We start from the raw sequence: 57,671 nt of genomic DNA, 5'->3' as shown, positions 1-57,671 counted from the left end.
TCCGAGGACCGGCGCACCTGGTAGAGCGAGCCGTTGTAGGCGGCGTAGAGCGCCCGGGTGGTGCTGTGCGCCGCGATGCAGGCGGTGCCCCCGGCGGCGTAGATGTCACACGGCTGGCTGGTGCCCGGCGGTGGGGTGGTCGGTGGCGGGGTGGTGGGCGGCGGTGTGGTCGGCGGGGGCGTGGTCGGTGGTGGTCCGGTGGTCGGGTTCACCCCGCCGGTGCAGGTGGTGCCGTTGAGGCTGAACGAGGTGGGGGCGGGGTTGCTGCCGGTCCACGCGCCGTTGAAGCCGAAGCTGGCGGTGCCGTTGGTGGGGATCGTGGCGTTGTAGCTGGCGTTGGTGACGGTGACCTGGGCGCCGGCCTGGGTGTAGCTGCCGTTCCACAGCTGGGTGATGGTCTGTCCGGCGGCGTAGTTCCAGGTCAGTTGCCACCCGTTCACCGCGTCACCGAGGTTGGTGATGGTGACGTTGGCGCCGAAGCCGCCCTGCCAGGACGAGCTGACCGCATAGCTGACCTGGCATCCGGCGGCAGCCGCCGAGGCTTCGGTCTGGGCGGCGACGGCACCGACGAGCAGGAGGGTGGTGGTGGCGGCGACCAGCGCCGGCCGCCGACGGAGGAATCGGGTTTCTGGCACGGGAGCTCCTGATGATGACTGGACGGTGCGGCACGCCCTGGCAGGGCGGGGACGGATCACCCCTCGACGCGGTGCGGGGGGCTGCGGTCGTGGTGGTTCAGGCGACCACGCAGGTCGCCCCGTTCAGGGTGAATGCCGTGGGGGCGGCGGCGTTGCCGGTGTGGGTGGCCTGGAATCCGATAGTGGTCGACGCGCCGGGGGCCAGCGTGCCGTTGTAACTGACGTTCGTGGCGGTGACCTGGCCGCTGGCCGGTGCGTAGCTGGCGTTCCAGCCGCCGGTGATGACCTGCCCGGCGGGCAGGGTGAACCCGAGGGACCAGCCGTTGAGCGTCGTGCTGGCGGTGTTGACGATGGTGATGCTGGCGGTCAGCCCGCTGTTCCACGCGCTGATCGTGTCGGTGACCCGGCAGGCACCCGACTGCGGCGACGACGTCGGCGTGGGCGTCGGGGTCGAGGTCGGGGTGACCGTCGGCGTGGGGGTCGGGGTGATCGTCGGCGTCGGCGTCGGCGTCGGCGTGGGGGTGGGGGTGGGGCTGGCGGTGGGGGTGGGGGTGGGCGCGCTACCGTCCAGGCCGAGGAAGGTGATGGCGTACGCGAGCTGTCCGGCCATCGGCAGCTGGTGACCCACCCCGGCGATGCTGATCCCCTCGACGGGGGCCTGCGACCCCGTCCCGCCGTAGCGGGTGCGCGTCCAGGACGACTGGGGACGGTCGGTGGCGGTGGGCGTGGTGCTCAACCCGTGCAGGTTGGTCCACTGCTTGATCTCCTCGCCGTAGTTGGGGTAGGCGAGGGTGGTGTCGGTGACCCCGTGCCACAACTGCATCCGGGGATAACGGCCCGTGTACCCGGGGTACATCGCGCGGGCCTGGTCGCCCCACTGTTGCGCCGTCTTGATCACGGTGCCGCCGGAGCAGCGGCTGTTCCACAGCGATCCGTCGGTGGTGGCGAAGCAGCCGGCCGGCACCCCGGAGAACGCCGACGCGGCGGAGAAGACGTCGGGGTACTGCGCGGCGAGCACATTGGTCATCATCGCCCCGGAGGAGAACCCGGAGACCACGATCCGCGCCGGGTCGACGTTGTAGCGCTGCCGGGCGTACGCGACCATCGACATGATCCCGGTCGAGTCGCCGCCACCGTTGCGGGTGAGGGCGGCCGGGGTGGAGACGTCGAAGCAGCTTCCGCTGCGGGTGGCCTCGGGCACCACGATGAGATAGCCGTAGCGGTCGGCGGCGGTCACGTAGTCGTGCCCGTTGCCGTTGAAGATCCCGCTGGCCGAACCGCTGCAGTAGTGCACCAGGAGCAACAGCGCCGGGCGGGGCGCGAGGGTGCTCGGGGCGTACAGGTACATGTTGAGGTTGGTGGGGTTGTTGCCGAATCCGGTCACTCTGGTCAGGGTCGCCGCGGTCGCGGGCTGCGCCGTCATCAGGACGGTGGATGCCGCGATTGCGAGGACGACGGCTGCCAGCGCGGCGCGCAGACTGCCCTTCATCGGTGGCCTTTCTTTCAGGGGGTGGAGATCGCCGCGCCGGGAGGTGGTGCGGGCGTCGCGTCCGGTCGCCGACCCTCGGGCGCGGACGGCGGTGGCGCGATCCGGTGGCGCGGACCGCTGTGCGCCGGTCGTAGCCGTCCGGCCCCTCGTGGCGTCGGCGTCGGCTCCGCCTACGGTCGGACGAGCGGCCACCCGGTCGGCCGGAGTCCGTACCCGATAAATCGACGATCGTCCATTACGTTAACGTTAACAAGAAGTACTGTCCAGAGCTGGACCGCACTGTGCGGGGCGGGTCACCGCCGGCCTGGTCGGCGCGGCACGGCGGGTGGGCACGCCACCGCGGCGACCGGTGACGGTCCGCCCGTCACCGGGGCGCGGCGACGCTGTCCCGGGTGATCAGGGTGGGGGAGATGGTCTGCCGCAGCGTGTGGTCGACGCCTGCGTCGATCTGCGTCAGCAGCAGGCCGAGGCTGGCCTCGGCCACGGTGTCGAAGTCCGGCCGGACGGTGGTCAACGGCGGGATGAAGTACGCGGCGTCCGGGACGTCGTCGAAACCGACGACGCTGACCTCCTCCGGCACCCGCCGGCCGTGTTCGTGCAACGCGTGCAGCACGCCCAGCGCGAGATCGTCGTTGGCCGTGAAGATCGCGGTGACCTCAGGGGTCCGGGCCAGCATCTGGCCGCACCGGTATCCCGAGGCGGCGGACCAGTCCGCCTGCAACACCGGGGGAACCTCCGCACCCGCGGCCTGCAACGTCTCCCGCCAGCCGGCGAGACGCCCCGCGCTGTCGAACCAGTCGGCCGGGCCCGACACGTGCCAGACCGTCTGGTGACCCGCGTCGAGCAGGTGCCGGGTGGCCAACCGGCCCCCCTCCACCTGGTCGATGGTGACCAGCGGCACCGGACGGCGGGGGTCGCCGTCCACGGTGACCAGCGGGATGTCGGTGGGAAGGCACTCCAGCGCCTCGCCGGCGGACTCCACCGGTGCGATCACCACGATCCCGGCGACCCGGTGGGCCAGGTGCCGCTCGACGACGGCGGTGATGGAGGTGCGGTCCAGGTTGCGGACGCTACCGACGCTGACGGCGAAGCCGGCCTCGGCCGCGGCGAGTTCGAAGGCGGACAGCAGGGACGCCGGGCCGTAGAGGGTGGTGTTGAGCGCCACCACACCGAGCACCTGCGATCGCCCGGTGACCAGGGTGCGGGCGGCCCGGTTCGGGCGGTAGCCGAGCTCGGTGATCGCGGCCTGGACCCGTAGGCGGGTCTGTTCCCGCACGTGGGGATGCCCGTTGAGGACCCGCGACACGGTCTGGTGGGAAACTCCGGCGAGGCGGGCCACGTCTCTCATCGCAGGAGCGCGCACAGTCATCCCACACCTCTCGGTCCGCCCCGCAGCCCGCTGACGGCGAAGCGGCCCGGCCCGGCGTCCGATGAGGGACGTCGGACACGAGGCATGGGCGTGCACGCCGTGGACAACGCTGGATCAGCGAGAGTCTACGCGGCGTGTCGCCCTGATTGGGTCGGCGACGCGGTCGAGTGTCGCCGGCGTGCCGTGATATTCGTCATCACGGATCGCAGGCGGTAGGCGAACTGGTGGTGACTGGTCCCGCTGGCCCTCCCTCGCTCCTCGAAGGTCACTGTCCTACGCCGTGTCGGGCCGGCCCGCCGTGCCGGACGACGGACCTGACCTGGACCCACACGCCGTACCAGACGTCGGGCGGTGCGCCACCGGTGGAACCGGAGGACACCGTGACCAGGGCGACCGTGTCACGACGACCTGCCGTATCGATCGAACCGGATGCTACTCGAAACTGTTCGGCAACGACAAGGACAGGTTTCGAGGACCCGCCCCCGGCAACCGACTCGCCCCGGTCGCGCCGACCCGGACCGGTCGCGCCGACCCGGACCGGTCGCCCGACCCGGACCGGCCGCGCCGAGTGGGTCAGTGCGCCGGTGCCGCCGCGGTGCTGCCCCGGACCACCAGCGTGGTGGCCAGTTCGACCCGGGTCTGCGTGAGGTTCTCGTTGGCGGCCAGGGTCAGCACCATCCGCGTCGCGGCGGCGGCCATCTCGGTCAGCGGCTGCCGCACCGAGGTCATCGGTGGTCCGCAGAACATGGTGTACGGGATGTCGTCGAAGCCCACCACGCTGAGGTCCTGGGGGATCCGTCGGCCGGCCAACCGGGCCGCCTCGTAGACACCGAGCGCCTGCAGGTCGTTGCCGCACACTATCGCCGTGGGCGTGGGGTTCTGCCGGAGCAGTTCCTGGCCGAGGCTGAGACCGTCCTCGAAGGAGAACCAGTGGCCGAAGCGCAGCCGGCGCGCGGGCAGCCCGGCTCCCGCCGCCTCCAGCGCCGCCCGGGCACCATCCAGGCGGGCCTTGGCGCACAGTCGTTCGGTCGGCCCGGAGATCACCCCGACCTGCCGATGTCCCAGGTCGAGTACGTGCCGGGCGGCCTCGAAACCACCGCTCCAGTTGGTCGTCGTCACCGACGGGACGGCGTGCAGTGGCGGCTCGCCCGTGGGATCGATGACGACCAGGGGGATCGCGCTCGCCGCCAGCAGGGCGTGCTGTTCGGAGGTGAAGCCGAGATTCACCGCGATCACTCCGGTCGGGCGACGGGCCAGCAGGTCGCGGGCCCAGAACCGCCCTTCCGAGACCTGGCGGCGGGCGTCGATGAAGCCGACGGCGAGCCGGTGCGCCCCGGCGACCTGCTGCACCCCCTGCATGATCAGCACCGCCAGGTTGCTCTGCATGCCGTAGAAGACCACCTCCACGCTGGCGTTCGGGGTGCCCAGTTCGGGGCGGCGGTAGCCGTGCTCGCGCAGCAGCGACTCCACCCGGGCCCGGGTCTCCGCCGCGACCCCGGTGCGGCCGTTGAGGACCTTGGACACGGTGGGGGCCGAGACGTCCGCCAGTTGGGCGATCGTGGTCAGCGTCGGTTCGCCCCGGCGTCGGCTGCGTCGTGGCTCCCCGGCCGGCCTGCCGACCGTCGGGGTGGTGGTACGCGCGGGGTCCGCCGCGGCGGTTGCCGGGGGGACGGCGGCGGGGGTCCCGGGGGTGCCACCCGACCTGCCGGCCACCGGGGCGGCAGGCGTGGGCTGTCGTCGTACCCGGTCGAGCAGCCGGCTGCGGACGGCTTCGGCGTGGCGGGCCGCGACCGGGCCGGCGGGCACGGTCTCGGTGAGGTAGCGCCGACGCTTCGACACGGGGTCGATCCCGGCGTACACCCGCACCCGGAGCGAGCCGCTGGGGAGCTGCTCGATCTCGCCGCGAGCGCGCCGGCCGCGTCTGGAGCTATCTGACATGGAGCCAGCGTATTCGATGTCAGGCGATGCAGATAGCTCCACGATGGCTCCATGCCGCACTGCTGCGTCCCGCTTCCCGGCGTGCTCCGCAGCCCTCGGGGGGCCGCCGGTGGTGCCGACCTGCCTACCCCCGGTGATAGAGCGGTAAAAATATGGAAGCAGTTGAATACGCCGAAACGCTTACGTAACATGAGGGGCCATTGTTAGCGCTCACACCGAGCCGTTCGAGCGCTCACACCCGGGGTGGTTCGAGCCGACTCCCGGCCCTCCCGCCCGACGTGGCGCCACTGATTGGAGACTTCGTGAAGCGATTCGTGCGAGCCCGGAGCTGGGGGCGGGCGCTGGCGGCCGGTCTGCTCCTGGCCGGCGTCCTGGTGGGCATCCGGATGCCGGTGGCACAGGCACTGGACAACGGGACGGCCCGGACCCCGCCGATGGGCTGGAACAGTTGGAACTCCTTCGGCTGCAACATCAACGAGGCGCTGATCCGGCAGACGGCCGACGCGCTGGTCAGCAGCGGTATGCGGGATCTGGGCTACCAGTACGTCGTGGTCGACGACTGCTGGTTCAACCCCAACCGGGACTCGGCGGGCAACCTCCAGGGTGACCCGACCCGGTTCCCCTCCGGGATGAAGGCGCTCGGCGACTACATCCACGCCCGGGGGCTGAAGTTCGGCATCTACCAGGTGCCGGTCGACAAGACCTGCGCCCAGTACTTCAACTCCTACCCCGGCGCCACCGGCAGCCAGGGCCACGAGGTGCAGGACGCCCGGCAGTTCGCCAACTGGGGCGTCGACTACCTCAAGTACGACTGGTGCTCGCCGAACGGCTCCATCGACCAGCAGGTCACCACGTTCGCCAAGATGCGCGACGCCCTGGCCGCCACCGGCCGGCCGATCGTCTACAGCATCAACCCCAACAGCATCCACGCCAAGACCGGCCCGCAGCGCAACTGGGGCGACGTGGCGAACATGTGGCGCACCACCGAGGACATCACCAACACCTGGAACAGCGGCCAGACCAACGGCTACCCGATGGGCATCCAGAACATCATCGACGTCAACGTGCCGCTGGCCCCGTACGCGAAGCCCGGCGCCTTCACCGACCCCGACATGATGGAGGTGGGCCGGGGCGGCATGACCGACACCGAGATGCGCAGCCACTTCGCGATGTGGGCGATCATGGCCTCGCCTCTGATCGCCGGCAACGACGTCCGGTCGATGAACTCCGCCACCCAGACCATCCTCAAGAACGCGAACCTGATCGCCATCAACCAGGACGCGTTGGCGTTGCAGGGCGCTCAGGTCTCCTTCGACGGCACCCGCCGGGTGCTGGCCAAGCGGCTCGCCAACGGTGACGTCGCGGTCGCCCTGTTCAACCAGGGTGGCTCGACGACGACGATCTCCACCACCGCCGCCGCCATCGGCAAGTCCGGCTCCTCCTTCACCCTGGTCGACGCCTGGACCAACGCGAGCACCACCAGCACCGGCACCATCTCCGCGAGTGTGCCGTCGCACGGCACGGTGGTGTACCGGGTCAGCGGCGGTGGCACCGCCCCGCCGCCGACGACGCCGCCGTCCACCGCGGGCGCGCTGGCCAGCGTCGCCTCCGGTCGGTGCCTCGACGTCCCGCAGAGCAGCACCGCCAACGGCACCCAACCGGTGATCTGGGACTGCAACGGGGCCGCCAACCAGCGCTGGACGGCCAACGGCCAGACCCTCCAGTCCCTCGGCAAGTGCCTGGACGCGCCGACCAACGCCACCGCCGGCACCAAGGCCCAGATCTGGGACTGCAACGGTGGGACCAACCAGCAGTGGACGTTCAACGCCAACGGCACGATCAGCAGCGTGCAGTCCGGCCTCTGCCTCGACGTGAACAACAACGGCACCGCCAACGGCACCACGGTGCTGCTCTGGTCGTGCACCGGGGCGGCCAACCAGCGCTGGACCCGCCGCTGACCGACCGGCCGTCGCCGTCCGCCCGCTGCCGGTCCGGGCACCGGGCGGGCGGACGTCGGTGAGTGGTCCCGGACCCGGACGGTGTGGTGCGGACGCCGTCCGGGTCCGGTCCGCGTCCGTCCGTCCGTCCGGCACGGCGGTGGCCGCCCCCGCGTCCAACCCGGCACGGTGGTGGCCGCATCCGCCCGTACCGCTGCGGCCGGGTGGTGACCGCAGGAACGCTCAGCCGGCCGTGCCGGTGGCGGTCAGCCCGTCCCCGGCGCGGTAACGGACCGCGATCGGATCGCTCAGCGCACCGACGAACTCCCCGTCGACGTGGTCGTGGAATCCGATGAGGGACCAGTCCCCGGCCGGCCCGGGGACCAGCCGGGGCGCGTAGAGGTGCGGGTGCGGGAACGGGCGGGCCGAGGCGATGTCCCACGGGCCGCGTACGTCGTGACCCTCCGCCACCCAGATCCGGTGGCCGTCGTGGCGGGTGCCGGCGGCGTCGGTGGAGAACAGCAGCAGGGGCTGCCCGTCGACGACGGCGACCTGGGGGACCTCCAGGTGCCCGAAGCCGGCCGGGATCGACAGCGGCGGTTGGACGGTCCAGTTCACCAGGTCCGGTGAGGTGGCGTGACCGACGACCCCGCGTGCCTCGGTCGGCCCGGTGTTGATCCGGGCGGTGACGAGCATGTGCCAGCCGGCGCCGTCCGGATCGGGGAACACCCACGGGTCGCGCCAGGCCTGCTCGTACCACAGCGTCCGGTCGAGCAGTTCGTACCAGGTGGGGTCCGCTTCGACGAGCGGCCCGTCGCCGTGCCGGTGCCAGGTCGTCAGGTCGTCGGAGACGGCCAGGCCGATCCGCTGGACCAGCCCGTCCTCGGCGCGGCCGACCCCGGTGTAGAACAGGTACCACCGCCCGTCCGGGCCGCGCACGGTGCAGCCCGTCCAGGTCGCGAGGTCGTCCCAGCTCGGCGCGTCGGCCGGGACGAGCGCGTCGGCGACCAGGTGCCAGGTGTGCAGGTCGGTCGAGACGGCGTGGCCGATCGTGGCGCGGCGGTGCCGGCGGTGCGGGTCGTGCAGGGCACGGGAGGCGCGCAGGAAGAACGCGTGCCACCGGTCGTTGTCGTCCCGGGCGTACCAGCTGTCCCACACCCAGTGGTCGGGTAGACGTAGCATGGCGGGGAAGCTAGCACTAAATCGGTTTAGCGACCAGTTCGGGTGGCGAGCGGCCGGTGGTGGGAGCGCTGCGGCGGGCACCTGCCCGGCGGTCGCGCCGGGGGTCCCGGCTAGCCGGCCGGGGTGGCCACGGACCGGCGGCGACGCAGCGGCATGGGGACGAGGGACGGTTCGGCGTCGCCGCCGTCGAGGAGGATCTCGACGGCCCGCCGCCCCATCTGCTCGTGCGGCAGCGCGGTGGTGGACAGGCCGGGGCGCAACCAGGCGGCGATCGGGTCGTCGTCGAACGAGACCACCGAGAGGTCGTCCGGGACGGTCAGCCCGGCCTCGGCGAGCGCCTGGTAGGCGCCGAACGCGAGCCGGTCGTTCATGCAGATGATCGCGGTCGGCCGGGTGGGCCGGCCCAGCAGCGTGCGCATGGCGGCGTAGCCGTGTTCGGGCAGCCACTCGGCGCAGAAGCACTCGGTCAGCAGCTCGACCCCGGCGGCACCGAGCGCCTGGTGCACGCCGCGCAGCCGGGCCCGGGCCGCCAGGGAGACCTCCTCGTCGTCCTCCTTGAGACGGTTGCGGCCGATCAGCGCGATCCGGTCGCGGTGGCCCTGGTCGAGCAGGGTGGTGGCGACGGTACGGCCGGCCCGCTCGTCGTCGGGGAGCACGCAGGGCAGGTCGTCCGGGCTGGTGGCGTTGAGCAGCACCACCGGGCCGCCGAGGATGGCCGCCGGGACGGTCAGCCGCCGGGTCGCCATCGCGGCGTAGATCACCCCGTCGACCTGCCGGTCGAGCATCGCCTCGATGGCGTACTGCTCGAAGGTGGCGTCGCCCTGCGTCTCGGTGATGAGCAGCACGTGGTCGCGCTCCCGGGCCGCGTCGAGCGCGCCGCGGATGAGGCCGCCGGCGAACCGGGTGGTGGCGACGATGTCGGAGACGAACGCGATGGTGGCGGTCTTGCGGGTACGCAGGCTCCGGGCCGCCAGGTTGGGCCGGTAGCCCAGCTCCTCGGCGGCGGCGAAGACGCGCTGGTGCGCCTCGGCCGACAGTCGGGTGCCCTCCCGGCCGTTGAGGACCATCGACGCGGCGGTCTTGGACAGCCCGGCCCGTCGCGCGACATCGGCCAGGGTTGCTCTGTTGCGGCCCATCAGTCCTCCGAATCGGCGGCGGCGTCGCGGCCGTCGCTCCCGCCCATCATGATGCGTGGTCCGGCCGGGCCCGGTGCCGGCGGTCACCCCGGGTGTGTGTCGGTGACCACCCGCGACGGCCGGTGGAGCGGGTGGCCGAGCGTGAACCGGTTGTTTCCGGACCGTTGCCAATTGGTCCTTGACAGCTCAGGTCGCCGCGCGCATGCTCTGCTAAATCAGTTTAGCGGCTACTTTTGACAGGTCGGGCGGCACCCTCGGTGACCCTCGGCGTGGTCATCGGTAACGACATCGCGTGCTGCGGCGGCATGCCGACGGCGACGTACTGTTGCGGCTGGTCACCCACCGTGACGACCCGCCGACCCGGCCCGTACCGCGGCCGGGGCACGCACGGAAGAGTCGAGGAGTCCTCAATTGGCAACACCACTGGCAAGGTTCTCCCGCCGGACGGCGCTCCTGGCCCCCGTGCTGGCGTTGGGGCTGGCCGCCACGGCGTGCAGCGCACCCGGTGCGGACGAGTCGCCGCGCGCCGGGTCCGACGCCGCCGTCAGCACCGAGCTGGGCAGCGACCCGATCACCCTGGAGATGTACGCCGAGACCGGCTTCCCGCTGGCCAAGGCGCTGGCCGACGAGTTCACCAAGCAGCACCCGAACGTCAAGTTCAACATCCGCGAGGACCAGTTCACGGTCATCGTGGAGAACGCGCCCCGGGTGATGGCCTCGGACAACTCGCCGGACATCATCCGGCTCCCCACCATGGTCGACCTGGTCAAGGACGACCTGCTCAAGAACCTCGACCCCTACTTCACCGCGTACGGCTGGGACAAGTTCCCCGCCTCCCAGCTGGTGCAGCTGCGGGTCGGCGAGGGAGGCACCACCCGGGGTACCGGCTCACTGTGGGGGATGGGCCTCGGCTACAGCGTCACCGGGGTGTTCTACAACAAGAAGCTCGCCGAGCAGGTCGGGATGACCCAGCCGCCGGCCACCATCGCCGAGTTCGAGCAGCTGCTGGCCAAGGCCAAGACCGCCGGCGTGCAGCCGATCATGCAGTTCAACAAGAACACCGCGGGCATCAACTTCCCGCACCAGGCGTTGCAGAACCAGTTCGGTGACCCGGCCCAGGTGGCCGACTGGATCTTCCAGAAGCCGGGCGCGACGTTCGACACCCCGGCCGCGCTGAAGGCCACCCAGACCATCCAGAAGTGGGCCCAGGCCGGCTACTTCCCGAAGGACGCCAACGCCCTGGACTACGCGAGCATGGTGGGCGAGTTCCAGAAGAACAACGGCCTGTTCATGTTCAACGGCGACTGGGAGTCGGCCAACCTCGACAAGACGATGCCCGGCAACGTGGGCTTCTTCCTGTTCCCGAGCGAGTCGGCCGGCGGCAAGCACGTGGCGATGTCCGCCCCGAACACCTTCGGCATCAGCGCCAAGGCCAAGAACCCCGACGCCGCCGCGTTCTTCCTGAACTGGGCGCACACCAACCCCACCGCCCGGGAGATCGCCGTCAAGATCGGCGGCTCCAGCCCGGGTGGTCCGAGCGACCTGGCCGTGCCGGCCGCCGCGCCGAACACCGTGCTGGCCGAGACGCTCAAGGCGTCGCAGCAGCTCGGTGAGGAGAACGGCGCGGTGGACTTCACCGCGAACGCCACAGGTGGCATCTTCGCCGCCGCGATCACCCCGGAGATGCAGAAGCTGATCGCCGGTCAGCAGACCCCCGAGGGGTACGTCAAGGCGGTCCAGGCCGAGTACGCGAAGGAACTCTCCCGATGACGTCTGCCTTCGGCAGCGCACCGGTCGGGCGGGGTGACCCGGTGTCCACACCGGCTCGTCCCACCCGTCCCTCCGCCGCGCGGGCCCCCCGGAAACGGTGGGCCCGCGCGGGCGGGACGGGCTGGCTCTTCGTCCTGCCCGCAGTCGTGATGTACGCCGCCTTCGTCCTTCGTCCACTCGTGCTGACCATCCAGTACTCGTTCTACAACTGGAACGGCATCGGGGTGGCCCGCTGGGCGGGACTGGACAACTACCTCACCGTGTTCACCGACAGCGACCTGCTGAAGATCATCGGCAACGCGCTCGTCCTGATCGTCTTCTTCAGCTTCGTCCCGGTCGCGCTCGGCCTGCTGGTGGCCAGCCTGGTCCGCCGCATCACCACCGGCGCGTTCGGCACCGTGGTGCGTACGGTGCTGTTCCTGCCCCAGGTCATCCCCCTGGTGGCGGCGGGTATCGCGTGGAGCTGGCTGCTGTCGTCCAACGGCCTGATCAACCAGCTGCTGCGCGCGGTCGGCCTGGGCGGGGTGGCCCGCGCCTGGCTCGGTGACTTCGACACCGCGCTGCCCGCCGTCGGCGTCATCGGCGCCTGGGTGCTGCTCGGCCTCTGCACGATCCTGCTGGTGACCGGGATGAGCAAGATCGATCCCGCGTTGTACGAGGCGGCCCGCCTCGACGGCGCCGGCCCGATCCGGGAGTTCTTCGCCGTCACCCTGCCCAGCCTGCGCCAGGAGATCGGGGTCTGCCTGACGGTGACCATCATCGCCGCCCTGGCCAGCTTCGACATCGTCTACATCTCGACCAGTGGCGGTCCCGGCCTGCAGACCACCGTGCCGGGCCTGGAGATCTACCGGCTGGCCTTCTCGCAGCGCCAGGTCGGCCTCGCCTCCGCGCTGGCCGTCGTGCTGATGCTGCTGGTGCTGCTCTGCGTGCTGCCGATCCAGCGACTGACCCGGGGGGACAAGTCATGAACCTGAGCCGGCGCGAGAACCTGACCGGCCGGATCTTCCTGCTCGTCCTGGTCGTGGTCACCCTGCTGCCGTTCGTCAGCATGCTCTCCGCGGCGTTGCAGCCCCGGGGCACCGTGCCCAGCGGCCTGGCCTGGCCGTCGGACCCGCAGTGGGGCAACTTCGCCGACGCGTTCACGGTGGCGAACATGGGTGCGCTGCTGCGTTCCAGCCTGCTCATCGTGGCCGGCGTCGTGCCGGTCTCGGTGCTGATCGCCACCATGGCCGGTTTCGGGCTGGGACAGCTGCGGGTCCCCGGTGGCCGGATCGTGTTCGGTCTGCTGCTGCTCGGGCTGACCCTGCCGTTCGAGGCGGTGGTCACCCCGCTCTACTACCAGATGCAGGACCTCGGTCTGCTCAACACCCGGTGGGCGATCATCCTGCCGTTGATCGGGCTCTACATGCCGTTCGCGGTCTTCTGGATGCGGGCGCACTTCAGCAACGTGCCGGTCGAGTTGTCCGAGGCGGCCCGGGTCGACGGCAGCAGCACCTGGCAGCTGTTCTGGCGGGTCCAGGTGCCACTGGCCAAGCCGGCCATCGCGTCGCTGACCATCCTGATGTTCCTCTGGACGTGGAACCAGTTCCTGCTGGCCATCGTCCTGGTCGACGACCCGGCCAAGCGGACGATGGCGGGTGCGCTCGGGGCGTTCCAGGGACAGTGGGGCACCGACCTGGTGCTGCTGTGCGCCGGCTCGCTGCTGATCCTCACCCCGACCCTGATCGTCTTCCTGATCTTCCAGCGTCAGTTCATCAAGGCCCTGATCCAGGGCTCACTGAAGGGATAGCAGTGGCCACGCAGCCGCAGATCCACGGCCACGCCGACGAACGCTACGGGCGGGTGGCTGACGTCTTCCGCGCCAACTTCACCGACCGGGGGGAGGTCGGCGCGGCGGTCACCGTCTACGTCGGCGGTCGCCAGGTCGTCGACCTGTACGGCGGGACCGCCGACCCCCGTACCGGCCGGCCCTGGACGGCGCACACCCCGGTCGTCGTCTACTCCTGCACCAAGGGCATCCTGGCGGTCTGCGCCTACCTGCTGGTGCAGCAGGGCCGACTCGACCTCGACGCGCCGGTCACCCGCTACTGGCCCGAGTTCGGCCAGCACGGCAAGGCCGACATCCCGGTGCGCTGGCTGCTCACCCACCAGTCCGGCCTGCCCGCGCTCGACCGCCCGTTGACCCTCGACGAGGTGCTCGCCTGGGACCCGGTGATCACGGCGATCGAGGCCCAGGCCCCGCTGTGGCAGCCGGGCACGGCGCACAGCTACCACCCGATGACCTACGGCTGGCTGATCGGCGAGGTGATCCACCGGATCACCGGTCAGCTGCCCGGCGTGTTCTTCCGGGACGCCCTGGCGGCACCGCTGGGCCTGCGGACCTGGCTCGGGCTGCCGGCGACCGAACGCGACACGGTCGCCTGGAACGTCGCCCCGCCGCCCGAGGCGGAGCCGTTCGTCGACCCGGTGGCCGACCGGGGGATCACCATGGGTGGCGCGTTCGCGTTCCCCGCCGACGACGCCGGCCTGGTCAGCTTCAACGACCCGGCCATCCAGGCCGCCGGCATCCCGGGCGCCGGCGCGGTGAGCACAGCCGACGGACTGGCCCGCCTCTACGCCGCGTGCGTGTCTCCGGTGGCGGGACCGCCCGTGCTCGACCCGGCGTCGATCGACGACGCGACGGTCGTCCGGTCCCGGGGCCAGCAGCGGCACGGCCCGCCGGACACCGGCCAACGCTGGGGCAGTGGCTTCCTGCTGCACTCGCCGCCGGCCCGGCCGTTGCTGTCCGAGCGCAGCTTCGGCCACGACGGTGCGGGCGGCAACCTCGGCTTCGGCGACGACGCCCACCAGGTCGGCTTCGGTTACGTGGTCAACCAGATGCAGGGCATGGGCGACGAACGCGCCAACCTGCTGACCGCCGCGCTGCGGTCCTGCCTGGACGACCGACCGGCCAGGTAGGACACCCCGCACAACTCGCACCCCGGACCCCGGACCCCGGACCCCGGACCCCGACACCCCGGACTCCTTTGCGCCCCGGGCACCCCGACGACCGGGGCACCCGGGGCGCACGGCTGTCCCGGTCGCGACGGCCCGGCCACCGCCCACCACACTCCGCCCGTCGCCCGTCGCCCGCCCCCGCACCCTCCACCCGTCGCCCGCCCCTACCACCCGTCGCCCACCGCCCGTCGCCCTCCGGTCACCACCCTCCGGAATCGCCCAACCACCCTCCGTCAACCGGTTCTCCGGGGATGCGTCGGTCGTGGTGGTGAGGGTGGCGCTGAATGCATTCAGCGGAGCGCCTGGCATTGATCGCCTGTCGTCGATGACGATCGCGTAACAGGTTGGAAACCCGGCGGGACGTCGGCGTCGGCGGGTCCGCCGTCCGGTCGCAGCCCGGGGGTGGTGGGCGGGCCGCCGTCGCCGTGCTCACCACGGAAACGAGTCCGCGTCGGCCCGGCGGGCGGGACGCCGATGGGCGGACAAGTCGGAGACGCCCGTTACGAGACCGTGACGTCCGGATTTCCGAGGGGGTGTTGACGGGGGCGATGTGAGCGCTAACACTACCCCGAAAGGTGACAGGTGGTCCCCGCAGTCGGCGGGAGTTCCGGAGAGGAGAAACCTGTGCGCAGGAAATTCCTGGTCGCGCTCGGCGGCGCGGCACTGGCGTTCAGCCTTGCCGCATGCAGCGGCGGGGGAGCGGGTAGCGGGGGCGACAGCAGCGACAAGAAGCCCGCCGATCTGACCATCGGCGTCTCCATGCCGACCCAGACCTCGGAGCGGTGGATCGCCGACGGCAAGGCGGTGAAGGAGAAGCTGGAGGCCAAGGGCTACAAGGTCGACCTCCAGTACGCCGGTGACGACATCCCGACCCAGTCCCAGCAGGTCGACCAGATGATCACGCAGGGCGCGGACGTCCTGATCATCGCGGCGATCGACGGCACCGCGCTCAGCGGCCAGCTGGACGCCGCCGCAGCGGCGAAGATCCCGGTCATCTCCTACGACCGGCTGCTGCTGGGCAACAAGAACGTCGACTTCTACGTCAGCTTCGACAACTACAAGGTCGGCGTCGCCCAGGCGACCGCCCTGCTGGTCGGCCTCGGCCTGCAGACCAAGGACGGTGGCAAGGGCACCGCCACCGGCCCGTTCAACGTCGAGCTGTTCGCCGGCTCGCTGGACGACAACAACACCCAGTACTTCTGGGGCGGGGCGATGGACACCCTCAAGCCGTTCATGGAGAACGGCACGCTGAAGGTCAAGTCCGGCCAGACCCGCATCGAGCAGGCGGCGATCCTGCGCTGGCAGCAGGAGACCGCCCAGAAGCGGATGGAGGACCTGCTGACCTCCGGCTACAACGACGGCACCGTGGTCAACGGGGTGCTGTCGCCGTACGACGGGATCTCCCGGGGCATCATCACCGCCCTGCAGAACGCCGGCTACGGCAAGGGCGCCAAGAAGCTCCCCGTGGTGACCGGTCAGGACGCCGAGATCGCCTCGGTCAAGCTGATCAACGACGGGGTGCAGAGCTCCACCGTCTTCAAGGACACCCGGCTGCTCGCCGAGCAGGCCGTCATCGCGGCGGAGGCGTTCCTGCAGGACAAGCAGCCGCAGGCGAACGACACCACGACCTACAACAACAAGATCAAGGTCGTCCCGGCGTACCTGCTGCCGATCGAGACCGTCTACAAGGACGACATCACCAAGGTGCTCGTCGACTCCGGTTACTGGTCGGCCGAAGAGGTCGCCGCCGGTCAGGCCAAGAAGTAAACCGGTCGTCGGGCGCGGCGGTGACCGACCGCCGCGCCCGGCGCATCGCAAGCCCGCCTCAGGCTTCGACGATCAGGACGCTGACCATGGACGACACCATCCTCGAGATGCGACGCATCACGAAGACCTTCCCCGGGGTGACCGCGCTGGCGGACGTCTCCCTCGCGGTGCGCCGGGGGGAGATCCACGCCATCTGCGGCGAGAACGGCGCCGGCAAGTCCACCCTGATGAAGGTGCTCTCCGGGGTGCACCCGACCGGGTCGTACGACGGCGAGATCGTGCTGGACGGCAAACCGATGAACTTCCGCGGCATCCGCGACAGCGAGTCCCACGGCGTCGTCATCATCCACCAGGAACTCGCCCTGGTGCCCTACCTCTCGATCGCCGAGAACATCTTCCTCGGCAACGAGCGGCGCGGTCCGGGCGGCCTGATCGACTGGAACCGGGCCAACGCCGAGGCCGCCGAACTGCTCGCCTCGGTGGGCCTGTACGAGAACCCGGTCACCCCGGTCATCCAGCTCGGCGTCGGCAAGCAGCAGCTGGTCGAGATCGCCAAGGCGCTGTCCAAGAAGGTCCGGCTGCTCATCCTGGACGAGCCGACCGCCGCGCTCAACGACATCGACTCGGCGCACCTGCTCGACCTGCTGCGCCGGCTGCGCGACCAGGGCATCACCAGCATCCTGATCTCGCACAAGCTCAACGAGGTCACCGCGATCGCCGACGCGACCACCGTCATCCGCGACGGACGCACCGTGGAGACCCTCTCCCTGGCCTCCGGGGAGGTCACCCAGGAGCGGATCATCCGCGGCATGGTCGGCCGGGACCTGGACAGCTTCTATCCCGACCGGGTCTCGTCGCCGGGGGAGGAGGTGCTGCGCATCGAGAACTGGAGCGTGCGGCACCCCACCCAGGACCGGCTCGTCGTCGACGACGCCAGCCTGGACGTCCGTGCCGGCGAGGTGGTCGGCATCGCCGGGCTGATGGGCGCCGGTCGTACCGAGTTGGCGATGAGCCTCTTCGGCCGGACGTACGGCCGGGACATCCGGGGTCGGCTGTTCGTGCGCGGCCGGGAGGTCCGGGCGCGCACCGTCGCGGAGGCCATCGAGCACGGCATCGCCTATGTCACCGAGGACCGCAAGCGCTTCGGCCTCAACCTCATCGACGACGTGCGGCACAACGTCTCCGCCGCCGCCCTGGGCCGGCTCGCCCGCCTCGGTTGGGTCAACGGCAACGAGGAGATCAAGGTCGCCGAGCAGAGCCGGCGGGACATGAACATCAAGACGACCAGCGTGATGGCCGTGGTGGGCAAGCTCTCCGGTGGCAACCAGCAGAAGGTCGTGCTGTCGAAGTGGCTGTTCACCAACCCGGACGTGCTGATCCTCGACGAGCCGACCCGGGGAATCGACGTCGGGGCGAAATTCGAGATCTACACGATCGTCAACCGGCTCGTCGCCGAGGGTAAGGCGGTGATCCTGATCTCCTCGGAGCTGCCGGAGCTGCTCGGCATGTGCGACCGCATCTACACCCTCGCCGCCGGCCGGATCACCGGCCAGGTGCCGGTGGCCGAGGCGACCCAGGAGAACCTCATGGATCTGATGACGAAGGACAAGGAGCGCGTGGGATGACCAGCGTCAAGACCTCATCGCCGCCGTCCCCGCCGCCGGCCGACAAGAGTCCGGGCGTCGCCCTGCACGCCGGCACCAGCGACCTGCGTGCGCTGGTCATGAATAACCTGCGGCAGAGCGGCATCTACGTCGCGCTCGTCGTCATCGTCGGGTTCTTCGCCGTGCTCACCGACGGGGTGTCGCTGAGCCCCGGCAACATCACCAACATCGTCCTGCAGTACTCCTACATCCTGGTGCTGGCGATCGGCATGGTGATCATCATCATCGGCGGGCACATCGACCTGTCGGTGGGCTCGGTGGTCGCCCTCACCGGGGCGGTCTCCGCCGTGCTGGTCATCCGGGAGGGCTTCCCGTGGTGGGTCGGCATCCTGGCCGCGGTGGCGGTGGGCGTCGCGGTCGGCGCGTGGCACGGCTTCTGGGTGGCGTACGCCGGCATCCCGGCCTTCATCGTGACGCTCGCCGGCATGCTGCTGTTCCGCGGCCTGACCCTGCGGGTGCTGGACAACATCTCGCTCTCCCCGTTCCCTGCCGACTACCAGCAGGTCGCGGCCGGCTTCCTCAACGGGCTGCTCGGCGGGGACGGCTTCGACGCCTTCACCCTGCTGATCGGCGCCGTCGCGGTGGCCGGGTACGCGGTGAGCGGCTTCCGGACCCGGGTGGCCCGGGTCCGCTACCAGCAGCCGGTGGAGTCGTTCCCGCTGTTCGTCGCCCGGGTGGTGCTGGTGGGCGCGGTCATCATGTACTTCGCCTGGCAGCTGGCGCACGCCCGGGGCCTGCCGATCGTGCTGATCATCCTGGCCGCGCTGGTGCTGGTCTACGGCCTGCTCACCCGGCGTACCGTCTTCGGTCGGCAGGTCTACGCGATCGGCGGCAACCTCTCGGCGGCGACCCTCTCCGGGGTCAAGGTGCGGACGGTCAACTTCTGGATGTTCGTCAACATGGGCTTCCTGGCGGCGGTGGCCGGGGTGATCTACTCCTCGCGCTCCAACGGCGCGCAGCCCGCCGCGGGCAACATGTTCGAGCTCGACGCGATCGCCGCCGCGTTCATCGGTGGCGCGGCGGTCACCGGTGGGGTCGGCACCGTGATGGGTGCCGTGGTCGGTGGTCTGATCATGGCGGTGATGAGCAACGGGATGCAGCTCATGGGCGTCGACCAGTCCATCCAGTCGGTGGTCAAGGGCCTGGTGCTGCTCGTCGCCGTGGCCTTCGACGTCTACAACAAGCGGCGTGCCGGCGCCTCCCGCTGACCGGTGACGCGGCACCCGCCCGCGTCGTACCCCTTCGCCCGGACGCCCCGGGCCGCGTCGGAACGGTCCGACGCGGCCCGGGGCGTCGGCATTTGCGTCCGTCGATCGTGTCAACGCTGTTTCAGCTTGACGAGCATCATGTTATCGCTCACAGTCTATGGATAGCTGAAGCCGTTCCCGCAGCGGCTGGTCGGTATCCCCGACCTGTCGCTGTACCGCGTCGTGCGCCATCGCGGACGCGCCGCCGAGTGAACGTTGACATCGGCAGGCTTCGAACAATGCGACGACGGTGGCCCCGGGCCGGACCCGGGGCCACCGTCGATCGACCGTTGGTGAGGGAGGGTCATGGTAGCCATGGGAGAGGTGCCGATCGCGGTCCGGCGACGGCGCGGCTGGTGGTCACGGGTCGTCGCCGCCCTGCTGACGCTGCTGGTCGGCGGCGGTCTCGTCGTGGTCCAGTCGACCGGCGCGGCGGCGGCGACGGTGGACACCACCGCCTGGTACGTGCTGGTCAACCGCAACAGTGGCAAGGCGCTGGACGTGTACAACTTCGCCACCAACGACGGCGCGCGGATCACCCAGTGGACCCGCGGCGACGGCACCAACCAGCAGTGGCAGTTCGTCGACTCCGGCGGCGGCTACTACCGGTTGAAGTCCCGGCTCTCGGGCAAGGTCCTCGACGTCTACAACCTCTCCACCGCCGACGGCGCGGCGATCGTGCAGTGGACCGACGGCAACGGCACCAACCAGCAGTTCCGGCTCGCCGACTCGGCCGACGGCTACGTCCGGCTGCTCAACCGCAACAGCGGCAAGGCGGTCGAGGTGCAGAACGCCTCCACCGCCGACGGCGGCAACATCGTCCAGTACTCCGACTGGGGTGGCACCAACCAGCAGTGGCAGCTCGTCCGGGTCGACGGCGGCAGCACCCCGACCACGCCGCCACCCACCACGCCACCGGCGAGCGGCTCGTTCACCAACCCGGTGGTGTGGCAGGACTTCGCCGACGTCGACATCATCCGGGTCGGCGACGCGTTCTACCTGTCCGCCTCGACCATGCACTACTCGCCGGGCGCCCCGATCCTGCGCTCCTACGACCTGGTCAACTGGGAGTTCGCCGGGCACTCGGTGCCCAAGCTCGACTTCGGCGCGAAGTATGACATGTCCGGCGGGCGGGCGTACGTCAACGGGATCTGGGCGTCGACGCTGAACTACCGCCCGAGCAACCGCACCTACTACTGGGCCGGCTGCATCGACTTCGCCAAGACCTACATCTACACCGCCGCCGCCGTCGACGGGGCCTGGAACCAGCACTCCACCATCAACAAGTGCTACTACGACGCCGGCATGCTGGTCGACGACAACGACACCATGTACGTCGCCTACGGCAACAGCCAGATCAGCGTCGCGCAGCTGTCCGCCGACGGCAAGAGCGAGGTCCGCAGCCAGCAGGTCTTCTCCACCCCGTCGAGCGTGGGCACCCTGGAGGGGGCCCGGTTCTACAAGCGCAACGGCAGCTACTACATCTGGCTCACCCGGCCGGCCAACGGCCAGTACGTGCTGAAGTCGTCGAGCCCGTTCGGCCCGTACGAGATGCGGCAGGTGCTGCTCAACATGCCCGGCCCGATCTCCGGCGGCGGCGTGCCGCACCAGGGCGGTCTGGTGCAGACCCCGGCCGGCCAGTGGTACTACATGTCCTTCGTGGACGCCTACCCCGGTGGGCGGGTGCCGGCGCTGGCCCCGATCACCTGGACCGCCGACGGCTGGCCGCAGATCCAGACGGTCAACGGCGGCTGGGGCACGTCGTACCCGAACCCGCTGCCGACCCGACCGGTCAAGCCGCTGACCGGCACCGACACCTTCAGCGGCAGCACCCTCGGCCCGCAGTGGGAGTGGAACCACAACCCGGACAACACCAAGTGGTCGGTGAACAACGGCCTGCGTCTGCAGACCGCCACCGTCACCAACGACCTCTACAGCGCCCGGAACACGGTGACCCACCGGATCCAGGGGCCGACCTCCACCGCCACCGTCGAACTCGACTACTCGGCGCTGCGCGACGGCGACCGGACCGGGCTGGCGGTGCTGCGCAACTCGTCGGCCTGGATCGGCGTCCGCCGGGACAACGGCGCCACCCGGGTGTCGATGACCAACAACCTCACCATGGACGGCAGTTGGCGGACCACCAACACCGGCACGGAGATCGCCTCCGCCCCGGTCAGCGGGGGACGCATCTGGCTACGGGCCACCGCCGACATCCGTCCCGGCTCCGGCCGGCAGGCCCGGTTCTCGTACAGCACCGACGGGGTCAACTTCACCGCGCTGGGCAACGCGCTGACCCTCGACAGCAACTGGCAGTTCTTCATGGGCTACCGGTTCGCCCTGTTCAACCACGCCACCCAGGCCCTCGGCGGCACCAGCACGATCCGTCAGTTCCAGCTCAGCACCCCCTGACCCGACCCGGGTCACGGCAGCGGGGCAACCGGGCCGCCCGTACCGTCGGCACCGCTGTGCGGGCCGGTCGGTGCGGGCGGCCCGGCCACGTCGGTGGCGGTCCGGGACCGTCGCCGGCCGGCACGCACACGACGGGGCCGCCCCCGCACAGGGGCGGCCCCGTCCGTTGCACCGCCGGTCCCGCACCGTCTCGCCAGCGGTGCGGGACCGGCGGTGGTCCCTACTGGTTGGCGACGAGCCGCCAGCGGTTGTCCGCGCTGCCGTTGTCGGAGTCCTGTACGGCCTGCGCACCCTGCGCGGTCGAGCCGTTGAGGATGCCGAGCAGCTTCCCGCTGTTGACGTTGCGGATCTTGTAGGTGCCGTCGCCCTGGTTGAGCAGGGTCCACCGGTGGTCGGCGGTGCCGTTGTCCGCCCACTGCAGGACGCGGGCGTTGTCGGCGGTGGACATGTTCTCCACACCGAGGACCTTGCCGCTGTTGACGTTGCGGAACCGGACGGCGTCGCCGTCGGTCACCACCACCCAGTTGTGGTCGGCGGTGCCGGTGTCGCCCCACTGTAGGGCCAGCCCGCCGTCGGCGGTGGACATGTTCTGGATGCCGAGAACCAGGCCGCTGCCCACGTTGACGATCCGCGTGCTGCCGCCGCCGGTGCTGCCACCGCTGGTGCTCCAGTAGACCGTGTAGTTGAAGCCGTGGGCGTCGTAGAACGGTCCGAGGTTGACCGTGGAGCCGTTCGCGGTGGCGGTGAACGCCAGGGTGCTGGTGCTCGTCCGGGTCACCGACGAGGCGTTCAACGACGGCAGGGCGCTCAGGCCGGTGTTGCCGTAGTTGCCCGCCAGCACCGCCGGGCCGTACGTGAGGGCCGCGACGTTGGCGTTGTCGTTGCTCGGCTGCACGACGACCTTCATCGGCAGCCGTACGGTGACGGTGTCGCCGGCCGCCCAGGTGCGGGTGACCGTGGCGTAGCTGCCGGGGTTGGTGGCGACGCTCTGCGTCTCGCCGTTGACGGCGATCGTCGCGCCGGTGGCCCAGGCCGGGATGCGGACCCGGATGCTCCACGAGCCGCTCATCGACCCGGAGAGGGTGAGCGTGCTGGTGTCGCTCGCCGGGTAGCTGGTGCTCTGGGTGACCGTGATCCCGCGCTGCGACCAGGTCAGCACCGACGCAACGAACAGGTTCACCGTCAGCGTGGTGTCGTTGTAGAAGTAGATCGAGTCCATCAGCTTGGTGTTGGCCTCGATGCCGGTGCCCTGGCAGCACCAGAACGAGTTGTAGTCGGTGCTGAAGGTGCCGCCTCCCCAGGCCGGCCCGACGCCCCGTCGGCCACCCGGCTTGAGCGGGGTGAAGTAGGTGACGTGGCCGTGCCCGTCGGCCGGGTTCTGCGCGCCGACGACATGGTTGAGCAGGGCACGCTCGTAGAAGTCGAAGTACGCGACCCGGTTCGGGTCGAGCAGCCACAGCTCCCGGGTCAGCTTGAGCATGTTGTGGGTGTTGCAGTGCTCGCAGGTGTCGTTGGTCAGGTACCCGGCGATCGCGTTCGGCGGCCGGAAGTGCTCGGCCTGGCTGTTGCCACCGATGACGTAGGTGTGCGCGTTGACGGTCATGTTCCACGCGTTGCTGGCGATGTCCCGGTAGCGCGTGGTGCCGGTCGCCTTGAACTCCCGCGCCGCGCCGATCCACTTGGGCACCTGGGTGTTGGCGTGCTTGCCGTTGAGCTGGTCGGAGTTGCTGGCGAGCGGGTTGAACACGCCCGCGTGGTCGAACCGCTGGGCGACGGTCAGCCAGCGCCCGTCGCCGGTGTGCTGGTAGATGTCGGTCAACGCCTCGTTCATGCCGCCGAACTCGGTCTCCAGCATCGACTGCATCTGGTTGTAGCTCAGCCGCGACGTGCGGGTGTCGACCCAGCCGGCCAGCGCCAGCAGCACCGAGCGGGCCTGCGTGTTGCCGATGTAGCGCCACACGTCGAGTAGCCCCATGAGGGTCTTGTGGATGCAGTAGTAGGGCACGTTGCCGTTGGACAGCGTGCGGGCCTCCAGGGCCGAGAAGTCCGACTCCGGGAAGCCGGACAGGTAACCGGCGGTGAATCCGGCCGCCCCGTTGTTGGCCTGGCACTTCGCCAGCTCGGCCACCATGTAGTTGGCCTTGTCCCGGCAGGTGGTGTCGCCGAGCACCGCGTACGCCTGCGCCCAGGCGGTGAGGAAGTGGCCCTGCATGTGGGTGCGGAACGGGAAGGACGGCGCGTCCCAGCCCCCGTTGGTCGCGGCCCCGTTGGTGCCCAGCCGGTGGTTGGCCCGGAAGTTGTAGAGCATCCGGTCGACGTCGACGAACCGCAGGTAGCTCAGCGTCCGGTTCTGGTTGTCCAGCAGCCGGCCGGCGGTCAGCCGGACCTGACCCAGTTCGAACGGGTACGCCGACACGCCCAGGTCGGCCCGGGCCGGGGGGACCACCAGAGCCGCGCTGGCCGGACCGGACCCGAGCAGGGTGCCACCTGCGGCGGAGGCGAGCGCGGTGGCGCCAGCGGCCTGGAGAAGTTGGCGTCGGTTGAGGGACGGAAAGGACATGGGAACCTCCAGCGGACCGGATCACGGGGCGAGCCGTCCGGGTGGGTCGTACGGACGGTGGTGTCGGTGGTGGGGTGCCGGCCCGCCCCGGTGGGGTGGAGCGGGCCGGCGCGGCCGTCAGCCGCGTGACGCGGTCACGCGGGGGTGCAGGTCAGGTCGGTCGGTGGCTGGTTGCTGCCGGTGGTCGAGCTGATGTAGCCGACGGTGGTGGAGCCACCCGCCCCGAGCTGCCCGTTGTAGGCGGCGTTGGCGACGGTCACCTGGTTGCCCTGCTGGGTCAGGGTGCCGTTCCACGCCTGGGCCACCGTCTGCCCGCTGGGGAGGGTGAACGACACCCGCCAGCCGGTGATCGGGGTGGACCCGTTGGTGATGGTCAGCTTGCCCTCGAAGCCGCCCTGCCAGGTGTTGACCACGGTGTTGGTGGCCGCGCAGGTCGTCCCGGAGGGGGTCGTCGGAGCCGGCGTCGTCGGGGCCGGGGTCGTCGGGGTGGGGGTGGGGGTCGCAGTGGGCGTCGTGGTGGGCGTCACGGTCGGCGTGGGCGTCGGGGTGGTGCCGCTGCCGTTGAACTGCCACCAGTTGACGTTGAACAGGGTGCCGCTGCCGCCGGTGAACCGCAGGTACATGTCGTGGGTGCCGGTCGCGCCGGACACCGGGCAGGAGACGGTCTGCCAGTTCTGCCAGCCGCCGGTGACCGGCACGGAGCAGCTCGCCACCCGGGTGCCGGTGGTGCTGTCCAGCCGGACCTCGATGGTGCCGCCGCTGCCGGCCGAGGCCACCCGGGCGTTGAAGGACGTCGCACCGGTGCCGAAGCCGACCCCCTTGACCTTGATGTAGTCGCCGTTCTCGATGAAGCCGACGTTCATTCCGCCTTCACTGGACGCCTCGGTCTCGATGCCGGAGCCCCAGGCGATCGTCTCGGCCTCCTGCCGCACGTACGGGTTGAGCGTGCCGATCTGCGGTGCGCCGGTGCTGGTCATGTTGATCGTCGGGATGGTGCCGTTGGTGCCGTAGGTGAACTTCTCCACCGCGACCGACCGGGTGTAGCCGCCACCGCCGGGCAGCGCGCCGTTGTGGTAGAAGAAGTACGACCCGCCGTTGAAGTCGACGATCCCGGCGTGGTTGGTGAAGCTGCCGCCCTGGCGGGGCATGACCGTGCCCCGGTAGGTCCACGGCCCGGTGGGGCCGGGCGCAGTGGAGTAGCCGATGAACTCACTGCAGCACTCGGCGGCGAAGACGTTGTAGTAGGTCCCGTTGCGCTTGAAGACCCAGGGGCCCTCCTCGTAGAGGGTGGGTCGGGTGGCGTTGCCGTTGCGGGTGCCGTATCCGGCGGTGGTCAGCGGAATCTTGGTGACACTGCCGGAGTACGAGATCATGTCGGCGTTCAGCTTGACGTACCACAGGTTGGGGTTGCCCCAGTAGAGGTACGCCTGCCCGTCGTCGTCGATGAAGACGGTCGGGTCGATCTCGCCGTTGGCCGCCAGCGGGCGGCCGATGGCATCCCGGAACGGGCCGGTCGGGCTGTCGCTCACCGCCACCCCGATGGCCATCGAGTTGGTCGACTTCGCGGTCACCGGCACGTACCAGTAGAACTTGCCGTTGCGGGCGATGACCTGGCCCGCCCAGGCGTCCGCCTTCGCCCAGCTGAAGGTGCCTACGTTGAGCGGCGAGCCGTGGTCGGTCCAGTTGACCATGTCGGCGGAGGACCAGACCCGCCACTCCTTCATGGTGAACCAGGTCGAGCCGTCCTCGTCGTGGCCGGTGTAGAGGTACACCCGACCGTTGTGCACCAGCGGGGCCGGGTCGGCGGTGTAGATGTGCTGGACGATGGGGTTGTCGGCCTTGGCGGTGCCGGCCGGGAGCAGGGTCGAGACCAGGAGCAGGGCCGTCAACCAGGCGAAGGAGCGCCGCAGTCGGGTCAGCGGTGGCAGTGCGGGTTTCACCAGTACCTCCCAGTATGGGCGATGCGTGTCGTGGGGGGTCACGCCTCGGTGGCCTGCCCGGACTCCGCCGGCGCCCCGGCCGGTGAGCCGGTGCGGTCGGGATTCGTCCGGACTGCCCGCCGTGCGGGTACGCGGGTGTGGCGTCACGGTCGGCGATCGCGCTCCCGGCCTGCCAGGGACGGCACCGCGGTCGGCGCGCGGTCGTGTCAGGACCCCACGATGGCGGTGGACGACGTGCGCCGGGGGATCCGGGTGCGTCGAGGTGTCGATGCGACCCGGCGGCGCGCAGCGTCCACGGAGGTGCCCGGAGGTGTCCCACCGACGTCGCCCGTGCCCGCACTCCGCTCCGCCGCCCGGATCCGGGGGTGGAGCGGGGGAGGCGTGCCCTTCGCTCCCGCGGCCGACGGTATCTTGTTATCGTTAACACCCGCAAGCCATTGACGTTCGTTGGTTACGCGGGCGTCATCGGGGTCCCCCACGGGCCCGGTCCGCCAGGCGGGGGCGCCGGGTGATCTACCCGCCGCCGGGGGTCAGCGCACCAACCGCCCGGTGTCCGGTCCGCCGCGCCGGACCAGCCAGGCCTCGGTGATGTGGGTGACCATGGCCGCGGCGGCGCCGTCCGGGTCGTGGGCCGCGATGCGCTCGTAGATGCGCCGGTGTCCCCGGTTGGAGGCCACGCACAGCGCCCGCTCGGAGCGGCCCATGTAGCGGGCGGTGTTGACCACCTGGCTCTCCAGCGAACGCACCACGCCCCGGGCGATCCGGTTGCCGGACGCCTGCATGATCACGTCGTGGAACGCCCGGTCGTGCTCGTGGTAGGCGACCTGGTCGTCGACCAGCTCGTCCATCCGGTCGACCAGGGCACGCAGCCGGTCGACGGTGTCCTGGTCGGCCAGCCGGGCGGCGACGTTGGCCATGTCGGACTCCAGCACCCGCCGGGTGGCCACCAGGTCGTCGAGAATGGTCAGGCTGTCGTCCTCGGCGATGGTCGCGGAGAGCACGAGTTCGTCGAGCATGTCCCACATCGACGGTGGGGTGACGATGGTGCCGCTGCCCTGGCGGACCTGCACCAGGCCCTTCTCCTGGAGGATCTTCACGGCCTCCCGGACGACCGTGCGGCTCACCGAGAACGCCTCGCACAGCGCCGGCTCGGGAGGCAGCGGGGCGCCGGGCGGGTGGACTCCGCGTACGATGCGTCCCACCAGTTCGGCGGTGACGGCGGTCGCGAGGTTGGCGGGTCGTCGTGCCCAGCTCGGGGGCGTTGCCGTGTTCAGGGTGATCTCCCGTGCCGTCATGTCCCCTCCAGTGGATTCCGCGGACCGCGCCACGACCTGCCTGCGGCGAATTCTACGTCCCACTGTTGACGTCATACGTCATACGAGTTACTTTCTCGTCAATCCAAGTGTCTCGATTCAGCGGGGTCGGCCGACGTCGAAAGTGAGCAGCGATGAAGCACCGAGCAGTGTGGTCAGCCGTTCTCGTCGCGGCATTGGCGCTGGCCGGCTGCGGGAGCGCCGGCGGGACGCGTTCCCCGTCCGGCGGGGCCGACGGGAAGCTGGTCGTCTGGGACTGGAAGTCCGGTGAGGCGTCCGCCCGGGCGTACCTGGAGAAGGCGAAGGCCGACTTCGCCAGGAAACACCCCGACGTCACCGTCGAGTTCGTCGCCCAGCCCTTCGAGCAGTACTACACCCTGCTCGGCACGGCGATCCAGGCCGGCAAGGGGCCGGACGTGATGCTGTTCAACGGGGGCGGCCAGATCCGGGACCGGGCGGACGCGCTGCTGCCCCTGGACGAGTACCTCACCGACGACCGGCAGCGACTCGCCGGCTGGGACGCGTTCACCAAGGACGGCAAGACCTACGCCGCCCCGGTGACGCTGCAGGGCCACCCGATCTACTACAACCGGGCCCTCTACGACAAGGCCGGCCTCGACCCCGCCAGCCCCGCCACCACCTGGTCGAAGTTCCTCGCCGACTGCGCCACCATCACCCGGCGGACCGGCGCGAAGTGCCTCGCCCTCGGCAACAAGGAGGGCTACGGCATCCAGTTCTTCCTCTCCGCCTTCGGCTCCGGTGTGTTCAGCACGCAGGAGTACGACGACTGGATCGCCGGCAAGCGGGACTGGACCTCGCCGCACGTCAAGCGGATCTTCGCGCTCTGGAAGGAGGCCCAGGACGCGAAGCTGAACAGCGACGGGGCGAACTCGACGGCGATGTTCAACGACTCCTTCGCGATCTTCCAGTCCGCGAAGGCCGCCCACGTCATCGGGCTGATGTCGGACGTCGGACACTGGAAGGACTTCAGCGAGTTCCTCACCGCCGAGAAGCTCGGCGTGATGCGCGCCCCCGTCGTCGTACCCGGGGCCACCCCGAGCCTGCCCTACGACGGCGGCATCGGCTACGGGGTCGCCAGGTGGACCAGGGACCCCAGGGTCGCCGCCGACCTGGTGCGTTCGCTGACCTCGACCGACGCGCTGAAGTCCTTCTACGCCGACGCCGGGGCGATCGCCGCCGACACCACCATCGACGTGTCCCAGGGCGGCCCGGCCGTGGCCACCATCGTCGCCGACCTCAAGGCCGGCAAGCCCGCCCTGCACGTGGCGCTGTCCTCCAAGACCCTGGAGCTGATGGGCCGGCTCTCCCAGCAACTGCTGAGCGGCTCGATCAGCGTCGACGAGGCGGTGAAGCAGCTGGCCGCCTCCGATCAGGCCGGCTGACCCCGTGCCGGTTCCCGAGGCGGCACCGTCGGTCCGTCCGGCCCCGACCGGCCGGGCCGGCGGGACGCCGCCGCGATCCGTACCCCCCGCCCCCACCGTCTCGCGGCGCGGCCGGGGTGGCCGACGGGCGGAACGGCTCGCCCCCTTCGTGCTGCTGGCCCCGGCCCTGCTGATCCTCGCGCTGCTGCGGTTCTGGCCGCTGCTGCTCGGGGTCAACTTCTCCTTCACCGGTGACGGCGACCGTGACGGGCTGATGGTCGGCCTGGACAACTACCGGGAGCTGCTCGGGGACCCGCTGTTCCGGGACGCGCTGGGCAACGTCGGGCTGCTCGTGCTGCTGCTGCCGGTGGCGGTGGCGATCCCCGGCCTGCTCGCGACCCTCATCTACCTGCGGGTCCCCGGGCACCGGCTGTACCGCAGCGTCTACTTCTTTCCGGCCGTGCTGTCCCCGGTCATCGTCGGGGCCATCTTCAACCTGCTGCTCGCCTTCGACGGCCCGCTCAACGCCCTGCTCGGCGGGGTCGGCATCGGGCCGGTGGACTGGCTCGGCGACCCGGACGTGGCGATGTTCGTCGTGGTCGGGGTGCACGTCTGGGCGACCTTCGGGATGGCGCTGGTGGTGTTCCTCGCCGGCTTCGCCACCCTGGACGCCTCGCTGCTGGACGCCGCCCGGGTCGACGGCGCGTCGCTGCCCCAGACCGTCCGGCACGTGATCGTGCCCAGCCTCGCCCGCACCATCCAGTTCGTCTTCGTCACCACGATGATCGGGATGCTGACCTCCATGTTCGGCCTGCTCTACGTGATGACCAGCGGCGGCCCGGAGGGGTCGACCTACCTGCCGGAGTACTACATCTGGATCCAGCAGGGCCAGATGAACCGGCCGGCGCTCGCCTCGGCCGCCTCGACGGTGCTCTTCCTCATCATGCTCGTGGTGGGGCTGCTGCAGATCAGCCTGCTCCGGCGGGCGGTGAGGGAGGCGTGATGTCCCGTGTCCGGTGGGGTCGGTGGCTGCTGGCCCTGCCGATGGCCGTGCTGGCCCTGGCGACCGTCTACCCCCTGGTCTTCACCGCCAACGTGGCGATGAAGACCCGCCGCGACTACGTCCTCGACCGCTTCTCGCTGGTGGACTCCCTGCGGTGGGACAACGTCGCGGCGGCGTGGAACAGCGTCGGGATGGCCCGCTACCTGACCAACTCGGTGGTCGTGGTGACGGTCTCGGTGCTCCTGCTGCTGTTGTTCGGGTCGATGGCCGGTTTCGCGTTGAGCCAGCTGCGTTTCCGGGGTTCGTCGGTGCTCTTCCTGTGCTGCCTCGCGGCGCTCTTCGTGCCGTTCCAGGTGATCATGGTGCCGCTGGCCCGGATCATGTCCGACGCCGGTCTCGTCGACACCTACCCGGGGCTGGTGCTCGCCTACGTGGCGCAGTTCCTGCCCTTCACCATCTTCCTGATGACCAGCTACTACCGGACCATCCCCCCGGAGATCATCGACGCGGCCCGGATCGACGGCAACGACGTCTACGGTGTCTACCGGCGGATCATGCTGCCGCTGGGTGCCCCGGCCCTGCTGTCGGTCGGCATCCTCAACGCGCTGTTCTGCTGGAACGACGTGCTGATCTCGTTGCTGCTGATGCCCTCGGCCGAGCACCGGACCCTGATGGTCGGGGTGACCTCGCTGCGGGGGCAGTACTCCGCCGACATCCCCACCTTCGCCGCGGGGGTGCTGATCGCCGCCGTACCCGTGCTGGTGATCTACCTCTTTCTCCAGCGCCAGATCGCCGACGGTGTCGCCGCCGGTGCTACGAAGGGCTGACATGCGGATCACCGGATACCGGACCCTGACCACCGTGCAGGAGTGGGGTCGGCCCGTCGGCGACGCGAACGGCGTCTTCACCGACGGGGTGACCACGGTGCCGATCATCGTGGTCGAGACCGACGAGGGCATCACCGGGGTCGGCCTCGGACCGCACACCGACCTCGAACGGATCTTCGCCGCGATCGACGGCGAGGACCCCCGCGCGGTGACCACCCTCTACGACCGGATGCTGCGGCAGACCTTCAAGGCGGGCCACGCCGGCACGGTGTTCGGCACGATCGGGGCGTTGGACACCGCGCTGTGGGACATCAAGGCCCAGTCGGCGGGGCAACCGCTGTGGCGGCTGCTGGGCGGACGCGACCGGCGGGTGCCCGCGTACGCGTCCGGCCTCGACATCGGCCTGGACGACGACGAGCTGGTGGCGGCCTACACGGTCTACGCCCGACACGGGCTGCGGGCCGCGAAGCTCAAGGGCGGCCTGGACATCGAGCGGGACCGGCACCGGCTGCACGTGGTCCGGGATGTGCTCACCGAGGCAGGTCGGGGGCAGCGCCCCGGCCTGATGCTCGACGTCAACGAGGCGTGGACCCGCAAGCAGGCCGTCCGGCACGTCGGCGAACTCGAACGTACCCTGGACCTCGTCTGGATCGAGGAACCCGTCCGACGGTGGGACGCCGAGGGCCTGGCCGTCGTCGGGCGCGGTATCCGGGCGTCGGTCGCGACCGGGGAGAACCTCACCGGCCTCGAACAGTACCGGCCGTTGATCGCCGCGGCGGCGGTGGACATCGTGCAGATGGCCGCGGTCTGGGGGGTCACCCACTTCCTGCGGGTGGCCGCCCTGGCGCACGCCTACGACCTGCCGGTCAGCCCGATCGGTAACAGCCCCGTGGGGCTGCTGCACGCCGCCACGTCGGTGCCCAACCACCTGGTCAGCGAGCTACAGGACCTCCGGCCCCCGGTCGGGATCACCCGCGACCTGTACGTTGAGGACGGGGCGTTCGTCCTCGGCGACACACCGGGCCTGGGCGTCACGGTCGCCGAGGAGGAGATCCGTACCCACCCCCGCCGTTCGGACGTGCCCACACCCGACGGACCCAACGTGCGGCCGGAACGGGCCGGACGCCGGCTGCTGGCGGAGAACGACCAGATCGTCGCCGGGCCGCAGCGGTACGTCACGCCGCTGCCCGGCACCCCGGCGCATCACCACGACGGCCTGCCGTCCGCCGTCAGGAACTGACCCCGACCCACGAGGGAGTACGCATGCAGGCAGTGGTCTGCCACCGCGCCCGGCACCACCGGCACGACGAGCTGGTGGAGGCACACCGGTGAGCACCCTGTTCGACCTGTCCGGCCGGACCGCCGTGGTGACCGGCGCACGCCGGGGCATCGGGCTGGCCATGGCCGAGGCGCTGGCCGTCGCGGGCGCCGACGTGATCGGCGTCTCGGCGCAGCTGGAGGCCACCGGCAGCGAGGTGGAGCGCCGGGTACGCGCGGCGGGCCGCTCGTTCACCGCGTTGCGCGCCGACCTGGCCGACCGGGCCGCGGTCCGCCGGCTCGTCGGTGACCTGCACGACCTCGGCCCGGTCGACATCCTGGTCAACAACGGCGGCACCATCGCCCGTGCCCCGGCGGCCGAGCACCCCGACGAGATGTGGGACCACGTCATCGAGGTGAACCTGACCAGCCAGTTCGTGCTGAGCCGGGAGATCGGCCGGGCGATGGTGGCCCGGGGCCACGGAAAGATCATCTTCACCGCGTCGCTGCTCAGCTTCCAGGGCGGCATCACCGTCCCCGGATACGCCGCCTCCAAGTCCGGCATCGCCGGGCTGACCAGGGCGCTGGCCAACGAGTGGGCGGCGCACGGGGTCAACGTCAACGCCATCGCCCCCGGCTACATCGCCACCGACAACACCCGGGCGCTACGCGAGGACCCGGAACGCGACCGGGCCATCCTGGCCCGCATCCCGACCGGCCGGTGGGGAAACGCCGACGACCTCGCCGGCGCCACGGTGTTCCTGGCCTCCCCGGCGTCGGACTACGTCAACGGCATCGTCCTGCCCGTCGACGGCGGATGGTTGGGCCGATGAGCGCACCGCCCGGCACCGTCGACGCCCACCACCACCTCTGGGTGCGGGCCCGGCACCCGCAACCCTGGATCGACCCGGCCACCATGGCCGCCATCGACGCCGACTTCACCCCGGCCGACCTGGCCCGGGTCACCCGTCCCGTCGGGGTCACCGGGACCGTTTTGGTGCAGGCCAACTCCACCGAGGCGGAGACGGTGGACCTGCTGGGCGTCGCCGCCGACGACCCGGTCATCCGGGGGGTCGTCGGCTGGCTGGACGTCACGGCCCCGGACGTCACCGAACGACTGGGCCGGCTGCGGGCGGCGCGCGGCGGCTACCTGCTGGTCGGCGTCCGCTACTCCGTGCAGGACGAACCCGACCCGGCGTTCCTCGACCGGGTCGACGTGCGGCGGGGGATCACGGCGGTGGGCGCCGCCGGTCTCGCCTTCGACCTGCTGGTGCGGCAGCACCAACTGGGCGCGGCCGGTCGGCTCGCCCGCGACCTGCCCGAGGTGCGGTTCGTCCTGGACCACCTCGGCAAACCGGCGCTGGGCGGGACGGACCTCGACGGGTGGGCCCGCGACCTGCACGCCCTGGCGGGCGCGGCCAACGCCACGGCGAAACTGTCCGGCCTGGTCACCGAGGTGCACCGGGCACCGTGGACACCGCAGGACCTGCGCCCGGCCGTCGATCACGCCCTCGACGCGTTCGGCCCGGACCGGTTGATGTTCGGCTCCGACTGGCCGGTCTGCCTGCTCGCCAGCTCCTACCCACGCTGGGTCGACACGCTGGCGGAACTGCTCGACCCGCTCGGCGACGGGGAGCGGGCGGCGATCTGGCGGCACACCGCCCGGCGGGTCTACCGACTGGAGTCGGCGTGAACGCCCGCCCGCTGCCGCGCCGACCGGCGGTACGCCTCACCGCGCTGGGCTTCGGCGCGGCACAGGCCGGCAACCTCTACCGGGCCACCACCGACGAGGAGTTCACCGCCGCCGTCGACACCGCCTGGGCGGGCGGCCTGCGCTACTACGACACCGCACCGCACTACGGGCTCGGCCTGTCCGAACGGCGGCTCGGCGCGGCGCTGCGTACCCGACCGCGCGACGAGTACGTGGTGTCGACGAAGGTCGGGCGGTTGCTCGTACCGTCGCCGCAGGACGCCCACCGGCGCGACCCGGAAGGCTTCGACGTGCCCGCCGACCACCGGCGGGTCTGGGACTTCAGCCGCGACGGCGTGCTCCGCTCGCTGGAGTCCAGCCTGGCCCGCACCGGCCTGGACCGGATCGACGTCGTCTACCTGCACGACCCCGACGACCACTGGGAACAGGCCGCCACCGAGGCGGTGCCCGCCCTGGTGGAGCTGCGCGACCAGGGCGTGGTGGGGGCCATCGGGGCCGGCATGAACCAGTCCCACCTGCTCACCCGGTTCGTCGAGGAGACCGACGTCGACGTGGTGATGTGCGCCGGCCGGTACACCCTGCTGGAACAGGGGGCCCTGGCCGACCTGCTACCCGCCGCCGAACGCCGGGGCGTCGGCGTGGTGGTCGCCGGGGTCTACAACTCCGGCCTGCTGTCGCAGGACCGGCCCCCGGCCGACGCCACCTACAACTACCAGCAGGCCCCACCGGAGTTGATCGACCGGGCCCACCGGATCGCCGACGTCTGCCAGGCGTACGGCGTCACCCTGCCGCAGGCGGCACTCGCCTTCGTCCGCTCCCCTCCCGCAGTCGTCTCGACGGTCGTCGGCCTGCGCAACCGCGCGCAGGTCGCGCAGGCGCTGACCCGCGCGGACGCCGACGTCCCGGCGGCGCTGTGGCCGGCGCTGCGGGCCGCCGGGCTGCTCGACCCGGCCGCGGCATGATTCCACCGCGACGCCGGGCACCCCACCACCCCACCAGGATTGGAGTCCCACCCGTGTCCGTCCCGACATCACCCGCCCGGCGCGGGCCGGTGCTGGCCGGCCTGGCCGCCACGGCGCTCGCCGCCACGGTCGCCGTGCTCGCCCCGGCCGGTCCCGCCCTCGCCGCCACCACCACCCTCTACGCGTCCCCCGCCGGCAGCGGCACCGCCTGCTCCAGCAGCCAGCCCTGCTCGCTGACCGACGCGCAGAACGCCGTCCGGTCCCGTACCGCCGGGATGTCCGGCGACATCGTCGTCGAGCTGGCCGACGGCGTCTACCGGCTGGCCGCGCCGCTGCGGTTCACCGCCGCCGACTCCGGCACCAACGGCTACACCGTGACCTGGCGGGCCGCCGCCTCCGCCCGCCCGCAGCTCAGCGGGGCGCGCGCGGTCACCGGCTGGTCGCAGGTCGACGCCGGCAAGAACATCTGGCGGGCGAGCGTGCCCGCCGGGCTGGACAGCCGGCAGCTCTACGTCAACGGCGCGGTCGCCACCCGGGCGCGGACCGCCGTCAACCGGGCCGACTTCACCTTCACCACCAGCGGCATGCGGTTCAGCAACGGCGCGTTGAGCTACCTCAACAACCTGGGTAACCAGAACCGGGTCGAGGTGGAGAGCGTCGGCTCGTTCACCGACCGGTACTCCCCGGTGCAGAGCATCAGCGGGAACTTCCTCACGATGCAGCAGCCGGCCTGGAACAACAACACCTTCGGCTTCGACACCCTGTCCAAGCCGCACCGGGCAGGCCCGTTCTACCTGGCCAACGCGTACGAGTTCCTGGACAGCCCGGGGGAGTGGTACCTCAACCCGGGCAGTGGTCAGCTCAACTACATCCCGCTGGCCGGGCAGAACATGAGCAGCGTCAGCGTGGAGCTGCCGCAGTTGCAGTCCCTGGTGAACGTCGGTGGCAGCTACGACGCCCCGGCGCACCACATCGCGTTCAGCGGGATCACCTTCACCGGCACCAGCTGGCTCGGCCCGAGCAGCAGCAACGGCTTCGCCGACCAGCAGACCGGAGCGCACATCACCGGCACCTGGGCCCGCCCGGCCGACGCGCTCACCTCCTGCCAGGAGGGTTGCCCGCTGTTCGAGGCGACCCGGCCGAGCTGGGCCCAGATGCCGGCCGCCGTGCAGGTCTCCGCCGCCAACACCATCACCTTCAGCGACTCCCAGTTCGTCAACCTCGGGCAGACCGCCATCGGCATCGGCAACGACGCCAACGCGCACGCCAGCGGGGTCGGCCTGGGGGCCAGCAACATCACCGTCACCCGTTCCGAGATCGCCCGCAACTCGGCCGGCGGCATCGTCGTCGGCGGGGTACGCGCCGACGCCCACCACCCGGGCGACCAGCGGATGGTCAACCGGAACATCACCATCAGCAACAACCGGGTGCACGACCTCGGACTGGAGTACCGGGGTGTGGTGTCGATCCTGACCACGTACGTCAACACCTCGCTGGTGTCGCACAACGAGGTCTACAACATGCCGTACACCGGGCTGTCGGTGGGCTACGGCTGGGGCGCCAACGACGCGGGCGGCAGCAACCACTATGCCAACCGTGGCCTGTACAACTACCAGCCGCGCTACTCGACGGCGACCACGGCGGCCAACAACCAGGTCGTCGGCAACTACATCCACGACGTGATGCAGCAGATGACCGACGGTGGCTGCCTCTACACGCTGTCGGCGAACCCGGGCGGGACCATCAACGAGAACTACTGCCTGCGGACCAACGGCTGGTTCGGGCTCTACTTCGACGAGGGCTCCCGCTACTACACCGCCCGCAACAACGTCTTCTCCTCCACCGGCACCTGGGCCACCGCCAACTACTGGTACGCCGAGAACATGGGCAACTTCACCGTCACCAACAACTGGTCGACGAACAACAGCACCAACGTGACCAACGGTGACCGGGGCAACGTCGTCAACAACAACACGATCGTCAGCAACAACAGCTGGCCCTCGGGGGCGCAGACCGTGATGGCCAACGCCGGTGTGCAGGGCAGCACCAACCCGCCGGCGCAGGGTGTGCGGCTCGTCGGGGCGCAGTCCGGCAGGTGCGCCGAGGTCACCGGTTCCAGCACCACCAACGGCGCGCAGGCCCAGCTGTGGGACTGCACCGGCGCGACCAACCAGCGGTGGACCCAGACCACCGGCCGGCAGCTGACGGTCTATGGCAACAAGTGCCTGGACGCCTCCGGGCAGGGCACCAGCAACGGCACCCAGGTGGTGATCTGGGACTGCAACGGGCAGAGCAACCAGCAGTGGAACGTCAACGCCAACGGCACGATCACCGGTGCGCAGTCCGGGCTCTGCCTGGACGCGAACGGCGCGGCGACCGCCAACGGCACCAAGTTGATCCTCTGGGCCTGCAACGGCGGCACCAACCAGCAGTGGAGCCTGCGCAGCTGACCGGTCGCGTCCGAACGTGGCCGATCCGTGGGGTGCGGGGCCGCCGGCCCGGCCCCGTACCCCGGCGCGGCGTGCGGTGTCGCGTGCGGTGGCGGTGGCACCTCGCGGAGACGGCTGCCGCCACCTCAGCGGGGTGCCACCGACCCGGACGCGGTGTGCCGGCGGCAGCGGGTGAGTTCCGCGCGCAGCTCGCGGCGCAGTGACCGGTCCACCTCGGGTGCGGCGAGCGCGGCGGCGAAGTCCCGGGCCGCCTCGTCCCACCGGCCCAACCGGGCCAGCGCGGTGCCCCGGTTGTAGCGGGGCACCGGTGCCGCCGACAACGCGACCGCCCGGTCCAGGTCGGCCACGGCGTCGGCCACCGCACCCCGGTCGAACCGGACGGCGGCCCGGTTCGTCCACGCCTCGACCAGCTCCGGATCGCCGGCCAACGCCCGGCTGAACAGCTCCTCGGCCTCGGCCGCCGCGCCGCGCTCCGAGCGGATCAGCCCGAGGGTGCACAGCAGGGCCGGCTCGTGCGGGGCCAGCACCAGCCCGGCCCGCGCCCCCGTCTCGGCGACGTCGAGGGCGCCCCGGCCGAGGTGCAGGTTGACCAGGGCGATCCGGGCATCGAGGTGTCCGGGCTCGATGGCCAGCACCCGGTCCAGGTCGTCGCGGGCCCGCCCGGTGCGGCCCCGCTCCTGCTGGAGCACCGCCCGGTTGTAGTACGCCTCCGGCAGGTGCGGCCCGAGGCGGATCGCGCTGCCGTAATCCCGGATCGCGGCCCGGTGTCGCCCGGCGGCCCGGTGCAGGGCGGCCCGGTCCACGTAGTACTCGCAGTTGTCGGGGTCGTGGCCGATCACGGTGTCGAGTTCGGCCAGGGCCCGTTGCGGGTCGCCCAGCGCCAGGTGGACCTGGGCCCGGTTGTGGCGCAGCCGGGCCACGTCCTGGGGGCGTTCACCGGGGGCGAGCACCGCTGTCAGCCGGGCCAGCCCGTCGTCGATCAGCCGCAGCGCCCGCTCCGGCTCGCCCGCCCGGCTGTCCAGCAGGGCGACGCCCTGCTCGTAGAAGACCGTCGACAGGACCCGCTGCCGGGGGTCGGGCACCGTGCGGGCGAGCCGGAGCGCCTCCGCCAGCCAGTGCCGCGCCCGGGCCGGGTCCCGGGCGGCGGCCGGCAGGTGCCGGGCGTACAGCATGGCGGTGGCGTACGCGGCCGACATGGTGATCTTCGGATCGTCGGTGACGGTCCGGGTCTCGTGGTAGAGGTCGAGCGCCTCGGTGGCCTGGTCCAGCGCCGCCAGGGCGGTGGCCAGGCCGGTGGTGAACGACCACCAGTGCGGCAGGTCGTCGGCCGGGGTGACCAGGGCACGCCCCTGTCGGGCGGTGCGGGCCGCGTGGTGGTAGAAGCCGCCGGCCAGGCTCTCGCCGAGGGCGGTGCGCAGCGCCGCCGGGCTCAGGTCGACGGCCGGCAAGGCCGGGCCGTCGTCACACAGATCCAGCCGCACCGGGTACGCCCCGAGTCGGCCGGCCAGCGCGTCGAGCAGTTCCCGGGTGGTCTCGTCGGCCGCGCCGACGTGGACGAACCGGAGCGTGACCGGTCGGCGGAGGGTGCCCGCCCAGGCCGCCACGAACTCGGTCGCGCCGTAGGCCAGGGCGGCGGTGCGCCGGGCGGGGTGGAACCGGATCGGCGCCTCGTCGGCGGCGGCGCGGGCGGCCGGGTCGAGCCGGGGCGCGATGGCCCGCAGCTCGGTGCGGTGCCGGGCGGCCAGTCGGGGGCGGTCGGCGGCGATCCGGTGGAGCAGGTCGGCGACCCCGGCGTACGGCCCGAGGTCACGGTGGCAGTCGTACCGCGGCGGCTCGTCGGTCACGGTCGGGCCGGCGTCGCCGAGGGCGGGCGCCCGGGGGCGCCCGCCGGGCCGGCAGTTACCAGCACCACTCGATCCAGAGCCGGCGGGCGCCGGACACCAGACGCAGTGCACTCGTACGACGGACGGTCATCTTCTTCATGGGCACCTCCGTGGTCGTCCACTCCGGACTGCGCAGAGCCTAATCCCGATCAAGGGAAATGCGAAGGGTGTTCGTGAAGCCGGTCGGCCCGATGGCCTGGCCGCCGACCGGTCCGGCGACTCGGGTGGCGCGTTCGTCTCCGGCAACCAGGCGCAGGGCGTCACCTCAGGTGCCGGTGGCGACTGCAACTCCGGTGGCACCACCGTCTACCAGCCGGTCAACGAGATCCTCGGCGCGTACGGGCTGTCGCTGACCACCACCGGCGGTGGCGCTGGGAGTGCACCGGCGGGGCGAACCAGAAGTGGCGGCGCGGCTGAGCGACCCGGGCGCGGGGCGGGCGACCACCTGGTCGCCCGCCCCGCGCGCCGTCGGTGCCGGTGCCGGTGCCGGTGGACGGATCGTCAGCCCGGCGTGGTGGCGCGGTCCGGGGTGGGGCGGGGGCCGCCGGGCAGCCGGTCGCGGCAGAAGTCCCGGAACGAGCGGGGTGGGCGACCGGTGACGTCCGCGACGGTGCTGGTGGTCCGGTCCTCCGCGCCGGCCGCGATCGCCGTGTCCAGGCTCGCGAGGAACCGGGCGAAGTCGGGTGGCAGGCCATTGGCCTCGTGGTACGCCGTGAGTTCGGCCTCGCTGACGGCACGGTGCCGGACCGGTCGGCCGCCGGTGTCGGTGAGGACGGCGGCGATGTCGGCGTAGCTCAGGCGTTCGGGGCCGGTGATGAGGTGCTCGGTGTCGTGCGACGTCGGATCGGTGAGGGCGCGGACCGCCACCCCGGCGATGTCGGCCGGATCGACGATGCCGACCCGGGCGTCTCCGGTGGCGCTGATGATCTCGCCGTGGTCCCGGGCGCTCACCCCGTGCGGACGGTCGCCGACGAAGTTCTCCATGAACCAGGAGGGCCGCAGCACCGCCCACTCGGGGAAGAGCCCGCCCAACCGGGCCTGCACCTCACCCAGGCCGGGAGTGCCCGCCTCGATCGCCGAGGAGCTGAGCAGGACGGCCCGCCGTACTCCCCGGGTGCCGGCCAGTTCCAGCACCGGCAGCATGACCGGTGCGGGATCGACCTCGCCGACGGGTGGGACCAGGTACACGCCCGTCACGCCCTCCAGCGCGGTGCGGTGGGTGCCGGGGTCGTACCAGTCGAAGCGGACGTCCCCGGCGGAGGCCCGGCGGCTGGCGACGCGGACCGGGTGGCCGGCGTCGGCGAGGGTGGCGGCGACGAGCCGGCCGGTCGTCCCGGTGCCGCCGATGACCAGGATCACGAGCGCACCAGCCCGCCGCCGAGCAGGTCCTGTGCGGCCTGCGGGTTCCAGTAGTCGCGGTAGTGCACGATGTGGCCGTCCCGGATGGTCAGCACGGCGATGTACCGCAGGCGGTAGGGCCGGCCGCTGGCGACGACGACACCACCGGCGGTGAACTCGGCGACCAGCACCGTCGGATCGGTGGTCTCGTGCACGGTGACCTCGGCGATCTCGCGGACGTCGAGGACCTGCGGGTAGTCGATGAGGTAGTCGTGCACGGCGGCCCGGCCGGTGACCCGGCTCGGCTGCCCGGCCGGCGCGAACGGGAACTCCATGACGCCGTCGTCGGCGAACAGGGCGATGAATCCCGGCATGTCCTTGGCGAGCAACAGCTGCATGGCCCGGTGGAACAGGGCGGTGGAAGGGTTCGACACGGTTGTCCCCTGGTCGTCGGTGCCGTCCCGCTGCGTGGCTACGATAGCGGACGGCCGGTCCGTTTCACTGTAGCGGACTGGTGGTCCGTTTCGCGAGGGGAGAGGGTGTGCGCGCCGACGCGGCACGAAACCGGACGGCCGTGCTGGCCGCCGCAGATCGGTTGTTCGATGCCGCGACCGACCCCGACCAGGTCTCGATGGACGACATCGCCGCCGCCGCCGGAGTGGGCAAGGGCACGCTGTTCCGCCGCTTCGGCGACCGGATGGGGCTGCTGCGTGCCCTGTACGCGCAGCGCGGCGACCAGTTGCGGGCGGCGCTGGCGACCGATCCGCCGCAGGGCCCGCCGGCGGAGCGCGCCCTGCACCTGCTCCGCGAGGTGGTGCGGTTCAAACGGGACAGTCGGGTGCTGACGTTGGCCCTGGAGAACGCGGGCGACGGCAGCCCCTACCGCACCGGCTCGTACGAGGAGTGGCACGTCCTGCTGGTCGCGCTCGTCACCGAGGCGCGCGGCCCCGCGTCGGCCGACTACCTCGCCCACGCCCTGTTGGCGGCCGTGCGCAGCGACCTGGTGGAACACCTGCGGGACTGGCCCGACGAGCGCTGGGAGGCGGGGTTGGCCGCCCTGACCCGCGCGGTGCTTGACGGGTGACGCGTCCCCGACGGCATCCGGGGCGGGTGGCCCCGGACGCCACTAGGATCGGTGTGGAGGTGGACGAGGCATGAGACTCGGGCTGCACTACTGGAACTACTCGACCCCGACCGATCCGGCGGCGATCGCACCGACGCTGATCGAGACCGCGACGATCGCGGAGGAGGCCGGGGTCGCGTCGTTCACCGTGATGGACCACTACTTCCAGATGGAGGCGATGGCCCCGGCCGAGGAGCCGATGCTGGAGGCGTACACGACGCTGGGTTTCGTCGCGGCGCGGACCTCGCGGATGACGCTCGGCGTGCTGGTCACCGGCGTGATGTACCGCTACCCGGGGCTGCTCGCCAAGATCGTGACCACCCTGGACGTGCTCTCCGGCGGTCGGGCCCGGCTCGGCATCGGCGCGTCCTGGTACGAGCGCGAACAGCGCGGCCTCGGGGTGCCTGTGGTGCCCGTGGCCGAGCGGTTCGAGCGGCTGGAGGAGACGCTGCGGATCTGCCGGCAGATGTGGAGCGACGACAACGGGCCGTTCGAGGGCCGGCACTACCGGCTGGCCGAGACGCTCAACTCGCCGCAGCCACTGCGACGGCCCCACCCGCCCATCATGATCGGCGGCAGCGGCGAGAAGAAGACCCTGCTGCTGGTGGCCCGGTACGCCGACGCCTGCAACCTGTTCGGCAGCAGCCCCGCCGAGGTGGCGCACAAGCTGGACGTGCTGCGGGGGCACTGCGCCGCCGAGGGCCGCGACTACGACGCCATCGACAAGACGGTTCTCGTGATGCGACCGCCGCTGGCCGACGTGGACGCCTTCCTGGCCGAGGTGGCCGGGTACGCCGCGCTCGGCGTGACCGAGGTGCAGGTCACCCCGGACCGGCACCCGGTGGAGTTCACCCGACGGGTCGCCGACGAGGTGCTGCCGAAGCTGACCACGATCGGCTGAGGTCGGTCACCATCGGTCGACCCGACCCACCGCGTCGCCGCCGACGATCCGGCCGGGATGCGCTGGTGGCGGCACGTCCGCCCGCCGGCCGTGGTCCGCCGCCGGTGTCGTCCACCCGCCGCTGGCCGGTGTCGTCCGCCCGCCGCCGCTGAGCCGGCGGGCGGACGACCCGACCGTCACTGGCTGAGCCGGGCCACCTCGTCGGCGGTGAGCCGCAGCCCGGCCGGGGCCACGCTGCGCCCCGTCGCCGGGGTGGCCGGCGGATCGGCCGGTCGGCGCAGGTGCCAGTCGGTCACCGCCTGGTAGGCGGCGGCCACCGACAGCAGCCGGTCCTCGCCGTACGGCAGGCCACCGAGGATGGTGCCGATCGGCAGGCCCGCGCCGGTGAACCCGATCGGGAAGGCGATCTCGGGCAGGCCGAGGATGTCGAACGGCACCGGGCCGGTCTGCACCACCACGTCGCAGCCGGCGAAGAGCTGGTCGAGCACCCGTTCCATCAGCAGCAGCTTGGCCCGTTGGCCGGTGATGAACTCGCTGCCGCCCAGCAGCGCGCCCTGCAGCCAGCCGGTTACCGAGACCCCGAAACCCCGCAGGTCGGTACGCAGGTAGGGCAGGAACGGCTCGGTGCGCTCCGGCAGTCGTACGTTGTTGAACGCGCTGCCGGTGAGCAGCTCCCACTCGTCGGGCAGCGGCACGTCGACGATCGTCGCGCCGGGGATCGCGGCGAGCTTCGCCAGGTACGCCTGCCGGGCCAGCGCGGTCTCCGAGGTGCCGGCGGTGAAGCCGGGCAGCACCCCGATCCGGGTCTTCCACCGCAGCTTGAGCTTGCCACCCTGGTGGGTCGGGGTGGCCGCGTCGATCAGCTTGGGCACCTCGGGCAGGCCCTGGCTGCGCGGGTCGGCCGGGTCCTCGCCGGCCATCGCGGTGAGCATGATGGCGGCGTCCTTGGCGTCGCGGGCCAGCGGGCCCGGATGGTCGCGGGTGTAGCTGAGCGGGATGATCCCGTGCAGCGACACCCGCCCCATGGTCGGTTTGAGCCCGGTGAGGTTCTGCGCGTTGGACGGCGCGGTGATCGACCCGCCGGTCTGGGTGCCGGTGCCGCAGGCGGCGAGCCGTCCCGCCACGGCGGTGGCGGTGCCGGTGGACGATCCGCCGGGGTCGGTGGCCGGGTTGGTGGGGGTCCAGGCGTTGACCGTGGTGACCACCCCGGCGGGGGTGGTGGCCCGGGTGGTGGCCAGCGGGCCCATCTGGGTCTTGCCCAGCACGATCGCCCCGCCGCCGGTGACCAGCCGGGTCACCGCCGTGGCGTCGTACGGTGGCCGGAAGTCGGCGAACAGGTAGGAGCTGGCGGTGGTCGGCACGCCGGCGGTGTAGTAGTTGTCCTTGATGGCCAGCGGGATGCCGTGCAGCGCGCCCCGGTGCGGCTTGCGGGCCATCGCGCGGGCCGCCTTGACCGCCTGCTCGGCGAGCACCAGGTTGAACGCCTGGTAGGTCGGCTCGTAGCGGGAGATCCGGGCCAGGTACGCCTCGACCAGCTTCTCCGGGGTGAGCTTGCCGGCCCGGATCAGCCAGGCCGCCTCGGCGATGGTCAGTTCGGTCGGGTCGGCCACGGCCTCCGGGCGCGGCTTGACGTAGGCGTTGGGTACGGCCAACGCCGGGTTGTAGCGGCCGGCCGGAACGGCCGATGTTCGGGTGCTGCCGGCGGCCGAGGCCACGGCGGGCAGCCCGACGATGCCGCCGACCGCCGAGGCGGTGGCCAGCGCGGCGGTCCGGGCGAGGAAGGCGCGACGGTCGACGCCGCGGTCGGCAGGTGCTGTGCTCATCACTTCCGCCATTCCGTGCTGATCGAGGGGTAGAGCATCGGCGCGGGCTGCTGGGACAGCGCCATGGCCACGGCCGGGTCGGTGCCGGCCGGCGCGGGCGGCTGGTAGGCGGCGAGGGTGCCGACGGTGCCGCGGACGAAGGAGCGCAGCGAGGCCAGCACGGTGTCCCGGCCGGGGGAGCCGGTCTGCGGGTCGGCGGCGGTGCCGGCCGGGAGTTGGTCGAGGTCGATGCCGAGCGACGCGAGCCGGGCGCGGATGAGGACGTCCAGCTCGGCGTCGGTCGGTGGGGTGGGGGCCATGACGCTCCTTGAGGGGTGGGCGACGATGCCCCACTGTCGAGCCGGATCGTGTCGCAGACGTGACATGTTGATCTCGGCGTCGTGAAGCCACGCAGGTCAATGCCCCTGTACGGGGGGTGCGCAAGTGGACGGCCGGGCCGGCGCAGCAGGGTCGCGCGATCGCCCAGCACGTCCCGGCCGACGGACATGTCGGGCCCTTTCGTGGCCACTGCGCTGGGGCAGGTGGCGGTCGGGCCGGTCGCTGCGGTGGTCGGTATCCGCGCCACCGTGCTGATCCTCGCTGCGCTGGTGGTGCTCTCCGTGCTCGGGATGGTGTCCAGCCGGGCCGTCCGCCTGCTGGCGGCGTCGACGCCCGGAGCCTGGGCGTGCGGCGGCACGGCCGGCGTTGACGTCGGGCCCGTGCGGGAACCGGCCGGTGGACCGGCGCGTGGTCGGACGTTTCGCGGAGCCGGTGCCCGGCCGGCCCGCTCCCCGGTGGGGTGCCGCCTGCCCCGGTCGGACGCCGGCGGGGGCGGCGGCAGCCGGACGGCTGCCGGCAGCGGTCGGGCCGGTGCCGGTCGGGGTACGCCGGACCCGCGCACCACCATGCGGTGGACCGAGTCGCGCCGGCCCGACAGTTACCGCAGGGCATTCCCGTTCGACTATGGGGAAAGGGGGGAACGTCAGATCAATTGCCCGCCGTCGTTGCCAATCCCGCCACAATCGAACCGGTCCCGGTCGGCCCTGGGTGCCACGCGTTCTGCCGGGTATTTCGGACCACGCCGGGTGGCCGTACCCCATTACCCGGTGGTTGTCCGCCGCCGGGAACGACTCAGTCGTGGAGCGTGACGTCGGGCAGTGGGCGGCCGGTGGCGTCGAACAGCGCGGTTCCGCAGTCGCAGTGCTCGTCGGCGAGGCTCGCGGTCGCCGGCAGTTGCCAGACCAGCATCTCCCCGCAGCCCGGGCAGTCGAGGCTGACCAGGGTCTCGGTGGGTGGCGAGGCCCAGTCCCGTACCGGCTGGCCCTGGTGGGTCAGCCCGCTCGGCGGCTGCCCGCCGGTCCGCAGGACCAGCACCGGGTAGCTGTCGGTGCCGTCGTCGTGCACCGCGAGGGTGAAGCCGAGCGGTGCCAGCACGCCGGACAGGTGGTCGAGTTGGCGGATCGGCAGGTCGCCCCGGCCCAGCGTCGGGTCGGCCTCGGCGGCCCGCTGGACGACGTCGGTGTCGACGCCGTCCGGCTGGGCCCCGAAGGCCCGGATCCGCCCGGCCACGAACGCCGCCAGGGCGCCGGGCTCCTCCTCGCCGGTCCAGTCCATCACGAACAGCACGCTGTCGACCCCGATGCCCCGGGCCCGCTCGTCGGGGGCGAGGACCAGGTCCGCCAACTCCGTCACGGCGGCCACGTTAGCAACCGTCAGGTGGCGGGCCGTGCGCGCCGGTCGCCCACTGTCGCCGCCCGTGTCGTGGCGGTGTGCGACGACCACCGGACGCGCGGGATCGGTGCGGACCCGGATGCGGTCGGCGTGCTTGACCCCTATGGAAGGGGAAACTAAACTCCGGCCGTTAACGTTCACAATTATCACAGTCGATATGTGCTGTCGAAACGCCGACGGTGACGTCCAGGTCATCCCCGTGGCGGCGCAGCAGATCGGTGCCGACCGGCTCGATGGAACCGGCAGGGCGCGTATCACCACCACCACCAGGAGGACGAAAGAAATGACGCAGGATCAGAATGGGCCGGCGGCCGGCGAGCGGAAAACACTGAGCCGTCGCGTCGTCCTGACGACGCTGGGCACGCTGCCCGTCGCGGCGGCCACGGCGGCCCTGGGAGCCACGGAGGCCTCCGCCGCCCCGGCGAGCATCAACCTGTCGGCGACCCGGCAGACGATCAAGGGCTACGGCGCGATGGCCCATGCCGGCTGGATCGGCGACCTGACCGCCGCCCAGCGGGAGACGGCGTTCGGCACCGGTGAGGGCCGGCTCGGCTTCTCCGTGCTGCGCATCCCGGTCGGCGAGAGCCAGGCGGACTGGAGCCGTGACCTGGCCACGGCCAAGCGCGCGGCCGAACTCGGGGTGACCGTCTTCGCCTCGCCGTGGAACCCCCCGGCCAGCATGATCGAGACGTTCACCCGGGGCAGCCAGACCAACGCCAAGCGCCTGCGGGCCAGCTCCTACGCCGCATATGCGCAGTACCTGAACGACTTCACCGTGTACATGCGCAACAACGGGGTGAACCTCTACGCCATCTCCGTGCAGAACGAGCCCGACTACGCCCACGACTGGACGTGGTGGACCTCCGGCGAGATCATCAAGTTCCTCAAGGAGAACTCCGGGGTGATCAGCACCCGGGTGATGGCGCCGGAATCGTTCCAGTACGTCAAGTCGATGTCGGACCCGATCCTCAACGACGCCACCGCACTGGCCAACGTCGACATCATCGGGGCCCACCTCTACGGCACCTCGTACTCGAACTTCCCGTACCCGCTGTTCAAGCAGAAGGGGGCGGGCAAGGAACTGTGGATGACCGAGGTCTACTACCCCAACAGCAACGCGAACTCGGGTGACGCCTGGCCGGAGGCGCTCGACGTCGGCGAGCACATCCACCGGTCCATGGTCGACGCCGAGTTCCAGACGTACGTCTGGTGGTACCTGCGGCGCAGCTACGGCCCCATGCGCGAGGACGGCCAGATCAGCAAGCGGGGCGCGATCATGGCCCAGTACGCCCGGTTCGTGCGGCCCGGATACGTCCGCGTCGACGCCACCGCCAACCCGGCGTCGAACGTCTACGTCTCGGCCTACCGCAGCGGCAACACCGTGGTCATCGTCGCGGTCAACAAGAACACCTCGGCGGTGAGCCAGCAGTTCACCCTCTCCGGCGCCACCGCGTCGGGCAGCGTGCAGAACTGGCTGACCGACGGCAGCCGCAACGTCGCCCCGCAGAGCGCGCTGACCATGTCCAACGGCTCGTTGACCGTCAACCTGCCCGCGCGCAGCGTGATGACGTTCGTGACCAGCACCAACGGCACCACGCCGACCCCCACCCCGACCGTGACGCCCACGGGCACCCCGACGCCGACGCCGACCCCGACGCCCACCCCGACCCCCACCCCCACCCCCACGGCGGGCGGCAGCGGACCCCGGGTCGGCTACACGATGAACAGTTGGGACTCCGGCTTCACCGCCAGCATCAGCATCACCAACACCGGCACCTCGACGATCGACGGCTGGACGTTGGTGTTCACCCTGCCGTCGGGCCAGTCCATCACGTCGGCCTGGAGCGCCACCATCTCGCCCACCAGCGGTCAGGTGAGCGCCCGCAACGTCAGCTACAACGGCACGATCGCCCCCGGCGCCACCGTCGAGATCGGCTTCCAGGCCAACCACACCGGCAACACCGCCAAACCGACCGCCTTCACCCTCAACGGCATCCCCTGCACGGTGGCCTGACCGGTCGACCGGAGCAACCCCGTACGGCCGCCGCGGACACCGCGGCGGCCGTACCCGTTGCGGGTGCTTGCTCCTCACGCGGCGTGAGGGCCGATAGTCGGTGCCGTGGACGAACACCTGACCGTGGGACGGGTGGCGGAACTGGCCGGGGTCACCGTCCGGACGCTGCACCACTACGACGAGATCGGCCTGCTGACGCCGTCCGCGCGGACGGCGGCGGGACACCGCGCGTACTCGCCCGCCGACGTACGGCGGCTGCGCGAGGTGCTCGGCTACCGGCGACTCGGGTTCGGGCTCCGGCAGATCGCGGACCTGGTGGACGATCCGGCGACCGACCCCGTCGCGCACCTGTGCCGGCTGCGCGGTCTGCTGACCGACCAGCGTGACCGGGCCGCCGCCCTGGTCGCGGCGATCGACCGGGAGTTGCAGGCGCGGGCGCTGGGGATCGCCACCACCCCGGAGGAGCAGTTGCGGGTCTTCGGCGGCCGGTTGTACGACACCATCGGCAGCGCCTACCCGGCGACCCGGCGCACCGACCCCCGGATCGCCGCCCGCATCTGGGCGGCGTTGGGCGACGCCCGGACGGTGCTGAACGTCGGGGCCGGCACCGGCTCCTACGAACCCGGCGACCGTGCGGTGACGGCGGTGGAGCCGTCGGCGGTGATGCGGGCACTGCGTCCGGCCGACGCCGCGCCGTGCGTGGCCGCCGCCGCGGGGGACCTGCCGTTCGCCGACGGCTCCTTCGACGCGGCGATGGCGGTCAGCACCGTCCACCACTGGCCGGACCCGGTCGCCGGGCTGCGGGAGATGCGTCGGGTGGCCCGGCGGGTGGTGGTGTTCACCTACGACGCCGACGGCGCCGGCTGGCGGGAGCGGTTCTGGCTGACCCGCGACTACCTGCCGGAGTTCGCCGGCCTGCTGGTCGACTGGCCTGCGCTGGGCGAGCTGACCGCCGCGATCGGTGGGCACGCCGAGCCGGTGGACGTACCGTGGGACTGCGCCGACGGCCTGTTCGAGGCGTACTGGCGACGGCCGGAGGCGTACCTGGACGAGCGGGTGCGGCGTGCGGTGTCGGTGTGGACCCGGGTCGGGCCGCAGGCCGAACGGCGGGCCGTCGGGATGCTCCGGGAGGACCTGGCGTCGGGCCGGTGGGCGCAGCGCAACGGGGACCTGCTGCGTCGCGACACCGCGGAGCTGGGCCTGCGCCTGCTCGTGGCCTGAACAGCCCGGCCGGGGCCGTTGCGGGCCGAGGTGGGGTGTGCCGCCGGCTTCGCCGGATGCCCGGGTGGGACCGGCCGGGCCGCCGCCACGGTCAGCCCTGGCGGGTCGGTCGGATGGTGAGGTCGCCGATCTCGACGTCGTCGGGTTGGTCGACGGCGAAGGCGATCGCGCGGGCGACCGCGTCGGGATCGAGGCCGATCTCGGCCATGGTCCGCTGCGCCTCCGCGCGTACGGCGGGGTCGTCGACGGCCCGGTCGACGAGCTCGGTGCGGACGTAACCGGGGGAGATCGAGGTCGTCCGCAGCGCTCCGCTGGTGCTCTCCTGCCGCAGGCCCTCCAGCAGGGTGCGCACCGCGTTCTTCGTCCCGGCGTACACCGCCTGGGTGGGAACGATCTTCAGGCCGGAGGTCGAGACGACCGTGACGAGGTGACCGCCGCCCTGGCGGGTGAAGACGGGCAGGGCGGCGGCGATCCCGTGCAGGACGCCCTTGACGTTCACGTCGACCATCGCCGACCAGCCCTCGACGTCCAGCTCGGCCATGGTGCCGAGCCTGCTGATCCCGGCGTTGCCCACCAGGACGTCCAGCCGCCCGAACCGCTCCACAGCGAGGGCCACCAGGGAGCGCAGGTCGTCCGGGGCGGTGACGTCCACCCGGGTGGCGACCGCCCTGCCGCCGGAGCCTTCGATCTCGGCGACCAGGTGGTCGAGCCGGTCGGTGCGGCGGGCACCGAGCACGACGGACGCGCCGAGCGCGGCGAGGTGGCGGGCGGTCGCCGCGCCGATGCCGCTGCTGGCGCCGGTGATCGCGACGACCTTTCCGGGGATGGTCATGATTCTCCTCGGGGTAGAGTGGACACATGTCCGGTTACCCCGACGAGCTTAGCGGACACGTGTCCGCTTCTGTCAAGGGCGCGGCGGCGTCCCGCGCCGACGCGCGGCGCAACCGCGAACGCATCCTGCGCGCCGCCCGCGACCTGGTGCACGAGCCGGGCGAGCTGAAACTCAACGCGGTGGCGAAGGCCTGCGGCATCGGACAGGGCACCCTGTACCGGCACTTCCCCACCCGGGAGGACCTGCTCGTCGAGGTGTACCGGCACGAGGTCGACGACCTGGTCACCGCGGCCCCGCAGCTGCTGGCCACCCACCCGCCGGTGGCGGCGCTGGCGGCCTGGTTCGACCGGGTGGCCGCCTACGCCCGGGTCAAGCGGGACGTGTTCGCCGCCGTCGAGGCGGCGACCTGGCGCGACCTCGCCGCGCACAGTCTCGGCCCGATCGGCGAAGCGGTGGAACTGCTGCTCGCCGCCGGCCGCTCGGCCGGCAGCATCCGCGCCGACGTCGAGGCCCGGGACGTCATCGTCCTGATCAGCTGGCTCTCCCGACTGGACGACACCGAGCTGGACAGCCGGGGGCCGCGCCTGCTGGCCATCCTCGTCGACGGTCTCCGCGCGCCCGGCGGGTGACCCGGACCTGCCGGGCGCGCGTCCCGGCGGCCGGCCCGGGTGGGAGGCACCGCCCCCGGCGGGATTGTCACCGGTAGCGGCTAGCCTGCCGTCATGGTCAGCGCCGAACTGGATGAGTTGGTCGTCCCCGACGCGGACGCGCTGCGCGCCTGGCTGTCGGCCCACCACGACACCTCCCCCGGAGTGTGGCTCGCCCTGACCCGCAAGGGCGGCACGGTCACCACCCTGACCTGGCAGCAGGCGGTCGACGAGGGGCTGTGCTTCGGCTGGATCGACGGGCAGGCCCGCAAGCGGGACCAGGAGAGTTCCTGGATCAGGTTCACCCCCCGCCGGGCGCGCAGCATCTGGTCGCAACGCAACGTCGCCCACGTGGCCCGGCTGGAGGAGCAGGGCCGGATGCAGCCCTCCGGCCGGGCCGCGGTGGAGGCCGCCAAAGCGGACGGGCGGTGGGCCGCGGCCTACGCCCCGGCGTCGGAGGTCGAGGTGCCCGCCGACCTGCTCGCCGCGGTCGCCGCCGACCCCGCCGCGCAGGCCATGTTCGACGTGCTCACCCGGGCCAACCTGTTCGCGCTCGTGCACCGGCTCAACGCGGTGAAACGGGCGCAGACCCGGGAGCGGAAGATCGGCGAGTTCGTCGCCATGCTGGCCCGCCACGAGACGCCCCACCCGCAGCGGGCCCGGCCGCCGCAGACCCCGTGACCCGGGGCGCCGCCCGACGCGCCTACCGGGGCGTCGGGGGCCGGTCCCCGGCGCACAGGGCGTAGGTGTAGCCGTCCACCCAGCCCCGTTCGGCGTGCCACGAGTCGCCGACGCCGTGCTGCTCGCGGCGCATGCCGACCTTCTCCAGCACCCGCACCGAGGCGAGGTTGTCGGCGAAGCACCCGGCGGTGATCCGGCGGACGCCCAACCGGGTGAACGCGTACGTCACCATCGCGGCGACCGCCTCGGTGGCGTAGCCCCGCCCGCCGTGGGCCGGGTCGAAGATGTAGCCGAGCTGGGCCTCGGTCCGGCTCGGCATGCCCGGCTGCCCCATCCCGTCCAGCACGTCGAGCGAGACCGTTCCGATCACCAGGCCGTCCAGGACGACCGCCCGGCTGTGGTCGTCGGGGTCGTCGGCCGCGCGCTGCCAGACCGCCCGGAACGCCGCCGGCTCCACCTCGGTCCGCAGCAGCCAGTACGTCACCTCGGGCAGGTTGCGGTATTCGAGGATGCGGTCGATGTCGCCGTCACCCACCGGGCGCAGGGTCAGGCGGGGCGTCCGCAGCGTGGTGCCGTCCATGCGGCCGGACTCTAACGCATCGTGGGCCCTGCCCCCGTCGTCGACGGGTCGCCCCACCCGTCGGGTGGGGCGTGCCCGCTGAGCTGCGCGCCCGGACGGGTGGGTGGCCCCCGGGCGTGTTTGGATGGTCCGGTGGAGTTGACTGTGACAGACGTGCCGGGCCGGGAGCGGTTCGAGGCGCGCGACGAGACCGGGGCGCTGGCCGGACTGGTCACCTACCAGCTGACCGGTGCCATCATCGCCTACACGCACACCGAGGTCGACCCGGCGTTCGAGGGTCGGGGCGTCGGCTCGACGCTGGCCCGCGCGGTCATGGACGACGCCCGCGCCCGGGGGCGGACGGTGGTGCCGATCTGCCCGTTCCTCGCCGACTGGCTGGGCCGGCACCCGGAGTACGCGGACATCGTGGCCCGGTCCACCCGCAAGATTAAATAGGGTTCCGGGTCGCCCGACGGTCTACGAGGCGACCGCCGGGTCGCCGTGCGGTGAGCGGGCGTACGCGCAGCGCATCGGCGGGGTGTAGTTCCTTGACGGGGTCTGTTTGTTGCGTTGACAATTCCAGCCTGTTAACGCTCACATGACACCGAGGAATCCCCCATGCGCTCAGCAGTTCCCCGGGACCACCACGCCACCCACACCCCCCGCCGTTCCCGTACCGTCGCCGCCGCCACCCTGCTCACCCTCCTCGCCGCGCTGACCCCCGCCGTGGCGACCCCGGCCGACGCGGCAGCCGCCGACGTCACCGACGGGCTGCTGCTGCGCTACGACCTCGACCAGCGCACCGGCACCACGATCACCGACACCTCCGGTCACGGCAACGACGGCACCCTCGTCGGCGGCGGCACCTGGACCGGCCCGGACGGGCTGCTGCTCGACGGCGTCGACGACCACGTCAAGCTGCCGAACAACATCCTGGCCGGCCGGTCGTCGCTCACCGTCGCGGTCGACGTCCTCGTCGACCCGACCCAGCAGACCCCGTACTTCCTGTGGGGTCTGGGCAACCCGGCCACCTCCGCCGCCGGCACCGGCTACCTGTTCGCCAGCGGCGACGCGTTCCGTGCCGGCATCACCACCACCAACTGGGCCGGCGAGCAGGTCACCGGTGCCGGCGGCAACCTGACCCGAGGGGTCTGGAAGTCGGTCACCTACACCCAGACCGGCACCACCGGCACGCTCTACGCCGACGGCGCGCAGGTGGCCCGCAACACCGCCGTCACCGTGCCACCCAGCGCCGTCGGCAACGGCGTCACCACCAGCAACCACCTCGGCCGGTCCACCTACGCCACCGACCGGTTCCTCAAGGGACGGGTGGCGAACTTCCGGATCTACGACCGGGCGCTCACCCCCGCCGAGGTCGCCGCGATCGTGCGACCCGAGGAGTCCGACCAGACCCGGGCCGAGTCGGCCGCCGCCGCGCTGTCCCTGGTGCACCCCGACGACGTCCGGGGCAACCTCACCATGCCCGGCACCGGCCGGCACGGTGCGACCATCACCTGGCGCTCGGCCCGACCCGAGGTGGTCGCCGCCGACGGCGTGGTGCGTCGACCCGCACCCGGAGCGGGCGACGTGACGGTCCCGGTGACCGCCACCGTCACCGTCGGCGCCGCCACCGCCGAACGGACCATCACACTGACCGTCCGCGAGCTGCCGGCCCCCGCGCCGTACGCCGGTTACGCGTTCAGCTACTTCACCGGCAACTCGATCGCCGGGGAGAAGATCTACTTCGCCGCCAGCTGGGGCAACAACGCCCTGCAGTGGACCGAGCTCAACGGCGGCCAGCCCAAGTTGGAGTCGACCCACGGCACGCTGGGCCTGCGCGACCCGTTCCTGATCCGCAGCCCGGAGGGCGACCGGTTCTTCCTGATCGCCACCGACCTGTCCATCGGCCGCAACGGTGACTGGGACGCCGCCCAGCGCCGGGGCAGCCGCTACCTCGAGGTGTGGGAGTCCACCGACCTGGTCAACTGGTCGGCGCAGCGGCACGTCGAGGTGTCCCCACCCACCGCCGGCAACACCTGGGCACCGGAGGCGTACTGGGACGCCGAGCGCGGCGAGTACCTGGTCTTCTGGGCGTCGAAGCTGTTCGCCGAGAACGACCCGAACCACACGGGCAACACGTACAACCGGATGCTGGCCGCCACCACCCGCGACTTCGTCACGTTCAGCCCGGCGACGATCTGGCAGGACCGGGGCGAGTCGCGGATCGACTCCACGATGATCCGCGAGGGCGACACCTACTACCGGTTCACCAAGGACGAGGGCGGCGGCGGCACCGGCTGCTCCGACATCATCCAGGAGAAGTCGACCTCGCTGACCGCCGTCGACCTGCCCGGCCGACCGTCGTGGACGATGCTCGACTCGTGCATCGGCCGCGACGCCGGCACCTCCGCCGTGGAGGGGCCCACCGTCTTCAAGGCCAACCCCGGCGACACCTCCGGCTCGCGGTACTACCTGTTCGTCGACGAGTACGGCGGTCGGGGCTACATCCCGCTGGGTACCGACGACCTGGCCGAGCCGAACTGGAAGGTGCCGGCGTCGTACCGGCTGCCGGCCAGCCCCCGCCACGGCACCGTCATCCCGGTGACCCGTGCCGAACTCGACGCGCTCAACGACGCGCCACCACCGGTGGACGCCAACGCCGACGGGGTGGTGGCCCACTACCGGTTCGACCAGACAGGCGGCGGCACGGTCACCGACGACTCCGGCAACGGCCACCACGCCACCCTGGCCGGGGATGCCCGCTGGGACGCGGGCAGCCTCACCCTCGGCGGCACCAACGGCCACGTCGACCTGCCCGACAACATCATGGCCGGCCTCGACGAGATCACCGTGTCGATGGACGTGAACATCGCCGCCGACCAGGCCACCCCGTACTTCCTCTGGGGGCTCGGCAACACCGACTCCGCAGGCGTCGGCAACGGTTACCTGTTCACCACCGGCAACGACTACCGCACCTCGATCAGCCTCGGCAACTGGACCGGCGAACAGACCGTCACCGGTGGCCGGGCGCTCCCCCGGGGAGCGTGGAAGACGCTGACGTACACCCTGAACCGGGCCGGCACCGCGCGGATCTACCTGGACGGGGTGCGGGTGGCCGAGAAGACCGGGCTGACCGTCGCCCCCGGTGACATCGGCGGCGGTCGGACCACCGCCAACTACCTGGGCCGCTCCCAGTACGCCAGCGACCGCTACCTCAAGGGCCGCATCCGCGACTTCTCGCTCTACAACCGGGCGCTCACCGACGCCGAGGTGGCCGCGTTGGGCAGCAACGGCACCAGCGTGGTCGCCGTCGAACTCGACAGCCTCAGGGTCCCGGCCGTCGTGGACGCCGCCAGCGGCACCATCACCCTGCCGGTCCGGCCGGGCACCGACCTGACCAGGCTCGCCCCGCGCTACCTGGTCGCGCCGACCTCCACGGTCAAGCCCGCCGGGCCGCGCAACTACACCCGACCGGTGACGGTCACCGTCACCAGCGCCGCCGGGGCCAGCCGGGCCTGGACGGTGCGGGCGGTGCCGATGACCACCCCGGTGCTGCCCGGCTTCAACGCCGACCCGAACATCGTCCGGTTCGGCGACACCTACTACATCTACGCCACCACCGACGGGTTCCCCGGCTGGGGCAGCTCGACGTTCACCGTCTGGTCCAGCCGCAACCTCGTCGACTGGACCGCCCACGACACCATTCTCGACCTCGGGCCGGACATCAGCTGGGCGGACACCAACGCCTGGGCGCCGGCCGCGATCGAGAAGAACGGGAAGTACTACCTGTACTTCTCGGCGCAGCAGAACATCGGCGTCGCGGTGGCCGACTCGCCCCTCGGGCCGTTCGTCGACCCGCTCGGCCGGCCCCTGGTGAGCAAGGCCGACTACGGCAACGCCCAGCAGATCGACCCGGCGGTGTTCACCGACGACGACGGGAAGAGCTACCTGTACTGGGGCAACGGCACCCCGTACGTGGTGCCGCTGAACGACGACATGGTCTCCTACGACGTCGGCAGGCGGGTCCGGTTGACCGGGCTCACCGGCTTCCGCGAGGGCCTGTTCATGCACAAGCGCAACGGCGTCTACTACCTGTCCTGGTCGATCGACGACACCGGCAGCGAGAACTACCGGGTCGGTTACGGCATCGGCAGCAGCCCGCTCGGGCCGTTCACCAGCAAGGGGGAGATCCTCACCAAGGACCCGGCCCAGGGCATCCTGGGCACCGGGCACCACTCGATCATCCAGGTGCCCGGCACCGACGACTGGTACGTGGCGTACCACCGGTTCGCCATCCCGGGCGGCGACGGCACCCACCGGGAGACCACCATCGACCGGTTGTACTTCGCCGACGACGGCACCATCGAACCGGTGGTGCCCACGCTCAGCGGCGTCGAGCCGCTGCGTTACCGGGGCGGGCAGCCCCGGCTGCGGATCACCGACCCGGGCGCCGACGGCTGGTACGGCGCGAACGCCGCTCTCACCCTGGCCCACGGCGAGCTGATCCGGCTGGTGGAGTACCAGATCGACGGGGGAGGCTGGTTCCCGTACCGGGATCCGGTGGCCCTGCCGGCGGGCCGGCACACGGTGCAGTACCGGGCGCAGGGGGTCAACCTGTTCTGGAGCGCACCGTGGTCGGTGTCGGTGCAGGTGGACCGGGTGGCGCCGACCGCCGAGGCGACGCTGGCGGGCCGCACGGTGGTCGTGACCGGCCGCGACGGCGACTCCGGGGTGGCCCGGGTGGAGTACCGCCTCGACGGTGGGGAGTGGACCACCTGGACCGGGCCGGTGCCGCTGGACGACCTGGCGCACGGGGTCCGCTACCGCGCGGTCGACGTGGCCGGCAACGTCGGCGAGGTGGGCGTCCTGCGGGTTCCGGCGGTCAGGTAGCCGCCGCCCGCCCGCGCCGCCGCGTCAGCCGCCCGCGCCGCCCGACCGGAGCACGGTCGGGCGGTGGGGGCGGGGCGTTGCCCGGGGCGGGCCGGTTCCCGCGTGGCTGCGCCCGGCGGTCGTCGCCGGGCGTGGCCGGGGGGCTCGCCGCCGGGCGTGGCCGGGGGTCACCGGCGTTCGGTCGACCAGGTGCCGGTCCGGCCGGTGGGGTGGCCATGGTGCCCGTCACGGTGGTGCCGTCGACCGTGGCGGGGTAGGCGGCGGTACCGGTCAGCCACCGCGCGCCGGATGGGCCGGGCGTACGACGCGGTGACGGGTCAGGCCGACACCTGGTCCGAGCCGGAGCACGATGCGATTCCGGCATCTCACATACCGGTAGCCGCAGTGGGCGGGCCCGGGGCGTACGGCCGGCCGGTGGACGTCGATGCGTCCGAAGTCCGTTGATGATGTCGGGCGAGCGCCTTCCGTACCTCGTCCACGGTGCTGATCCAGCGGGTCGGCCCCTCCCCGACGCCGGTGGTCCCGTCAGCGCCGTCCGGGGCGGGCCCGACCGCGTCGGGGGGCACCGGCCCGCACACCCCGGGGCGGGCCGGGCCGGCGTCGTCCGGATGCCGGGCGGCGAGCAGGGCCGACCAGCGCCGGACCTGGTCGGCCCAGACCCCGCCGCCCGGGGTCAGGTGCAGGTGGAAACGGGGGTGCCTGGTCAGCCAACCCCGGACCGCCGCCGCCCCGTGCGACGCCGGGTCGTCGGCGATCACGTGCACCAGCAGGCCGGCGGGCACCGCCCGGTCCACCGCCACCAGGAACCGCCGGTACGCGGCCGCGCGTCGCCGCCGGTGCGGGCCGTCCTCCTCGCCGGGTGCGGGCGACCCCGGCCGGTACGGTTCGGGCCCGCCCGGGGCCGGGCCGCCGCTGACGGCGAAGCGGTCGTCCCGGGGCGTGGCGCAGAGCACCAGGGCCTGCTCCGGGGGGTGGCGGTAGAGCCCGACCAGGGCGACCACCGAGGCGACGAACCCCGGGTCGGCCGCCAGGGTCGGGCCGTCCTGCAGGTGCGGGCGCAGGTCGAACTGTCGCCAGATCCGGCCGACCGTGGACGCCGAC

General features: G+C 71.7%; 43 protein-coding genes and 1 pseudogene (2 of these 44 cut by a window edge). 26 read left to right on the top strand and 18 right to left on the bottom strand.

The window, feature by feature from the left end; genetic code table 11:
- The 4 genes from JQN83_RS09915 to JQN83_RS09900 form a co-directional block, all read right to left on the bottom strand.
- Positions 1-635: the beginning of an arabinofuranosidase catalytic domain-containing protein gene (locus JQN83_RS09915; RefSeq protein WP_208566764.1), read on the bottom strand. It extends 832 nt beyond the left edge of the window; the window shows 635 of its 1,467 coding nt (coding positions 1-635); its start codon is at positions 633-635; its stop codon lies off the left edge, out of view.
- Between the two features lie 97 nt (positions 636-732).
- Positions 733-2,124 (bottom strand): extracellular catalytic domain type 1 short-chain-length polyhydroxyalkanoate depolymerase, encoded by a 1,392-nt coding sequence (locus tag JQN83_RS09910; RefSeq protein WP_208566763.1) that lies wholly within the window; start codon positions 2,122-2,124, stop codon positions 733-735.
- 364 nt (positions 2,125-2,488) lie between these two features.
- On the bottom strand, positions 2,489-3,472 hold the full coding sequence (locus JQN83_RS09905) for a LacI family DNA-binding transcriptional regulator (protein ID WP_208566762.1): 984 nt from the start codon (positions 3,470-3,472) through the stop codon (positions 2,489-2,491).
- Between the two features lie 594 nt (positions 3,473-4,066).
- Positions 4,067-5,431 (bottom strand): LacI family DNA-binding transcriptional regulator, encoded by a 1,365-nt coding sequence (locus JQN83_RS09900; protein WP_208566761.1) that lies wholly within the window; start codon positions 5,429-5,431, stop codon positions 4,067-4,069.
- 386 nt (positions 5,432-5,817) lie between these two features.
- Between JQN83_RS09900 and JQN83_RS09895 the strand changes: the two genes are divergently transcribed.
- A complete protein-coding gene (locus JQN83_RS09895) occupies positions 5,818-7,389 on the top strand; it encodes a glycoside hydrolase family 27 protein (protein ID WP_208566849.1) in 1,572 nt (523 codons plus the stop codon).
- A gap of 222 nt (positions 7,390-7,611) precedes the next feature.
- Here JQN83_RS09895 and JQN83_RS09890 read toward each other — a convergent pair whose 3' ends face one another.
- Positions 7,612-8,631 (bottom strand): family 43 glycosylhydrolase, encoded by a 1,020-nt coding sequence (locus JQN83_RS09890; protein WP_504739793.1) that lies wholly within the window; start codon positions 8,629-8,631, stop codon positions 7,612-7,614.
- 29 nt (positions 8,632-8,660) lie between these two features.
- Complete coding sequence (locus tag JQN83_RS09885) at positions 8,661-9,686, bottom strand: LacI family DNA-binding transcriptional regulator (RefSeq protein ID WP_208566759.1); 1,026 nt, start codon at positions 9,684-9,686, stop codon at positions 8,661-8,663.
- A gap of 411 nt (positions 9,687-10,097) precedes the next feature.
- Between JQN83_RS09885 and JQN83_RS09880 the strand changes: the two genes are divergently transcribed.
- The 8 genes from JQN83_RS09880 to JQN83_RS09845 all read left to right on the top strand — a co-directional run bounded on the left by JQN83_RS09880 (position 10,098) and on the right by JQN83_RS09845 (position 21,543).
- On the top strand, positions 10,098-11,456 hold the full coding sequence (locus tag JQN83_RS09880; RefSeq protein ID WP_208566758.1) for an ABC transporter substrate-binding protein: 1,359 nt from the start codon (positions 10,098-10,100) through the stop codon (positions 11,454-11,456).
- Positions 11,453-12,424, top strand: coding sequence for a carbohydrate ABC transporter permease (locus JQN83_RS09875; protein WP_208566757.1), 972 nt, complete (start codon positions 11,453-11,455; stop codon positions 12,422-12,424). The genes JQN83_RS09880 and JQN83_RS09875 overlap by 4 nt, the downstream gene beginning before the upstream one ends.
- Complete coding sequence (locus JQN83_RS09870; RefSeq protein ID WP_208566756.1) at positions 12,421-13,245, top strand: carbohydrate ABC transporter permease; 825 nt, start codon at positions 12,421-12,423, stop codon at positions 13,243-13,245. The genes JQN83_RS09875 and JQN83_RS09870 overlap by 4 nt, the downstream gene beginning before the upstream one ends.
- Before the next feature lie 2 nt (positions 13,246-13,247).
- Positions 13,248-14,414 (top strand): serine hydrolase domain-containing protein, encoded by a 1,167-nt coding sequence (locus JQN83_RS09865; RefSeq protein ID WP_208566755.1) that lies wholly within the window; start codon positions 13,248-13,250, stop codon positions 14,412-14,414.
- 663 nt (positions 14,415-15,077) lie between these two features.
- On the top strand, positions 15,078-16,220 hold the full coding sequence (chvE, locus tag JQN83_RS09860) for a multiple monosaccharide ABC transporter substrate-binding protein (RefSeq protein WP_208566754.1): 1,143 nt from the start codon (positions 15,078-15,080) through the stop codon (positions 16,218-16,220).
- A gap of 86 nt (positions 16,221-16,306) precedes the next feature.
- The gene (mmsA, locus tag JQN83_RS09855; RefSeq protein ID WP_208566753.1) at positions 16,307-17,845 is read left to right on the top strand and encodes a multiple monosaccharide ABC transporter ATP-binding protein; all 1,539 of its coding nucleotides are present in this window, start codon (positions 16,307-16,309) and stop codon (positions 17,843-17,845) included.
- Entirely contained in the window at positions 17,842-19,092 is a 1,251-nt protein-coding gene (gene mmsB, locus JQN83_RS09850; protein WP_208566752.1) for a multiple monosaccharide ABC transporter permease, read from the top strand. Before mmsA ends, mmsB begins: the two co-directional genes overlap by 4 nt.
- Before the next feature lie 345 nt (positions 19,093-19,437).
- Positions 19,438-21,543 (top strand): family 43 glycosylhydrolase, encoded by a 2,106-nt coding sequence (locus tag JQN83_RS09845; protein WP_208566751.1) that lies wholly within the window; start codon positions 19,438-19,440, stop codon positions 21,541-21,543.
- 220 nt (positions 21,544-21,763) lie between these two features.
- Here the strand turns inward: JQN83_RS09845 and JQN83_RS09840 are convergent, their stop codons facing one another.
- The 3 genes from JQN83_RS09840 to JQN83_RS09830 form a co-directional block, all read right to left on the bottom strand.
- Entirely contained in the window at positions 21,764-24,103 is a 2,340-nt protein-coding gene (locus JQN83_RS09840; protein WP_208566750.1) for a beta-L-arabinofuranosidase domain-containing protein, read from the bottom strand.
- Positions 24,104-24,237: 134 nt separating this feature from the next.
- Positions 24,238-25,992, bottom strand: coding sequence for a family 43 glycosylhydrolase (locus JQN83_RS09835; RefSeq protein ID WP_244252169.1), 1,755 nt, complete (start codon positions 25,990-25,992; stop codon positions 24,238-24,240).
- A 581-nt stretch (positions 25,993-26,573) separates the two neighbouring features.
- Positions 26,574-27,338, bottom strand: coding sequence for a FadR/GntR family transcriptional regulator (locus JQN83_RS09830; protein WP_208566749.1), 765 nt, complete (start codon positions 27,336-27,338; stop codon positions 26,574-26,576).
- Positions 27,339-27,490: 152 nt separating this feature from the next.
- On the opposite strand from JQN83_RS09830, the gene JQN83_RS09825 reads away from it, so the two are divergent.
- From JQN83_RS09825 to JQN83_RS09790, 8 genes are all read left to right on the top strand, one after another.
- The gene (locus JQN83_RS09825; RefSeq protein WP_208566748.1) at positions 27,491-28,759 is read left to right on the top strand and encodes an ABC transporter substrate-binding protein; all 1,269 of its coding nucleotides are present in this window, start codon (positions 27,491-27,493) and stop codon (positions 28,757-28,759) included.
- Between the two features lie 4 nt (positions 28,760-28,763).
- Complete coding sequence (locus JQN83_RS09820) at positions 28,764-29,741, top strand: carbohydrate ABC transporter permease (protein ID WP_208566747.1); 978 nt, start codon at positions 28,764-28,766, stop codon at positions 29,739-29,741.
- A complete protein-coding gene (locus tag JQN83_RS09815) occupies positions 29,741-30,568 on the top strand; it encodes a carbohydrate ABC transporter permease (RefSeq protein WP_208566746.1) in 828 nt (275 codons plus the stop codon). Before JQN83_RS09820 ends, JQN83_RS09815 begins: the two co-directional genes overlap by 1 nt.
- Position 30,569: 1 nt before the next feature.
- Positions 30,570-31,808, top strand: coding sequence for a mandelate racemase/muconate lactonizing enzyme family protein (locus JQN83_RS09810; RefSeq protein WP_208566745.1), 1,239 nt, complete (start codon positions 30,570-30,572; stop codon positions 31,806-31,808).
- An 88-nt stretch (positions 31,809-31,896) separates the two neighbouring features.
- A complete protein-coding gene (locus JQN83_RS09805; RefSeq protein ID WP_208566744.1) occupies positions 31,897-32,658 on the top strand; it encodes an SDR family NAD(P)-dependent oxidoreductase in 762 nt (253 codons plus the stop codon).
- Positions 32,655-33,518: an amidohydrolase family protein gene (locus JQN83_RS09800; RefSeq protein ID WP_244252076.1), complete on the top strand. Its 864-nt coding sequence runs from the start codon at positions 32,655-32,657 to the stop codon at positions 33,516-33,518. Before JQN83_RS09805 ends, JQN83_RS09800 begins: the two co-directional genes overlap by 4 nt.
- A complete protein-coding gene (locus tag JQN83_RS09795; RefSeq protein ID WP_208566742.1) occupies positions 33,515-34,498 on the top strand; it encodes an aldo/keto reductase in 984 nt (327 codons plus the stop codon). The genes JQN83_RS09800 and JQN83_RS09795 overlap by 4 nt, the downstream gene beginning before the upstream one ends.
- 53 nt (positions 34,499-34,551) lie before the next feature.
- Complete coding sequence (locus JQN83_RS09790; RefSeq protein ID WP_208566741.1) at positions 34,552-36,948, top strand: RICIN domain-containing protein; 2,397 nt, start codon at positions 34,552-34,554, stop codon at positions 36,946-36,948.
- A 125-nt stretch (positions 36,949-37,073) separates the two neighbouring features.
- On the opposite strand, the gene JQN83_RS34080 is transcribed toward JQN83_RS09790, so the two are convergent.
- On the bottom strand, positions 37,074-38,792 hold the full coding sequence (locus JQN83_RS34080) for a tetratricopeptide repeat protein (protein ID WP_208566740.1): 1,719 nt from the start codon (positions 38,790-38,792) through the stop codon (positions 37,074-37,076).
- Positions 38,793-39,039: 247 nt separating this feature from the next.
- Between JQN83_RS34080 and JQN83_RS34305 the strand changes: the two are divergent.
- Positions 39,040-39,205 (top strand): annotated as a pseudogene (locus JQN83_RS34305) (trypsin-like serine protease); the annotation flags it as partial.
- A 127-nt stretch (positions 39,206-39,332) separates the two neighbouring features.
- Here JQN83_RS34305 and JQN83_RS09775 read toward each other — a convergent pair.
- Together JQN83_RS09775 and JQN83_RS09770 are read right to left on the bottom strand one after the other, a co-directional pair.
- Complete coding sequence (locus JQN83_RS09775) at positions 39,333-40,190, bottom strand: NAD-dependent epimerase/dehydratase family protein (RefSeq protein WP_208566739.1); 858 nt, start codon at positions 40,188-40,190, stop codon at positions 39,333-39,335.
- On the bottom strand, positions 40,187-40,603 hold the full coding sequence (locus tag JQN83_RS09770; RefSeq protein ID WP_307799133.1) for a nuclear transport factor 2 family protein: 417 nt from the start codon (positions 40,601-40,603) through the stop codon (positions 40,187-40,189). The genes JQN83_RS09775 and JQN83_RS09770 overlap by 4 nt, the downstream gene beginning before the upstream one ends.
- Positions 40,604-40,710: 107 nt before the next feature.
- On the opposite strand from JQN83_RS09770, the gene JQN83_RS09765 reads away from it, so the two are divergent.
- A complete protein-coding gene (locus JQN83_RS09765) occupies positions 40,711-41,253 on the top strand; it encodes a TetR/AcrR family transcriptional regulator (RefSeq protein WP_208566738.1) in 543 nt (180 codons plus the stop codon).
- A 70-nt stretch (positions 41,254-41,323) separates the two neighbouring features.
- Entirely contained in the window at positions 41,324-42,193 is an 870-nt protein-coding gene (locus tag JQN83_RS09760) for an LLM class F420-dependent oxidoreductase (RefSeq protein ID WP_208566737.1), read from the top strand.
- 176 nt (positions 42,194-42,369) lie between these two features.
- Here the strand turns inward: JQN83_RS09760 and JQN83_RS09755 are convergent, their stop codons facing one another.
- From JQN83_RS09755 to JQN83_RS09745, 3 genes are all read right to left on the bottom strand, one after another.
- Positions 42,370-44,016, bottom strand: coding sequence for an amidase (locus JQN83_RS09755; protein ID WP_244252075.1), 1,647 nt, complete (start codon positions 44,014-44,016; stop codon positions 42,370-42,372).
- On the bottom strand, positions 44,016-44,315 hold the full coding sequence (locus JQN83_RS09750; protein WP_208566735.1) for a hypothetical protein: 300 nt from the start codon (positions 44,313-44,315) through the stop codon (positions 44,016-44,018). Before JQN83_RS09750 ends, JQN83_RS09755 begins: the two co-directional genes overlap by 1 nt.
- 811 nt (positions 44,316-45,126) lie before the next feature.
- A complete protein-coding gene (locus JQN83_RS09745) occupies positions 45,127-45,687 on the bottom strand; it encodes a hypothetical protein (RefSeq protein ID WP_208566734.1) in 561 nt (186 codons plus the stop codon).
- Positions 45,688-46,009: 322 nt separating this feature from the next.
- On the opposite strand from JQN83_RS09745, the gene xynC reads away from it, so the two are divergent.
- On the top strand, positions 46,010-47,740 hold the full coding sequence (gene xynC / locus JQN83_RS09740) for a glucuronoarabinoxylan endo-1,4-beta-xylanase XynC (protein WP_208566733.1): 1,731 nt from the start codon (positions 46,010-46,012) through the stop codon (positions 47,738-47,740).
- A 105-nt stretch (positions 47,741-47,845) separates the two neighbouring features.
- Positions 47,846-48,961: a MerR family transcriptional regulator gene (locus JQN83_RS09735; protein WP_208566732.1), complete on the top strand. Its 1,116-nt coding sequence runs from the start codon at positions 47,846-47,848 to the stop codon at positions 48,959-48,961.
- Between the two features lie 91 nt (positions 48,962-49,052).
- Here JQN83_RS09735 and JQN83_RS09730 read toward each other — a convergent pair whose 3' ends face one another.
- Positions 49,053-49,793 carry an SDR family oxidoreductase gene (locus JQN83_RS09730; protein ID WP_208566731.1) on the bottom strand — a complete coding sequence of 247 codons (741 nt, stop codon included), beginning with the start codon at positions 49,791-49,793 and terminating at the stop codon, positions 49,053-49,055.
- 26 nt (positions 49,794-49,819) lie between these two features.
- Between JQN83_RS09730 and JQN83_RS09725 the strand changes: the two genes are divergently transcribed.
- Together JQN83_RS09725 and JQN83_RS09720 are read left to right on the top strand one after the other, a co-directional pair.
- The gene (locus JQN83_RS09725) at positions 49,820-50,422 is read left to right on the top strand and encodes a TetR/AcrR family transcriptional regulator (protein WP_208566730.1); all 603 of its coding nucleotides are present in this window, start codon (positions 49,820-49,822) and stop codon (positions 50,420-50,422) included.
- A gap of 93 nt (positions 50,423-50,515) precedes the next feature.
- The gene (locus tag JQN83_RS09720) at positions 50,516-51,121 is read left to right on the top strand and encodes a YdeI/OmpD-associated family protein (protein WP_208566729.1); all 606 of its coding nucleotides are present in this window, start codon (positions 50,516-50,518) and stop codon (positions 51,119-51,121) included.
- Between the two features lie 22 nt (positions 51,122-51,143).
- Here the strand turns inward: JQN83_RS09720 and JQN83_RS09715 are convergent, their stop codons facing one another.
- On the bottom strand, positions 51,144-51,701 hold the full coding sequence (locus JQN83_RS09715) for a GNAT family N-acetyltransferase (protein ID WP_208566728.1): 558 nt from the start codon (positions 51,699-51,701) through the stop codon (positions 51,144-51,146).
- Positions 51,702-51,845: 144 nt separating this feature from the next.
- Between JQN83_RS09715 and JQN83_RS09710 the strand changes: the two genes are divergently transcribed.
- Positions 51,846-52,136, top strand: a complete 291-nt coding sequence (locus JQN83_RS09710) for a GNAT family N-acetyltransferase (RefSeq protein WP_307799130.1) — start codon at positions 51,846-51,848, stop codon at positions 52,134-52,136.
- A gap of 162 nt (positions 52,137-52,298) precedes the next feature.
- Entirely contained in the window at positions 52,299-56,570 is a 4,272-nt protein-coding gene (locus JQN83_RS09705; protein ID WP_208566726.1) for a family 43 glycosylhydrolase, read from the top strand.
- A 365-nt stretch (positions 56,571-56,935) separates the two neighbouring features.
- Here JQN83_RS09705 and JQN83_RS09700 read toward each other — a convergent pair whose 3' ends face one another.
- Positions 56,936-57,671, bottom strand: the 3' portion of a protein-coding gene (locus tag JQN83_RS09700) for a helix-turn-helix domain-containing protein (protein WP_208566725.1). It continues 371 nt past the right edge of the window; the window shows 736 of its 1,107 coding nt (coding positions 372-1,107); its start codon lies beyond the right edge, outside the window; its stop codon occupies positions 56,936-56,938.

This window comes from Micromonospora antibiotica (assembly GCF_017599305.1).
Classification (GTDB): domain Bacteria; phylum Actinomycetota; class Actinomycetes; order Mycobacteriales; family Micromonosporaceae; genus Micromonospora; species Micromonospora antibiotica.
This window is presented reverse-complemented; position numbering and strand designations above follow the sequence as displayed.

Bases quoted from the DNA above. Each gene is read 5' to 3' on its own strand.
- mmsB (WP_208566752.1), top strand. From the start codon at position 17,842: ATGACCAGCGTCAAGACCTCATCGCCGCCGTCCCCGCCGCCGGCCGAC.
- JQN83_RS09825 (WP_208566748.1), top strand. From the start codon at position 27,491: ATGAAGCACCGAGCAGTGTGGTCAGCCGTTCTCGTCGCGGCATTGGCG.
- JQN83_RS09895 (WP_208566849.1), top strand. From the start codon at position 5,818: ATGCCGGTGGCACAGGCACTGGACAACGGGACGGCCCGGACCCCGCCG.
- JQN83_RS09755 (WP_244252075.1), bottom strand. From the start codon at position 44,016: ATGAGCACAGCACCTGCCGACCGCGGCGTCGACCGTCGCGCCTTCCTC.
- JQN83_RS09725 (WP_208566730.1), top strand. From the start codon at position 49,820: ATGTCCGGTTACCCCGACGAGCTTAGCGGACACGTGTCCGCTTCTGTC.
- JQN83_RS09730 (WP_208566731.1), bottom strand. From the start codon at position 49,793: ATGACCATCCCCGGAAAGGTCGTCGCGATCACCGGCGCCAGCAGCGGC.
- JQN83_RS09840 (WP_208566750.1), bottom strand. From the start codon at position 24,103: ATGTCCTTTCCGTCCCTCAACCGACGCCAACTTCTCCAGGCCGCTGGC.
- xynC (WP_208566733.1), top strand. From the start codon at position 46,010: ATGACGCAGGATCAGAATGGGCCGGCGGCCGGCGAGCGGAAAACACTG.
- JQN83_RS09810 (WP_208566745.1), top strand. From the start codon at position 30,570: ATGCGGATCACCGGATACCGGACCCTGACCACCGTGCAGGAGTGGGGT.
- JQN83_RS09885 (WP_208566759.1), bottom strand. From the start codon at position 9,686: ATGGGCCGCAACAGAGCAACCCTGGCCGATGTCGCGCGACGGGCCGGG.
- JQN83_RS09815 (WP_208566746.1), top strand. From the start codon at position 29,741: ATGTCCCGTGTCCGGTGGGGTCGGTGGCTGCTGGCCCTGCCGATGGCC.
- JQN83_RS09830 (WP_208566749.1), bottom strand. From the start codon at position 27,338: ATGACGGCACGGGAGATCACCCTGAACACGGCAACGCCCCCGAGCTGG.
- JQN83_RS09715 (WP_208566728.1), bottom strand. From the start codon at position 51,701: ATGGACGGCACCACGCTGCGGACGCCCCGCCTGACCCTGCGCCCGGTG.
- JQN83_RS09720 (WP_208566729.1), top strand. From the start codon at position 50,516: ATGGTCAGCGCCGAACTGGATGAGTTGGTCGTCCCCGACGCGGACGCG.
- JQN83_RS09870 (WP_208566756.1), top strand. From the start codon at position 12,421: ATGAACCTGAGCCGGCGCGAGAACCTGACCGGCCGGATCTTCCTGCTC.
- JQN83_RS09705 (WP_208566726.1), top strand. From the start codon at position 52,299: ATGCGCTCAGCAGTTCCCCGGGACCACCACGCCACCCACACCCCCCGC.
- JQN83_RS09910 (WP_208566763.1), bottom strand. From the start codon at position 2,124: ATGAAGGGCAGTCTGCGCGCCGCGCTGGCAGCCGTCGTCCTCGCAATC.
- mmsA (WP_208566753.1), top strand. From the start codon at position 16,307: ATGGACGACACCATCCTCGAGATGCGACGCATCACGAAGACCTTCCCC.
- JQN83_RS09875 (WP_208566757.1), top strand. From the start codon at position 11,453: ATGACGTCTGCCTTCGGCAGCGCACCGGTCGGGCGGGGTGACCCGGTG.
- JQN83_RS09760 (WP_208566737.1), top strand. From the start codon at position 41,324: ATGAGACTCGGGCTGCACTACTGGAACTACTCGACCCCGACCGATCCG.
- JQN83_RS09750 (WP_208566735.1), bottom strand. From the start codon at position 44,315: ATGGCCCCCACCCCACCGACCGACGCCGAGCTGGACGTCCTCATCCGC.
- JQN83_RS09900 (WP_208566761.1), bottom strand. From the start codon at position 5,431: ATGTCAGATAGCTCCAGACGCGGCCGGCGCGCTCGCGGCGAGATCGAG.
- JQN83_RS09800 (WP_244252076.1), top strand. From the start codon at position 32,655: ATGAGCGCACCGCCCGGCACCGTCGACGCCCACCACCACCTCTGGGTG.
- JQN83_RS09845 (WP_208566751.1), top strand. From the start codon at position 19,438: ATGGTAGCCATGGGAGAGGTGCCGATCGCGGTCCGGCGACGGCGCGGC.
- JQN83_RS09905 (WP_208566762.1), bottom strand. From the start codon at position 3,472: ATGAGAGACGTGGCCCGCCTCGCCGGAGTTTCCCACCAGACCGTGTCG.